The organism is Streptomyces sp. NPDC048584 (assembly GCF_043199595.1).
In the GTDB taxonomy this organism is placed as follows: Bacteria; Actinomycetota; Actinomycetes; order Streptomycetales; family Streptomycetaceae; genus Streptomyces; species Streptomyces edwardsiae.
On record NZ_JBICWF010000004.1, the window covers coordinates 286,601 to 344,271 of the forward strand.

Consider the following 57,671-nt stretch of genomic DNA (forward strand, 5'->3'; position numbering starts at 1 on the left):
GGACGCCGGGGGCCTCCCCGGATGGCTGACGGCCGTCGACGGGACCGCGCGGACCGACGATCCGGAGTATCTGCGGCATGCCGAAGCATGGCTGACCGCCGTCAACACCATCGCCGTCCGGCATCTGTTCACCGCGGGCGGCGGCACCGTACTGCTCTACCGGCTCGAGGACGGCATCCCCGCCGGCGACCCGGCCGGGCAGGCCTGTCTGGCCCGCCTGTACGCCACAGCGCGCGCCGACCGTATCGACGTACCGCTGTTCCACGGGGACGGGCGCTTCGGCCTCGCCGAGGACGGCACGCGGACGCCGGGCTTCCGCTCCGACGCCGGGTACGAGCGGCGCGACCATCTGACCGGCCTCGCCGGGGGGATCACCGCGCAGAACGTCCGTACGGTGTTCGGCGGCACGTCGTGGGGGTGGCTGCCGGGAACGGGCGCCCCCGCGTCGTACGGGCGCGGGGCACCCATCGACGAGGGCCGCCGGCCCACGGCGGAGATGGCCCCGCTCCAGCAGTTCGGGCATCTGGTGCGGACCGTGCCCGACCTCGCCCGGCTGGACCCGGCGGGCGGGACCCGGGCGGCGGACGGCCGGCTGACGGTCCGCCACCTCACCAACCCGGACACCGGCGCCCAGGTGTACGTGGTGCGCAACGACTCCTCCGAGCAGGTCCGCTCGATGCTGCCGGACAGCGGCATCGAGGTGCCGGTCACGGTGGCACCGCACGACGCCAAACTGCTCGTCTCCGGGCTGGAACTGGGCCGGCGCAAGCTGGCGTACACCACCGCGCAGCCGATGCTGAGGATGGCCACCGGGCGGCTGGACGTCGCCGTGTTCGTCGGCCGGAGCGGCGAGCAGGCACAGCTGGCGCTGGACTGCGACGTCCAGCCGGAGGTCCTGCGCGCGGACACCGAACCCGCGTGGTCCTACGACGGGGGCAGGCTGAACCTCGTCGCACCGCTCGGCGTGGGCGGGCTGAGCAGGGTCCTGGTCAAGGGCGGGGACTCCGACGTCCCCCTGGTGCTGCTGTTCGCCGACGACGCGACCGCGCTGCGCCTGTGGCCGTACGAGACCCCGTCCGGCTCCCTGCTGGTCTACGGTCCGGCGATGCTGCGCTCGGCCACCCTGCGCGGTTCCACCGTCCACCTCGTCGGCGATGTCGTGGCCGAGACCGGTGTGGAGGTGTGGGGGCCGCCCGGGATCACCTCCGTCACCTGGAACGGGGAGCCGGTGCGCACGTATCTCGGCCGGTCCGGCAGCCTGGTGATGGAGGGGATGATGCCGGACGCGCCCACCGTGACCCTGCCCGCGCTGGACGGCTGGCGGCGGCGGGGCGGCAGCCCGGAGTCCGAGCCGGACTTCGACGACTCGGCGTGGGCCGTGGCCGACCGCACCTCGTCGCACAGCACCACACCCGTGCCCGAGGGCTCTCCCGTGCTCTTCGCGGACGACTACGGCTTCCACTACGGCGACGTCTGGTACCGGGGGCGGCTCACGGACACCCGCGATGTCACGTCCGTGTCCCTGTCCTACGGCGCCGGTGCGCACGGGCTGCTGATGGCCTGGCTGGACGGGCGCCCGCTGGGCTCACACCGTATGCCGGCGCCGGAGAAGGGCGAGGGCACGCGGACGGCGACGGCCGTCTTCGAGGTGCCCGGGAAGCGGCGCGAGCGGGGCGGGCATGTGCTGTCCGTGCTCGTACGGCCGATGGGGCACGACGGGGACGCGCGGGCGAAGGACGGTCACAAGGCCGCGCGGGGCCTCGTGGCCGTCGGGTTCGGGGGCCGCTCCCGGAGCGTCGAGTGGCGGCTCCAGGGCGCCACCGCGCCGGACCGGGTGCGCGGACCGCTCAACAACGGCGGCCTGCACGGCGAACGGAACGGCTGGCATCTGCCCGGCTTCGACGACCGCGGCTGGCGGGCCGTCGAGTTCCCCCGGCGGGAGCGGCGGCAGGGGGTGGCCTGGTACCGGACGGAGTTCCGGCTGGACGTACCCGCCGACGTGGACGCGTCGATCGGGCTCACCCTCGACGACGACCCGGAGCGCGCCTACCGGGCCCAGATCTTCCTCAACGGCTGGAACCTGGGCCAGTACCTCAACGATGTGGGCCCGCAGCACACCTTCGTCCTGCCGAACGGGATTCTGCGCACACGGGGCGCCAACACACTGGCCCTGGCGGTACTGGCCGACGGCACCACCCTCTCGGGCCCGCGCGAGGTGCGCCTGACGCTGCTGGGCGCCGCGCGGGGCGGTGTTCCGGTGAAGGCGGTGGACTCACCGGGGAGGGGGTGAGCCCACCGCCGGTCGGCTACGCCAGCCGGATCACGTTCCAGGACAGCGGCTCCAGTACGGCGCCGAGCAGGCCGTTCTCCAGCGTGGTGCCGTCGACCGGGTGCGGGGTGACCCGCTCGGGCTCGGCGAGGGTGTTGCGGGCGTCGGGGTCGTCGTCCGCGAGGGCGCTGTGCCCGACGACCTCCGTCAGCCGCAGACCGCTCAGCGCGACCTCCAGCGGAAGGGCCTCCGTACGCGAGCGGTTGACGGCGAACACCGTGACCGTGCCGTCCTCGGCGCGTACGGCGGTGGCGTGCAGCAGGTCGGCCGCACCGTACTTCCTCGTCTCGTACGTCGGTGAGTCCACCCGTACGTCCAGCACCTCGCCCCGGCCGTATGCCGAGGCCTGGGAGAAGGGGAAGAACGTCGTCTGCCGCCAGGCCGGGCCGCCCGGTTCCGTCATGATCGGGGCGATCACGTTGACGAGCTGGGCGAGGCAGGCGACGGTGACCCGGTCCGCGTGCCGGAGCAGCGCGATGAGCAGCGAGCCGAAGACGACGGCGTCGGTGACGCTGTAGTTGTCCTCCAGCAGACGCGGGGCCTCGGGCCAGTCCAGGGCACTGACCTGGGCCTGGGTACGGGACAGATACCAGACGTTCCACTCGTCGAAGGAGAGGTCGATCCTCTTCTTCGACTTGAGGCGGGCACCGACGTGGTCGCAGGTGGCGACCACGTTCTCGATGAAGGACTCCATGTCGACGGCGGAGGCGAGGAAGGAGTCGACGTCACCGTCGAGCGGCTCGTAGTAGGCGTGCAGGGAGATGTGGTCGACCAGGTCGTACGTCTCCTCGAGGACCGTCGCCTCCCACTCGGCGAACGTCTCCATGGACTGACCGGAGGAGCCGCAGGCGACGAGTTCGACGTCCGGGTCGATCTGGCGCATGGCGCGGGCCGTCTCGGCGGCGATACGGCCGTACTCCTCGGCGGTCTTGTGACCGGTCTGCCAGGGGCCGTCCATCTCGTTGCCGAGACACCACAGGCGGATGCCGAACGGGTCCTTGTCGCCGTGCTCCACGCGCAGGTCCGAGAGGGCCGTGCCGGAGGGGTGGTTGGCGTACTCCTGGAGCTCCAGGGCCTCCGCGACGCCCCGGGTGCCGAGGTTCAGGGCCATCATGGGCTCGGCCCGGGGGCCGATCCTCCTCAGGAACGCGATGTATTCGGAGAGGCCGAAGCGGTTGGTCTCCGTGGAGCGCCAGGCGAGGTCGAGGCGGCGGGGGCGGGCGTCCACGGGGCCTACGGAGTCCTCCCACTTGTAGCCCGAGACGAAGTTGCCGCCGGGGTAGCGGATGGTGGTGACGCCCAGTTCCCTGACCAGGTCGAGGACGTCCTGGCGGAGGCCCGCCTCGTCCGCGGTGGGGTGGTCCGGTTCGAAGATGCCGGTGTATACGCAGCGGCCGAGGTGTTCCACGAACGATCCGAAGAGGCGGGGGTTCACCTCACCGATGGTGAACGCGGGGTCCAGGGTGAAACGGGCGGTTCGCATATACGCCTTCCGAAGGGGGGTTTCCGTGCGGTGTGCGGCGGTGGTCATCGGCCGCCGCCCTCACGGTTGCGCAGCAGCCACCTGTCCGCGCCGGAGGCGAGCGCGTCGGCCCCGGTTCCGAGCGCCGCAAAGCCGAAGCTTCCCGCGACGGTCAACCCGCCGAGTGCGGCGAGGAGTTGCCTGCGATCCAGGCCGGGTTGTCCCATGCCCTGTCCCATCCGTCGTTCGATATGTCGAATAACGCCCGTAACTTCGAACGGAAGGTAAGGGTGATGCGCGGACGCGTCAATGGTTCGCACAAGAACTCACAGCGGGACTTCCGCGTCCGGTGCCCGTCCGGGGGAGGGACCGCCGTCACCGAGTGAATGTGTCGCACAGGGAACTGGCCGGGACGGCACCGGACTTGGCATATTGCACTGATGACCGGGCAACACCCAGGGGAACAGGGAGACAGCGGTGCGGACCAGGAAGGAGATGCGTCGTCTCGCTGACGCCCTCATCGACCCCATCCGGGTGGCGGTGCCGGCCGAACCCGAGGTGCTGTTCGAGGCGCTCGTCGCCTCCGTCGGCGCATGGCGCGGACGGGACGTACGGGTCCACCGGGCGGCGTTCCCCCCGCACACCGCGAGCGGGCTGTGGCTGGAGCGCGAGAGTCATGACGACGTGGTGGTCGACGAACGGGCCGCCGTATGGCACCAGATCGTGATCCTCTGCCATGAGGTGTGGCATATGAACCGCCGCGCCGCGGACACCGGCGCCGGACGGCCGGGACCGGTCGCCGCCCGCACCGACTTCAGCCTGGTGGAGGAACAGGAGGCCGACCGCTTCGCCATGCTGATGGGCAGCCGGCTGCGCATCTGGCTGGAGGCCTCCACCGACTCCGTGTACGCCGCGGAGGGCGGCGACCCCGGCCATCCGCGGGACCTCGCCGGACGGATCGGGGCCGCGCTCAACTACCGCGGGACGAAAGGATGAGCGGTCTGCTCAACTACGTCAGCTGCGGGGCGCTGTGGCTCGGACTGCTGGTCAGGGCGCCCGATCTGCTGCGGCACCGGCGCGACCCGTATCTGCGGTCGCTCTGCGCGGTGCTGGGCCTTGCGGGGCTGTGCTTCTTCCTGGGGGCGCCGCCCACGGTCGGCGCCGTCAACGACGTCAGCGGGGTGCCGAACCTCGCGGCGCCCCTCACCTATGTGGCGATCACCGGATACTGCGCGGCGTCCCAGGTCCTCGTCGTGCACTGGCGCGGCGGACCCCGGGTGCGGCGCACCGCCCGCCGCTGGATGCTCGCCTACGCCGTCGTCGTCCTCGGTATCGCGGTGATGTTCGTCCTCGGCGAGGCGCCCGAGGAACGCCGTACCGACCTGGACACCTACTACGCGACGACCCCGTTCATCGCCCAGATGATCGTGCTGTACCTGCTGGCGCACCTCACCGCCGTGACCGTCACCTCCGTCATGGCGCTGCACTGGGCACGCCGGGTGCGGGGCGGGCTGCGGGCGGGGCTGATCCTGCTCGGCGCCGGGTCGCTGTGCGGGGGCGGGTACAGCGTGGCCAAGCTCGCCGCGGTGGGCGCGCGCTGGACCGGACGGGACTGGTCGGGGCTCGGCACCACCGTCTCCCCGGCCGCCGCCGGGCTCGGCGCCCTGCTGACGGTCGTCGGGGTGCTCGTACCGCTGGCGGCGCCCCGGATCGCCGAGTGGCGGCGGGCACGGCGGACGTACGCCCGTCTCGAACCGCTGGAGCGGACGCTGGACGACCTCCTCACCCGCCGGGCGCTGCGGCTGCCCCGGCCCAGGTTCGCCTCCCCCACGACCCGGCTGATGTGGCGGCAGACCAGCGTCCACAACGCGCTGAGCCACCTCGACCCGTACGTCGACCGGGATCTGTACGACCGCGCCCTCGCCGAAGCACGGGAAGCGACGGACGACTCGGAGCGGGCGGAGGCGGCCGCCTGGGCGGCGGTGATCCGCGCGGCGGTGCGCGACGAGGCGGACCCGGCCCGGACGCCGGCGGGCGACGACGGCGGCCGTCTCCCGGGCCGGGTGCCGGACCCGGCCGCCCTGGTCCGCATCGCCGACGCGCTGACCGCCCCGGCGCCGGCGGCCGCCTCGGTCACGACCACGGCGCGGACCGCGTGAACCGGGCCCCGGACGAGAGGACGCGGCCGCTGTGAGTCTCGTCGTCTACCTGGCCGCCTTCGTGTTCGGCATGACGTCCGTGCTGCTGTTCCGCCGCCCGCGCAGGGCCACCCTCGCGGACCCGCTGACGCTGTCCACCTGCGCGGCGATCATCCTGGGCGCCCTCGTGCTCGTATGCGCCGCCCCGGCCACCCTGGCCACCGTCAACTCCCTCACCGGTGTCCCCAACTTCGGGGCCCCGCTCACCTACGGGATGCTCTGCGCGTACAGCTGCGCGGTGCTGGTGCTGCTGATCAACTGGCGGGGCGGATCCCGGGAGCGGGTGCGGCGCATGGTGCTGCGCAGTGTCGCCGCCTACGGGCTGCTGGTGGCCGTCGTCGTCGTCCTGTTCCTGCTCGCCGACGCGGACACCGAACGGCTCACCGACCTCGACACCTACTACGCCAACACCCCGTTCATGCGGGAGATGATCCTGCTCTACCTGGTCGGGCACAGCGCGGCGATGCTCGTGATGTGCGCCGTCTGCGTCAAGTGGGGGCGCGAGGTCCGGGGGCTGCTGCGGGTCGGACTGCGGCTGATCCTCGTGGGGGCGCTCCTCGACGTGGTGGGGTTCCAGCTCACCAAGTACACGGCGGTCGTGGCCCGTTGGTACGGTCACGATCTGGACTTCCTGTCCACCACGGTGGCCCCGCCGATGGCGTCGCTGGCCGCGCTGCTCTGCTCGGCGGGGTTCGCGCTGCCGAGGCTGCTGCCTGCCGCCCGCGCGCAGTGGCGGGGGTTCGGCGACTACCGGCGGCTGGGCCCGCTGTGGTACCTGGTGCGGTCGGCGTCGACCGCGCCCCGGCCGGGGGCGTCCTGGTGGCAGCTGCCGCAGGCGCGGCTCCAGTGGCGTGAGGTGTCCATCCACGACGGACTGCTCGCGCTGGCACCGTACTTCGACCGCCGGGTCCGTGAGCGGGCCCGGGACACGGCCCTGCTCGCGGGCCGCTCCCCGCACGAGGCGCGTCTCGCCGCGGAGGCGGCCATGCTGGCCGACGCGGCACGCCGGGCCGCCGCCCGCGAGGAACCACCCGACCCCGACGGCGGCTACCGGCTGCACGCCACCGAGGTCTCCGGCACCGGCGGGCTGGTGGAGCTGGCGCGGGCCCTGCACGGCGCGCCGCCGTCCCTGACCCGAACCATGACCGAACCCGAGGAGCCCCATGTCGCGTAGAGCTGTCGTCATCGGTGCCGGTCTGGCCGGCCTGCTGGCCGCGGCCGTGCTGTCCCGCGCGGGAGTGGACGAGGTGATCGTCCTGGACCGCGACGAACTGCCGGACGGCCCCGAGCACCGCAAGGGGCTTCCGCAGGGGCGGCACGCGCATCTGCTGATGGCGGGCGGCATGGACGTCATGGAGGAACTGCTGCCGGGCGCCGGGCTGCGGGCCCGGCTGCTGGCCGCCGGGGCGCACGAGATCCCGCTCACCTCGGGCATGCTGGCGCTCACGTCCGAGGGCTGGCTGCGGCGGTGGCGGCGCGAGGGCCCGGCGATGTTCACCTGCAGCCGGGCGCTGCTGGACTGGGTGGTGCGTACGGCCGTACGGGAGCAGGTGCCGCTGGAGATCCGCAGGGCGACGGTGGTGGGCCTGACGGGCACGGCGGCGCGGGTGCGCGGGGTGCGCGTCGCGACGCCCGGCGGCGACACGGACCTCGACGCGGACCTGGTCGTGGACGCGAGCGGCCGCGGAACGCGTGTCACCGGCTGGCTGAACGGTCTCGGACTGACCGGCGTGGAGGAGCAGGCGGTCGACCCGGGCCTGGTCAACGCGTCCCGCCTGTACCGGATCCCGTCCGGTGCCGAACGGTTCCCCCTGACGATCGTGCAGGCCAACCCGTACCTGTCCCGCCCGGCCCGCAGCGCGATGGTCATGCCGATCGAGGGCGGCCGCTGGCTGGCCAGCTGCGGCGGCTCCCGCGGCGGCGAACCCCCGGCGGACCCGGACGGCTTCCTGCGCTACACCCTCGACCTCCCGGACCCGATCGTCGGCCGCCTGATCTCCGGCGCCGAACCCCTCTCCGACGTCCATCTGAGCCGCTCGACCAGCAACGTGCGCCGCCATCTGGAACGCCTGCCGCACTGGCCGGAGGGCTTCACCGTCCTCGGTGACGCGCTCGCCACGTTCAACCCGGCGTACGGCCACGGGATGTCGGTGGCGGCGTTCGGGGCGCGGGCCCTGAGCCGGGAGCTGGCGCGGGGCGGGCCGGGCGCGCCGGGTCTCGGCCGGCGGGTGGTCCGGTCGGCCGCGCGGGCGGCGGACCCGGCGTGGACCCTGGCGGTGAGCCAGGACGCCCGCTACCCGGGCACCCGGGGCGCCGCCCCGCCGCCCCTCGCCGACCGCGCGCTGACGGCCTACACCCGGCGGCTGACCCGCGTGGCGACGGGGTCGTACGCGGCGGCGTCGGCGATCTGGGACGTCTCGAGTCTGCGCACGTCGCCGGCCCGCATCCTCCACCCGTCAGCCCTGCTGGCAGCCCTGACGGGCTCGCCCCTCCCCCCGTCCGTCAACCCCCCGCTGACGGCGGACGAACGCGGGGTCCTGCGGGACCTGGACCGTACGGGGGTGTGAGCCGGGGGGTCTTCGTCGCCCCCGGAGCCCCTTCCCGTCCCGTCCCCGGGGGCGCTGCCCCCGGACCCCCGCTCCTCAAACGCCGGAGGGGCTGGGAGTTCAGCCCCTCCGGCGTTTGAGGAGCGGGGTCTGGGGCGGAGCCCCAGTGTCGGGACGGGAAGGGGCGCCGGGGGCGGGATCAGCCCTGGAACGAGGGCTGGGGCACCCCCTTGCCCGCGCCCCGGACCACCAGCAGGGACCCCGACAGGGGATGCGGGGCCTCGAGCCCCACCCGAGCCGTCGTGATGTAGAGGTCCGTCAGGTCGGGCCCCCCGAAGGCACAGGCCGTGACGAGAGGGACGGGGAGCGGGATCACCCGGTCCAGGTCGCCGGAGGGGGTGTACCGCCGCACCGCACCCCCGTCCCACAGGGCGACCCAGACGCAGCCCTCGGCGTCGACGCACAGCCCGTCCGGGAACCCCGCCCCCTCCTCGATCGCGGCGAACGAACGCCGGTTCGTGATACGGCCGTCCGCCGCCCCCACGTCGAAGACGTCGATACGACGGGTCGGCGAGTCGATGTAGTACATCAGCCGCCCGTCCGGACTCCAGCCCGTCCCGTTGCTGACGGCCACGTCGTCCAGCAGGACGTCCACCCTGCCCTCACCGGTGACGCGGGACAGCGTGCCGCCACAGGGCGCCTCGTCGTACCGCATCGTGCCCGCGAACAGGCTCCCGTCCGGCGCGACCGCCGCGTCGTTCGCGCGGCGGCCGGGAACGACCTCCCGGTGCAGCCAGCGGAAGGCGCCGTCGGGGTCGAGCAGCCCGATGCCGTCCCGCAGGTTGAGGACGAGTCCGCCGCCCGCGCGGGGCTTGACGGCGCCCACGTGCTGGTCGGTGCGGAGCACGGTGCGCCGGCCGGTGGCGGGGTCGTAGGTGTGGACGCGGGAGCCGAGGATGTCGATCCACAGCAGGCGGCCGGTGGCCGGGTCCCAGGTGGGGCCCTCGCCGAGGGCCGCCTCCGCGCGGACGGCGACGTCGAAGGTGTGTGTCATGCGACGCTCCTGTGGCCCAGCCGCTCGGACAGTTCGGCGGCGCCCTTGACGGCCAGCTGCTCCAGCTCGCCCAGCCGTTCGTCGCTCCAGCGGATCATCGGTACGGAGATGGACAGCGCGGCCACCACCTGCCCCGTACGGTCGCGCACCGGGGCGGCGACGCAGGACACGTCCGGATTGGACTCGCGGCTCTCCACGGCGACGCCCCGGGCGCGGATCTCCGCAAGGGTCTCGCGCAGGGCGGCCACGTCGGTGATGCTGTTGGGGGTCATCGCGTCCAGCTCGGCGTCGCCGGGGATGCGCGCGGTGAGTTCCTGCTCGGGAAGGGAGGCCAGGAGCATCTTGCCGACGGAGGTGCAGTGGGCGGGCAGTCTGCGGCCGGCCGCCGACACCATCCGCACCGCGTGGGTGGAGTCCACCTTGGCGATGTAGATGACGTCGGTGTCCTCCAGTATCGCGACATGCACCGTCTCGTCGCAGGTCTCGGCGACCGAGCGGGCGACCTGCTGGCCCTCGGCGGCGAGGTCGAGGTGTTCGGCGTAACGGGCGCCGAGCTGGTAGGGGCGTACGCCGAGCCGGTAGCGGCCGGGCTGGCCCGCCACCGGGACGATGTACTTCCGGGCGGCCAGCGTGGTCACCAGCTCGTGCACGGTGGTGCGCGGCAGCTGGAGCCGGCGCACGATGTCGGGGGCGGAGAGCGTGCCGTCCCCGTCGAGGAAGAGCTCGAGAATGTCGAGAGCCCGGGTCACGGCTGGTACGAGGCGTCCCACGACCGGCCCCCTCCCTAATGTGTCTCAGGCGCCTGCGTCGTTCGAGATTTCAACAGGCGATCGGAATGGCGAACACACAGGCTAGCCATCCGGGTCGCCGTGGGCAACGGCACGGATTCGGACGGCGTCGTCACCGCACACGCGGTCCCCCCTGCGGGCCCGGCCGGGTTCAGGCTCCCGTGTGGATGTGCGCCGCCCACAGGGAAGGGGCCCGCAGGGAGTCCCGCGCCGCCACGGCGGCGGCACGCAGGGCGCGTGCGGACTCGGGGAGCGCGAGGCCGGAGGCCGTCCGGGCCCGTAGCTCCCGGTAGAAGGTGTCCGCCATGTCGTACGCGGCGTCGTCCTGGACCTGCCAGAGCGTCCCGATCACGTGCGGGAAGCCCGCTATGAGGAAGGCCGAGGTCAGATGGATCGACTCGTCCTGGAGTCCGGCGATGTCGACGACGGCGGTCCGGCACGCGGACAGGTAGGCCAGGCGCGCGCGGGAGAGGTCGACGGCGGCGAGGTCCGCGACGGTGAACGCGCCGGACGTGCCCGGAGGGTCCTCCCGCAGGACGAGGTGACTGTGCGAGGGGTCGCGGGAATCGGTCAGGCCGTGGCAGGCGAAGTGCGCGACCGTGGCCTCGGGCAGGCCGCGCAGGACGTTGGCCACGGTGGGAAGAGCCGCCGGTCCTCCCGCCGGTGCGTCCCGGCCGGTCAGCAGCGTGGTCCCCGGCGCGTGCTCCGCCACCAGGGCGGCCTCGTCGTCCGCGGTGGACAGATACCGCGGTCCGGGCTGCCCCGGCACCGCGACGACGAGCGTGCGCGGCGCGGGAACGGGCGGCGCGTCGGCTCGCCCGAGCGCGTGGTGCAGTGCCCGTACGGTCGGTGTGTAGGAACTGACGGCCCAGTCCATCACCGTGCGCGGCGTCGTGCCGTCCGCCCGGTCCCGGTGGTGTCCCGCAGCGTGCAGCGGCAGCCGGCTCAGGGCTCCGCCGGGTACCCACCAGACGCGCGGCAGTTCACCGGCGGGCGGCGGGACGTCACCGGGTCCCCCGGTGATCCCGAGGTCGTCGAGCACGGGTCCGGCCACGGTGTCCCACAGCCACTCCAGGGTCCGGTGCAGCACCGCCTGCGCCGCGACCGGATCCGGGTGGTCCGGATCGTCGACATCGCTCAGGGCCTGATGGAAGGCCGTGGCCCGGTCGGTGACCGCCTCGGGCGTCAGCCCGGTCAGCGGCAGGCTCCTGACGTCGCCGCCGGTCAACAGCAGCGCGTGGCTGCCGAACCGGCTGACGTTCACGATCACCACCGGTCCGTGACGGGCCGCGTCCCTCAACCGCTGCTCCGTAGGGGGCAGTCCGAACCGCTCGAAATCCCCTCCGAGAGCACGGATCCGGTCCTGGACCGCCGCGAACTCCCGCGCCAGTTCCTGCCGGTCGGGGTCTTCCGGGCGCGGCTGGTCCTGGCGCACGGGGCCGGCGAACAGCGCGGCGGAGGCCTCGCGTCCCGCGGGCACGCGCCCGAGGGCGTCGCGCAGCGCCACGTACTTCTCGGCCAGTCCGCGATCCCGGGCGCGAAGCAGGGTCAGGGCGTCGTCCCGGGTGTCGAGGGCCTGGCCCAGGAGGACGCCCCGGCCGAGTTCCAGGAGTCCCAGTGCCCGGGCCGCACGTCGTTGCCCGTCGGTGCCCTCGCCCTCGTCGCTCCCGTCCGTTCCGGCCAGGAGCAGGGGGCTGCGACCGGAGAAGGTGATGAAGCTCGGTTCATCGTTCCCGAGGCCCAGGGAGGCCATGAGATCGCTGCCCGGTCCGCCCAGCACGAGCGCCGCGGCGTCGGCGGCCAGCCCGGCGAACTGCCCGAGTCCGTGCTGCTGGTCGTCGCGGTCCAGGCGTCGCGGTGCCACCTCGGGCAGCAACCGCACCGCGGCATCCAGGAGACGCGCGGCGTGGCGCCTGCTCCAGCGGGCCGTCATCGCGGCCGCCGTCCACGCGGCGCGTATCCGGACCGCCGCGGGGGCGGTCCGCGAGGACACCATGTCCACGAACAGGGTGACGGCCTCACCCAGATCCCGCGGATCGCGGGTGCGCGCGTGGCGTTCGAGCAGCGGGTGGGCGAGGTTGTGCAGACGGATCACCCGCTCGTAGTGGTTCTCGGGGGTCAGACCGAGCGCCTCCCGCTGCACGGAGACCGCGTCGTCCAGGTCCTGCGGGACGGCGGTCAGGGCGTACCGGGCACGCAGGGCGCCGCCCAGGTTGGAGAGCGTGCCCGCCCGCCCGGGGTCGTCCTCGGGTGCCCGGTCCAGTGAGCGCCGGTGGACCGTGACGGCCTCGTCCAGGTCGGCGACCGCGCCGGTGCGCCGGTGGAGCGCCAGCAGGGCGGTGCCGAGGTTGGAGAGCACTCCCGGTGCGCCGGGATGGCCTTCGGTCAGCGCCTCGACGGCCTGCCGTTGCAGGACCACGGCCGCCTCCAGCCCGGCGACCCGGTCCTGGCGCTCGGAGTGCTCCTGCAGGGCGACTCCCAGATGGCTCAGCCGGATGCCGCGGCTGGGGTGGCCTTCCGGCAGTGCCCGCACCGCCCGGTGTCCGGCGTCGATGGCGCTGTCCAGGTCCGCCGTCGCCCCTGTGTGGGCGTAGCGGGTGCTCAGGGCTGTGGAGAGGGCGGAGAACAGAAGGGGTCTGCGCCAGGGGGCGTCCTCGTCGGCCGCGAGGGCGTCCCGCAACCGCTCGACGCTCGCGTCGAGATCCCCCAGGTCACCGAACCGGCGGAACCTGACCTGGTGGGTGATGCCGAGTTCCCCCAGCGCACCGGCGCGGTCGGACGGACCGGCCGGTGTGGAGTCCCGTACACCTTCCCGGCCGAGGGCGAGCGCCCGGTCCAGGTCGGCGGTCCGCCCCGTCCGCTCGAAACGCGCCCGCAGTGAGGCGCCGAGGGAGACCAGGACGCCGGGGCGCCGCGTACTCCCGGCGGGCATGATGTCCAGCGCGCGTTCGTCCAGGGCGATCGCCCTGGTCAGGTCCGTGTCGGTGCCGTATCGCTCGAAGCGCTTACGCAGGGGTTCGGCGGAGGCGGACAGCCACTGGGCGAAGAGTTCGTCCCCGACGACCGGCCGGGTCCGCTCCCGGGTGACCTCCTCCCACTGGGTGACGGCCTCGTCGAGGTCCGCCCGGTCGCCCGTCCGGTCGTGGCGGGTCCACAAGGCCGCCGCCAGCGACGCCTGGGCCGTCCGGCGGAAAGCGTCGGTGGCGGTGGGCAGTCCGGCGAGGTGCCGGTAGGTCCCGACGGCCTCGTCGAGAAGGACCGGGTCCCCGGAGAGCCAGGCTCGGGCCGTCAGTGCCTGGGCCAGGGCGTGCGCCGTGGCCGGGCGTCCCGCGTGGTCCCCGGGAAGCCACCGGAGCGCCTCACGTCCGTGGGTGATCGCGCGGGTGAGGTCGTCGACCGCGCCGGTACGCAGATGACGCGCCAGGAGGAGCTCCGCCAACTGCCCGCGGGTTTCACCGGCCCGGGCGGCGTCCGTCCGGCCGGGTCCCGCGCCCTCCTCGTCCGCCCCCTGCTGCAGGAGGCCGATGATCTCGTCGTGGTCGGCCGTGCCGGACGACCGTGCGGAGCGCGCCCGCAGGGCGACCAGCAGGTTCCCCCGGAAGACAGGGCGCTCCGCGTGCGTGGCGGGCAGCGCGGCCAGGGCGGTCCGGCTCGCGTCCACCGCCTCCTCGAGGTCGCGGGCCCCGCCCCTTTTCTCGAAGCGGGTGAACAACGAGACGCCGAGATGGGAGAAACGGTGGGCCCGTCGCGGGCTCCCCCGCCCGGTGGACCGGGCGGCCCGGCGGTCGACCTCGATGGATTCGTCCAGCACGCCGGGCTCGCCGGTGCGCAGGAAGCGGATGCGCAGGCAGATCCCGAGGTCCGCCAGCCGATCGGCGTGGTCCGGGGTGCCGGGGGCGGTCAGTTCGGCCCGCCGCCGGGCCACGGCCGTCAGATCGGCCAGGTCCGCCGCGGTCCCGGTCGCGCCGTAACGCGTCCGCAGCGCTTCCCACTGATCCGCCAGCAGCGCCCGGACATGGCCGGAGGAGGCATCCAGGGCGCCGGCGAGGTCCAGGACCTGCCGTCCCGTCTCGATCACCTCGTCGAGGTCCGCGCGCGACCGGGCGGACTGCCGCCCCCCGGCGCTTCTCGCCGAGCGGTGGCGGTCCCACAGTGCCATGCGCAGGAGGGACAGCATCGCCGCTCGTCCTTCCCCCGGTTCCGGCAGCACGTCCAGCGCCTGCCGGGCGGCCTCCACAACGCCGTCCAGCACATCGCCCGACCGCGTGGTGCCGTAGAGCCCCCACAGGGCCAGGGCCAGGAGCACACGACGCTCCGGACACCGCGGGTGGCCGGCGCCGGTGGCCGCCACGACGCGCTGCCACACCTCGGCCACCCGCCCGTGGAGGGCCGGGTCGTCCGTGTTCCCGGCCTGTGCCAGCCACTCCCGCGCCACCGGCTCCGCCGCGTCGGCCAGCAGGGGGAGCAACGGCCCGGGGATGTTCCCGTCCCCCCTCAGGAAGTGCGGCAGGAGCGCGTCCGCACAGGCCTCGAGCGTTTCGGCGTCGAGTTCCCGGAGGCGGCCCTCCAGCCACTCGGCGTCCGCGAGAGCCTCCGGGTCCGGCGCCGCGGCCGGATCCCCGCTCATGAGGATTTGCCTCAGCCGAGCGGCCACCGCGGACGTGCCGTCCTCGCTCATGATGCTCCTCCCCGTCGCGGATCACCCCCCTCATCACTTCCCCTGCCCATCCCTCAACTCACATGAAAGCAGGATGCTTTGGGTATTCCGATCGGTATTGTCCGATCCATATCAGGAGGCGCCGTGAGCACTCCGCCCCTGCGCGGCGACGGCCGTTCCCCGGCCGCCCGCCGTACGCAGCCGTCCGGTGACCAGGTCCGGGACGGTCTGGCGCACGTCTGCGAACGGCTCGACGACCTGGGGGACAGGCTGCGGCGGTACGGAGACACCGAGTCCCTGGACCGGCTGACGGAGCGTCTGCGCGACGGCGAGGAGGCGGTCGCCGACGACGTCCTCACCATCCACCGCACGGTCCTGGCCCACGAGGGCCGCGGCATCTACGGCGCCGTCCGCGGGGTGGACAACGGCAGGCTCCCGGGCGGGGACGACCCCCGGCCCGCCTCCGTGGTCCACCTCTGCCCACACGGCCGTTGCTCCCGCCTCTGGGTCCCGCACGACGGTGACGGCCCGGTGCCCGACTGCGCCGTCTTCGGCGTGCGGCTGAAACAGGAAAGGCTGTACTGACTTGGGCAATGTGCTGAGCGAGTTCGCCAAGCGGGTCGCCGGGCGCTGGTTCGAGCTGCTGGTGGTCCCCGGCGCCCTGTATCTGGTGGCCCTGACCGTGGCGCACACCTGGGGCTGGAGCCACCCCTTCGGTTTCGACCGGCTGGACGACCGGCTCACGGCCTGGTCCGAGTCCCGTCGGCTGCGCTCGACGGGTGGGCTCGTCGTCCTCCTGGCGGTCGCCACCGCCGCCGCGGCCGTGATCGGCATGGCCGTCGGGGGCATCGCGGCGCTCGTGGAGTCGTTCTGGTTCGCCGACGGCCGGCGGACCCGGCTCCGCCCGCTCCGGAGGCTGGTGCGAGGACGCGTCGACCACCGGCGCCGTACGTGGGAGGAACGACGCCGGGACTTCCAGCGGGCGCACGACCGCGAGGTGGACGCTGTCCGGTACGGGCGGCCGCGCGACCCCGACGGCCTGGACGCGGCCCACCGGAAACTGCTCCGCGTCGCACCGGAACACCCGGCCACGCCGACCTGGATCGGTGACCGGGTCAACGCGGTGGCGGTCCGCGCCCGGCGCGAGCACGGCCTCGACCTGGACCTGGCATGGCCGTATCTGTGGGTCGTCCTCCCCGAGACGGCGCGCACGGAGATCGTCGCCGTCCGGAGCGAGCTGTCCGGCGCCGCCCGCCTGGCGGGCTGGAGCGTCCTCTACGCCCTCGCCGGGATCCTGTCCTGGCCGGCCTTCCTCCTCGCGGCGTCCCTCGCCGCGGCCGCCCGGCACCGCGGCCGGACGACAGCGGCGACCTACGCACGACTTCTCGACGCCGCGGTGCGCCTGCACGGTACGGACCTCGCCGACAGCCTCGGCATACCGCACCACGGCACCCTCGCCGCCTCCACGGGAAACGCGGTCACCAGCGCCCTGACGCCGTCGACGCCGCCCGCGGGGCCCTGACGCGACGGGAGCGGCGGCCTCGCCCTCGCGCCCGCCGGCGGTGATTCCCCGTACCCCGCCCCGCGGGGGTTTCGCCGCTCCCCGGCCGAAAGGCCCGATGATGGACGGCGTGCCCTCCAGAACCCCGTCCCCCTTCACCCCGCTCGACTTCCAGCTCGTGCTGCTGCGCCGCATGGCCGATCACCATCCCGGCCCGGTGGAGGAGGCACGGCACCGGCTGGGCGTCTCCCTCGCGGACATGCGCGAGGCCAACCGGCGCTGGCAGGCGATGGTCCGCTCGCCGCGCCCCCGCCCGGCCCTCTCGCGCTACCGTTCCGTCCTCGGCGAGCCGGAGTCCCGCACCCCGCGCCGGATCGGCGACCTGGACTGCGAGGCGTGGCAGTGGCCGGTCCCGCTCTGGCCCGACCTGCGCTTCGAGGTGCTGACCCCGGCGGCGGGCGGCGCGGTGTGGAACGAGTGGCTGGTCCGCGCGCCGAACGCCGAACTCCCCGCCCTCCGCACGCTGGAGGACCTCACCCCCTGGTCCTGCACGGTCGACGAGGCCGTCCGCGCCTTCGCCCCCGCCCGCCCCCTGGAGGGCACGGCCCCGACCCGGTGGGGACTGGCCTTCACCGCCCCGGACAGGACCGGCGCACACCACGAGGTGGTCGCGGAGTTCACCTGGGGACTGCTGCAGCGTACGACGGTGGCATGACGCGGCGCGGGGGCGGCGGTCTCCACCGCTGAGCGGGAGGGACCGAGTGGCAGCGCGCCCTACCCGGGGAGATGATGGAGGCAGCCCATCGTGCACGCGCGCACTCCGCGAACGCGTCCGGCGGACAGGACCCGTCGGCGTTCGCCATCTCCCGCACTACCACGAGGGGTTCCCATGCCTCGTACCGATGAACTCTCGCTGGCCACCGCACCGCCGCGATCGCCTCTGCTGAGGTCTCCCGTACTGCCCCCCGACGCCCACGCCACCCTCATGGCCAGGACCCGGGACCTCGCGGTAAGTCTCGACCGGGTCAAGCCACTTGGGCCCACCCCGCCCGCGCCGACTCCGGACGTCGTCTCGCTGGCGGAGTTCCAGTCCCCGTTCAAACAGCAGAACGACCGGGGAACCTGCTGGGCGTTCGCGGGCGCGGCCGCGCTGGAGGCGGCCTACCGGCGCAAGTTCGGCACGCCCATCGACGTGTCCGAGGAGTACGTCTTCCACATGGGCAAGGCGTTCGCGCTCAGCCGCGACGAGCAGGGCAACGTCGCCCAGCCGGTCGAGAACAACTCCTCGCTGACCGGCTTCCAGGGCAGCGGTGACATCGTCAAGAAGCTGACGGAGAACGCCGCTCCGCCCGAGGGGGCCGCGCCGTACCTGCCCAGTCAGCAGGCGCTGCTCGACATCCTCCCCGTACTCGGCCTGCCCGGCGAGCAGGCGCTGGTCAGCCAGGAGGACTTCGACGCGCTGGAGTTCTGCGAACAGCACATCCCGCTCCTCGCCCGCGTGAACGCCAGGTACCGGGCCGCCGGCTGGTTCAACACCGACCCGACCGTCGAGGCCATCGAGAACACGCTCGCGTCCGGGCGCGAGGTCGTCTGCGACGTCACCCACCTCCCGCCCCCGCAGGGCGGCCATGTCCTGCTGCTGATCGGCTACGACCGCACCCGCCGGGTGTTCCTCGCGAAGAACCACTGGGGCGAGAACCACTTCATCGAGATCCGGTACGAGAACGACCCGACCTGGCGGATCGCCTCCGCCTGGTACATCACGGACGTCGTCGACCCGGCGTTCGTGCAGAACGAGGCGTGCTGGCTGGGGAACTGGTGGATGGACGTCCTGGGCAACACGTTCCGCGTGCTGCTGCGCCGCAGCGAGGACTTCGTCCGGCCGGGGCAGCCGACCCGCCTCGGCTCGGCCTACCTCTCCGACGGACGGCACGACGTGAACGGCATGTTCCTGGACGGCGGCGGCCACCTGCGGCTGTTCGTGGCACCGGGGCCGGCCCCGACCCTGGCCGGCGCCACCGTCGGCACCCAGATCGACGTGCACCTCGACTTCACCGACATCTACAACGCCGCCGGGGCGCTCGCCGGCGGCACTCCCGTGACGATGTCACGCTTCCGGACCCGGTTCGCCGCCCTGTTCGAACACCACGACGGCGGCGGCGCCTGGCAGGCCCGGCACGGGATCGACGGCGAGACCTATCAGCGCACCTTCGACGAGCTGACGGCGCAGGGATTCCGCCTCACCTCGGTCAACGGGTACAGCGAGGGCCGCGACGCCCGCTACAACGCGGTGTGGGAGCAGAGCGACGGCCCGCCCTGGGAGGCCCGGCACGGCCTGACCGGCGCCGAGTACCAGGCCGTCTTCGACGACCTGACGGCACGCGGCTTCCGGCTGCGGACCGTGAGCGGCTACGCGATCGACGGCGAGGCACGGTTCGCGGCGATCTGGGAGCAGCGCGAGGGCCCCGAGTGGCAGGCCCGGCACGGCCTGTCCCGGGTGGAGTACCAGCGGACGTTCGACGAGCTCACCGCACGGGGTTACGTCCTGCGGCAGGTCAGTGGCTACCGGGTCAACGTGGACGTCCGGTTCGCCGCCCTCTGGGAGAAGCAGGGCGGTGTCGCCTTCGAGGCCCGGCACGGCCTCACCGGCGGCGGATACCAGAAGACGTTCGACGAGTTGGTGAACGCCGGACACCGGCTCGCCTGGGTCAGCGGCTACAGCGACACCGGCATCGCCCGCTACGCCGCCCTCTGGCAGCGGGCGGAGGGCGGCCACTGGCACGCCCGGCACGGCCTGGACGCGGCGGCGTACCAGCAGACCTTCGACGAACTGAACGCCCTGGGCTTCCGCCCGGTCTGTGTATCGGGGTACGGGGACGGCTTCCACGCCGCCTGACGTCAGCCGGCCGCGGTCTTGAGGAGTTCCTCCACCACGCGCGGCGCCGACTCCGGGTGCAGCCACAGGAACAGGTTCGGCTCGACCAGTTCCAGCTCCATCACGCGCGGCTGCCCGTCCTCGTCGTCCACGACGTCGACGCGCGCGTACAGCAGCTCGGGCCGGCCCGGCACGAAGGCCAGCGCCCTTCTCGCGAGGGCGGTGTCGGCCAGGGACGGGGTCCAGTCGGTCAGCCCGGGATGGGCCACCTTGCGCTGGTCGTACGGCGTACCGGGCGCGAGGACCGGACCCTTGCGGCTCGCGTGCAGCAGATTCCCCCCGAAGAACTGCAGCGCCCGCTCACCGGCCGTCTCGATGCCCCGCATGTACGGCTGCACCATCGCGGTGAACCCCTCCGCGTGCATGCGCCGCAACTGCCGTACGGCCGTGTCGTGCTCGTCGGGGGTGTAGCGGGCGGCGAACCGGGCGCCGGCGCCGGAGGTGGGCTTGACGACGTACTCGCGGTCGTGGGGGAGGTCGAGCGGGTCGCCCGCCGCGATGTACCGGGTGTCCACCACCGGCACCCCGGCCCTCGCGAGGTCCCCCAGATACCGTTTGTCGGTGTTCCAGCGCACCACGTCCGCCGGATTGGCCAGCCGGGTGAGCGCGCCGCACCGCTCGGCCCAGGCGGTGAACTCCGCCGACCTCCAGCTGTAGTCCCAGGTGGAGCGGATCACGACGAGGTCGAAGCGGGCCCAGTCGACGCCGTCGTCGTCCCACACCTCGGCGGACGCCTCCGCCCCCGCCTCCCGGAGCGCGCGCACCAACCCCGGCAGATCCCGGTCCTCGGAGATGTCGGGGCCGGGCCGGCAGGTCACCAGGGCGATACGGGGCACGATGTCTCACCTCTCGCACGAACAGCTGAGCGAGGAGCAGGCTAACAACCCGGTCGGGAACCGCGACAGGCCGCTTGACCTTCACCTTCGGTGAAGCCTCAGCATCGGTGGCGGAACGCGGAAGGGAGCGGGAGATGGACATGCTGACGATCGGCGCCTTCGCGAAGGCGTGCCGGCTGTCGCCGAAGGCACTGCGTCTGTACGACGAGCTGGACCTGCTGCGCCCCGCCCGGGTGGACCCGCACACGGGGTACCGCTACTACGCGGCGGAGCAGCTGGAGCCGGCCCGGCTGGTGGCGTGGCTGCGGCGGGTGGGCATGCCGCTGGCCGGCATCCGCCGGGTGTGCTCCCTCGACGCCGCCGCGGCCGCCGTGGAGATCCGGGCGTACTGGGCCCGGGTGGAGGCGGAGACGGCCGTACGGCGGGACCTCGCCGCGTTCCTTGTCGATCACCTCACGGAAGAATCGGGAAGGGACATCACCATGAACACGCTGGAGCTGCGTTACAGCGCCCACTCCGACCGGGGCCGCATCCGCCCCGCCAACCAGGACACGGCGTACGCGGGCGGGCGGCTGCTGGCCGTGGCCGACGGGTTCGGTCCGGCGGGCGCGCCGGCGAGCAGCGCGGCGGTGGAGGCGCTGCGGTTCCTGGACACCCGGGAGATACCGGCGGGCGGGGTGCTCAATGTGCTGGAGGAGGCGGTACAGGGGGCGACGCGGGCGGTACGGGACGCTGCGGGCGGTACGGAGGAGGCGGGCACCACGCTCACCGCCATGCTCTGGACGGGCTCGCGGCTGGCGCTGGTGCACATCGGGGACTCCCGCGCGTATCTGCTGCGCGACGGCGAACTGTTCCGCATCACGCACGACCACACGGTGGTCCAGTCGATGCTCGACGAGGGCCGGCTGACCCCCGAGGAGGCGGCCTCGCACCCCGAGCGCACCCTGCTGCTGAAGGCCCTGACCGGCACCGGGGCCACGACGTCCGCCCCCGACCTCCGCCTGCACGACGCCCACCCGGGCGACCGTTATCTGCTCTGCTCCGACGGCCTGCCGGCCGTCGTCGACGACGGCACGATCAAGGAGGTCCTCACCGTCTCACCGACCCCGGACGAGGCGGTCCTGGCCCTGATCACCGCGGCGAACGAGGCCGGCGGCCCGGACAACATCGCCTGTGTGACGGCGGACGTCGTGGAGGCGGCGGCCTGACGGGTCAGCGGTCCGTCTCCGGGTCCCAGTCCAGGAGGCGGACCTTGGCGACCGTACGGACATGGCGGCGCATCGCGGTGGCCGCCTGACGCGGGAGGCCCTCGGCGATGGCGTCGAGGATGGCCCGGTGCTGGGCCAGGGAGCGGTGCGGGCGGCCGGGCTGGCGCAGGGACTCGGTGCGGCTCTCGGCGATCTGCTCGGCGATGGAGCGCATGAACTCCGCGAGCAGACCGCTGTGGGCGGCCGCCGTCACCGCCGCGTGGAACAGCCGGTCGCCCTCCACTCCTCCGCCGCCCGCCTCGATCTCCTCGGCCATGTGGGCGAGCGCCGACCGCATCGCCGCGAGGTCGTCGTCGGTGCGGCGTTCGGCGGCCAGTTCGGCGAGCTTCGTCTCCAGCGCCTCCCGCGCCTCCAGTACGTCGGGCAGCCGCCGGCGGCGTTCCACCATCCGCTCGACCGGCTCCACGTCGAGGCTGTCCCGTACGAGATAGGTGCCGCCACCGTGGCGGGCCTCCACCAGGCCCTGGACCTCGAGGACCACGATCGCCTGCTTCACCGAGGCGCGGCTGACACCGAGCCGCTGGGCCAGGTCCCGCTCGGGCGGGAGACGGTCACCGGACCGCAGGCCACCCTCGGTGACGTACTGGCGCAAGCGGTCCAGCACCTGTTCGTACAGGCGCTGTTTCGTCATGGGGCGCAGGGCGTCGGTCACGAAGGTCCCCCTCTCGTCGGGAGACTAGCACCGGCGCCCGCACGGTGGCCGAGTGGCTGAGCCAATTCCTGCGCGACCCCTTGACGGCTCCCGTCCGGGGCCGCACGCTGTCCGACCAAACGGACCACGCCACTCCAGCGGACAAGTGGTTCAGCCACTCAGCCACTCGGGAGCCCCCGCATGTCCCCCGAACTCATCTCGATCCTCGTCCTGGCGGTGGTGTTCGTCATCGCCACCACCCGCTCCGTCAACATGGGCGCGCTGGCCTTCGCCGCCGCCTTCGGGGTCGGCACCCTCGTCGCCGACCTCGACGCGGACGGCGTCTTCGCCGGATTCCCCGGCGATCTCTTCGTCGTCCTGGTCGGCGTCACGTATCTGTTCGCCATCGCCCGCGCCAACGGCACCACCGACTGGCTGGTGCACGCGGCCGTACGGCTGGTGCGGGGGCGGGTCGCGCTGATCCCCTGGGTGATGTTCGCCCTCACCGGCGCGCTCACCGCGATCGGCGCGGTCAGCCCGGCGGCGGTCGCGATCGTCGCGCCGATCGCGCTGAGCTTCGCCGCCCGGTACCGCATCAGCCCGCTGCTGATGGGGGCGATGGTGGTGCACGGCGCCCAGGCCGGCGGCTTCTCCCCGATCAGCATCTACGGCTCGATCGTCAACGGCATCGTCGAGCGGGAGAAGCTTCCGGGCAGCGAGATCACGCTGTTCCTCGGCTCGCTGCTGGTGAACCTCGTGATCGCGGGGGTGGTGTTCGTCGTCTGCGGCGGGCTGAAGCTGTGGCGTCAGGGGGCGGTGCCGGAGGACACCGGCGGGAGCGGCGGCTCCGGCGCCACGACCGGCGAGGGCGGCGAGGGAGGCGAGGGCGGTGGCACCACCCGTACCGCCCCCGCCCGCACCGTCGTCACCACCCGCCCCGACGCCGTACGGCTCACCCCTCCCGTCATCGCCACCCTCGTCTCCCTGACCGCCCTCGTCGTCGCCGTCCTCGGCTTCGACCTGGACGCCGGTCTCACCGCGATCACCCTCGCGGTCGTCCTGAGCGCCGCCTGGCCGGACGACAGCCGCAAGGCGGTCTCCGAGATCGCCTGGCCCACGGTCCTGCTGATCTGCGGTGTGCTGACCTACGTCGGTGTCCTGGACGAGATGGGCACCATCACCTGGGCCGGTGAGGGCGTCGGCGGCATCGGGGTCCCGCTGCTCGCGGCGGTGCTGCTCTGCTACATCGGCGGGATCGTGTCCGCGTTCGCCTCCTCCGTCGGCATCATGGGCGCGCTGATCCCGCTGGCGGTGCCGTTCCTGGCGCAGGGCGAGATCGGGGCGGTGGGCATGGTGACCGCGCTGGCGGTGTCCGCGACGGTGGTGGACGTGAGTCCGTTCTCCACGAACGGCGCACTGGTGCTGGCCGCCGCGCCGGACGTCGACCGCGAGCGCTTCTTCCGGCAGCTGATGGCGTACGGCGGGATCGTGGTCGCGACGGTTCCGGCGGTGGTGTGGCTGGTGATGGTCGTGCCCGGGTGGGGTTAGGTCCCGGGCGGGACGAGTACCTGGCAGCCTGGCAAGCACGACGGATGGTTAAGGAGTACGACGCGTGACCTCTCTCTTCCCGGCCCTGACCGACGGCGCTGCCGCCGACCGGCCCGCCCTGCGCTTCGGCGAGCGCTCACTGACGTACGGGGAGCTCGCCCCGGCGGCCGGAGCGGTGGCCGGGGAACTGAAGGGGGCGCGCCGGGTCGCGGTGTGGGCCACACCGGCGCTGGAGACGGCGGTCGCGGTCACGGCGGCGCTGGTCGCCGGGGTGACCGTCGTACCGCTCAACCCGAAGTCGGGCGGGCGGGAACTCGGTCACATCCTGACCGACAGCGCCCCGGACCTGGTGCTCACCGCGCCCGGCTCGCAACTCCCCGGCCCACTCGACGGGTTGCCCCGCCTCGATGTGGACCCGGCGGCCCGGGGCGCGCTCCCGGACGACGGCGCGCGCGGCCCGGAGGACCCCGCGCTGATCGTCTACACCTCCGGTACGACCGGACCGCCCAAGGGCGCCGTCATCCCGCGCCGTGCGATCGCCTCCACCCTGGACGCCCTCGCCGGCGCCTGGGGGTGGACCGGCGACGACGTGCTGGTGCACGGGCTGCCGCTGTTCCATGTGCACGGTCTCGTGCTCGGCACGCTCGGCCCGCTGCGGCGCGGCGGCTCCGTCCGGCACCTGGGCAGGTTCAGCACGGAGGGTGTGGCGCGCGAGCTGAGGGGCGGCGCGACCATGCTGTTCGGGGTGCCGACGATGTACCACCGTCTCGCGGAGGCCCTGCCCGCCGAACCCGGACTGGTGAAGGCGCTGGCCGGGGCGCGCCTGCTGGTGTCCGGCTCCGCCGCCCTCCCGGTGCACGACCACGAGCGGATCGCGGCGGCGACCGGACGCCGGGTCATCGAGCGGTACGGCATGACGGAGACCCTGATGCTGTGCTCGTCCCGGTGGACACCCCCGGACCCCCGGCCCGCCGTACGGGTGGACGGCGAGGCCCGTCCGGGCACGGTGGGGGTGCCGCTGCCGGGGGTGGAGCTGCGGCTGGTGGAGGAGGACGGGTCGCCGGTGACGTCGTACGACGGTGAGACGGTCGGTGAGATCCAGGTGCGCGGGCCGAACCTGTTCACGGAGTACCTCAACCGGCCGGACGCCACGGCCTCCGCGTTCACCGCCGACGGCTGGTTCCGCACCGGGGACATGGCGGTGCGGGACGCCGACGGCTGTGTCCGGATCGTCGGCCGCAAGGCCACCGACCTGATCAAGAGCGGCGGGTACAAGATCGGGGCGGGGGAGATCGAGAACGCGCTGCTGGAGCATCCGGGGGTGCGGGAGGCCGCGGTCACCGGGGAGCCGGACGCCGATCTGGGCGAGCGGATCGTGGCGTGGGTGGTGCCGGCGGATCCGCAGTCACCGCCCGGTCTGGAGGAGCTGGCCGGGCACGTCGCCGGGCGGCTCGCCCCGCACAAGCGGCCGCGCGTGCTGCACCATCTGGACGCGCTGCCCCGCAACGACATGGGCAAGATCATGAAGCGGGCGCTGGGACATGGCTGACCGGCTGTCCGCGCGGGAGGTCGTCGCCCTCCTCGCGGACCCCGGCACCTTCACCGAACTCCCGTACCCGTCACGGGAGTCCGCCCCCGACGGCCCGCTCGGCTGGCCGGGTTACGGCGCCGCCCACGCCCGCGCCGCCGAGCGCACCGGGGAGCGGGAGTCGGTGATCTGCGGCACCGCGTGCGTCGGGGGGACACGGGCCGTGCTCGTCGTGTTCGAGTTCGGGTTCCTCGGCGGCTCGCTCGGCGAACGCACCGGCGACCGGCTGGAGGCGGCGTACGCGCATGCGCGGGTGCACCGGCTGCCGGTGGTGCCGCTGGTCGCCACGGGCGGGAGCAGGATGCAGGAGGGCATGCTCGCGCTCACCCAACTCCAGCGGGTGGCCCGCGAGTCGGCGCTCACCCGCCGGGCCGGACTGGCGCAGGTCGCGGTGGTGCGCGACCCGACGACCGGGGGCGGCTGGGCCACCCTGGGCGCGGGCGCCGACATCGTCCTCGCCCTGCCCGGCGCGCAGGTAGGTTTCGCCGGCTCCCGGGTCCGTCCGGCGGACGCGGACCCGGCGGCGTACACGGCCGAGGCGCAGGTGGCGGCGGGCGCGGCGGACGCGCTGGTGCGGCCGGAGGAGCTGCGGGAGACACTGGGCCGCTGGCTGCGGCTGCTGACCCGCCCGTCCACGGCCCCGGTCCCGCCACCGCCCGCGCTGGGCAGGGCGGACCTCCCGGCCACCGGCCGGGACGCGGTCCGCCGCGCCCGCGCACCCGAACGGCCGCGCGCCGGGGCCTACTTGGACGCGTTTCTCACCTCCCGCCTCAGCATCTCCGGCGACCGCCGCGGCGGCACGGATCCCGACGGCATGCTGTGCGGCTTCGGCGAGCACGAGGGCCGTACGGTCGCCTACGCGGCGCAGACCGGGGCGGCCACCCGTCCCGCCGGGTACCGCACCGCTGCCCGGCTGATCCGGCTCGCGGACCGGCTGGGCATCCCGGTGCTGACGCTGGTGGACACCCCGGGCGCGGCGAACGACGCGGAGGCGGAACGCCAGGGCGCGGGCGCCGCCATCGCCGACCTGTTCACCGCGGTGGCCGAGGCCCGCACACCGCTCACCACACTGGTCATCGGCGAGGGCGGCTCCGGCGGCGCCCTCGCCCTGGCGGCCCCCGGCAACACCTGGGCCACCCCCGACAGCTACTTCTCGGTGATCGCCCCGGAACTCGCCGCGGCCATCCTGAAACGACCCGCGGAGGAGGTGGAAAGCACGGCGGACCGGCTCCGCGTCCGCCCACAGGACCTGGTGGAGCTGGGGGTGGTCCGGGGAGTGGCGGGAGCGGCGGTCCGCACGGAGGAGCAACCGGCCGACTGACCTCGTGACACGGCAACCACCGCGCGTAGCATAGGAGTTCACCACAGTCGCACACCACGGGGGGCGTCGCGCCATGGACGGATTGATGCAGTTCACGACCGAAAGCGGCGCGATGGTCGTGGTGGAGGGGGTGCAGGACGCGTCCGGGGCCCGGCTCGTCTCGCGCGGCAACGGCCCGGCGCAGGCGGCGCGCACCTTCGAGGGCTCCCTGGAGGGCGTACGGGCGGCGGCCGAGTCCGCGCTGCGGGTGTTCCGCGACGGCTCCCTCAGACCGGACGCGGTGGAACTGGAGTTCGGAGTGAAACTGACCGCGGAAGCCGGTGCCGTCATCGCCAAGGGCTCGGCGGAGGGGCATCTGGTCGTCAAGCTGAGCTGGGTGCCCGAGCCGGACCACGAGGTCGCCGGCCGTCGATGAGCAGCGCTGCCTGGCACACCCGGATCGAGTGCGGGAACGCGGTCGGCGCGGGCTTCCTCGTCTCGGCGCGTCAGGTACTCACCTGCGCCCACGTCGTAGCGGGGAGCGGCACGTCGGCGGTGTCCGTGAGCTTTCCCAACCGCGCCGAACTGGGCGTGGTCGCCGCGACGGTGGCGGTCCACGGCGGCTGGCGCGGCGGCGGCACCGACCCCGGCGACGTGGCCGTACTGGAGCTGGAGCGGGAGGTGCCGCTCGCCCCGGCCGTCTTCGCGTCGCCCGGCGCGGAGCGCGACATCCCCTCGCCCGAGCTGGTCGCGTACGGCTTCCCCCGGGGCTACGACGAGGGCGCCCTCGCGCTGTACCGAGCGGTGCCCGGCCCCCTGATCGCCGGCGAATGGGTGCAGTTGGAGGCGGCCTCCGGGCACGGACAGCCGCTGGCCGACGGATTCAGCGGGGCGGCGGTGACGCTGGCCGACGGTGCCGTGGTCGGCATGGTCACGGCCGTCGCGGGTGGCCGGGACGTACGCGCGGGCCGCATGCTGCCCACCGAGGTCATGGCCCGTTACTGGAGCGGTCTGGGCGAGCTGGTGCCGACCCCGGGCCACACCCCGGACGAGCTGAGGGAGCTGTACGGCCTCGTGCGGCGGGCCGAGCAAAACGGGCGGACGCTCGACCACGACCGGCTGTACGTCGACGCCGTGGGTGCCTTCGGCCCCGCCCTGCCGAAGGGCGGGTTCGGCTCCCTGGCGTCGGCGGCGGCGTACGTGCAGTGGGAGGTGTCCGCGCCGGAGGCGCTCTCCCGGTTCACCGCGCGAGTGCGGGAGCTGCTGGACGGCCCCGGCGAGCGGGGCGGCCCGGGTGACGCGGCCCCGGACGGATCGCCCGGACGGCCCGTCGCCTGGTCGCCCATCGTCGTGGACATCGAGCACAGCGGGGCCGGCCCCGACCAGGTCACCGTCGAGGTGTCCGCGTACCGCGACGGACGGCGCCGCCCCGTGGGCGCCCGCCGGCTGCCGTGGTCCGGGGTGCGGGCCTATGTGCAGGAGCACATCGACGAGGCCGTCACGCAGCTCGCCCCCGGAGCCGACGAGCTGCTCACCTTCGTCCTGCCGCGCGGCCGACTGAACGAACCGGTGGCGCGCTGGGAATGCGGCGCGGACGACCCTACTCCGCTCGGCTGCGCCTACCCGCTGGTGGTGACGGACCACATCCGCCACCGCGGTGGCCGGCTGCGCCACCAGCTCCACAAGAAGTGGCGGAAGCTGGACGGGGGTGCGGCGGCGGCCGTGCACCGCATCGGGTGCGGCACGCCGGAACGGCCGCAGAGTCTGCGCAAGCGGCTGTGGGACGACGGCGCGGACCTGATCGGCTTCGCCGCGTCCCCCGCGGCCGCACGACAGCACTTCGAGGTCGGCCTGACCGTCCCCGTTCCCGTACTGCTGTGGTCCCGCACGGGCTGCCCGGAGGCCGGCCACGAGGGCCCCTGCTCGGGCGAGGCGTTCCTCGACGAGCTCACCGAGTCCGTCGCCGGTGTCCCGCCCGCCGATCTTCCGCACCACGTCCTGTCGTTACGCCTGACCGCGGACGCCGCCGACGAGGCGGACCGGCACTGGGCGAGGGACGTACAGCTGCTGTGGGACGACCCGCGCTGCTTCCCCGAGACCGCCGCGCCCCTGCACTCCCCCGTCGCCTGATCCGCCCGCCGAGCCCCACGGAGAAGAGCCCATGCCCCTGTGGCCCGTCTACACCGGCACCGAGGAGCCGCACGACGGCATCACCCGGTTGCCGCCGCCCCCGCCCTGGCGGGCCTTCGACGGCCGTCCCGCGCTCGACCCGCCCGACGAGGACGCCGACGCCGCCGCCGTCTCCCCCGACCGCAGTCACCGCGCGGCGACCTACCGGGCGACGCCGCGGACGGTCCAGCTGGTCAACGCGGCCCTGTATCTGCGCCGCCCGCTGCTGGTCACCGGCCCGCCCGGCACCGGCAAATCCTCGCTCGCCTACGCGGTCGCCCGCGAGCTGCGCCTCGGCCCGGTGCTGCGCTGGAACATCACCAGCCGCAGCACGCTGCACGACGGCCTCTACCAATACGACCCGCTCTCCCGTCTGTACGCGGCACGGCGGACGGCCCAACTCCCCGCCGAGGGGCCCGAGGGGGCACGCGGCGATTCCTCCGGTGAGGGAGCCGGCGACGAGTCGGGGGTGGAGAACCATCTGCGCCTCGGTCCCCTGGGCACCGCGCTCCTCCCCTACGCCCGCCCGCGCGCCCTGCTCATCGACGAGATCGACAAGAGCGACCTCGACCTGCCCAACGACCTGCTGAACGTGCTGGAGGAGGGCCAGTACGAGATTCCCGAGCTGGTGCGCACCGCCCGGCACCGCCGCCACGGGAGGGCTGAGGTGATGGTCGACGGCACCGGGGAACGGGTGCCGGTCGAGCACGGCCGCGTCCGCTGCCGGTCCTTCCCCTTCGTCGTCCTCACCAGCAACGGCGAACGCGAGTTCCCGCCCGCCTTTCTGCGCCGCTGTGTCACGCTCCGCCTGCGGCAGCCGGACGACCGGCAACTCGCCGACATCGTCCGCGCGCACCTCGGGGAGCCCGACGCGTACGCGCAGGGCCTGATCGAGCGCTTCCTGGCACGGGCGGGCACCGGGGACCTGGCCACGGACCAGCTCCTCAACGCGATCTACCTGGCCGGCGCCTCCGGACTCGGCGCGGAGTCCCTCGACGACCTGGCGGAGCAGTTGATGCCGTACCTGGGGCAGACCCCGTCGGCCGATGCCTTCTGACCGGTCTCCGGAGGGCTCCGGGTCTCCGGACGCCCTGGCCCGCCTGGCCGACGTACTGGCCGAGGCGGCCGGGGGCCCACGCCCGGCCCCGCGGGAACTGGCCGAACTGCTGTGGCTGGCGCGGACCATGGACCGGGAGCCCGGCACCGGCCCGCACGCGCCGGAGCCCGCCGCCCCCGCACGGCCCGCCGGGCCCTCGCCGTCGTCCGTGCCTCCCCCGCCGCCTCCGCCCGCGTCCACGCCGCCCGCTTCTCCCTCCGGGTCTTCGCGCACCCCCCTCCGTCTGCCGTCCCCGGCCCCCTCGCGCGACATGCCGGGCGAGCCCCACGCCGCCCTGTTGGCCCCGGCGCCTCCGATGCTGCGCCGCCCCCTGGCACTGCAGCGGTCCCTGCGTCCGCTCAAACGCCGGGTGGACGCACCCGTGGGCAGGGAACTGGACGAGAGGGCGACCGCCGACCGCATCGCCCGTCTCGGCGCCGCTCCCGACTGGTGGCTGCCCGTCATGCGGCCCGCCCGGGAACGCTGGCTGCGGCTGAACCTGGTGCACGACACCGGCCCGACGATGCCGGTGTGGCGCCCGCTGATCCGCGAACTGCACACCGCACTCGCCCAGTCGGGCATCTTCCGCACGGTGGGCACGCTCTCCGTCGGCCCCGACGGCACGGTGCGCGGCCCCGGCGCGCACGCCCCGTCCGACGGCCGCTGCGTCACCCTGGTGATCAGCGACTGCATGGGCCCGCAGTGGCGCCCGGGCCCCGGCGGCGAGCGGTGGTACGGCGTCCTCCGCCGCTGGGCCCACCGCATGCCCCTGGCCATCGTCCAGCCGCTCCCGGAACACCTGTGGCGGGACACCGCCCTGCCCACCGTCCCGGGCCGGCTTTCGGCCCCGCGCCCCGCCGCGCCCTCCGCCACGCTCACGTTCGCGCCCTACGACACCCCCGGCACGACGGTGCGGCCCGCACCGGACGAGACGCTGCCGCTGCCCGTGCTGGAACCGGCTCCGGGCTGGCTGGCGAACTGGGCACGGCTGATCGCCGCCCCGGGCGGCACGGAGGTCCCGGCGGCAGTGGCCGACCTGTGCCCGCCCTTCCCGGAGGACGTCGACGGCCGCACGGACCTGGGCCGCCTTCCCCCGGAGGAGCTGGTCCTCCGCTTCCGCGGCAGCGCCTCCCCCGAGGCCTTCCGCCTGGCCGGTCATCTGGCCCTGAGCCGTCCCGATCTGCCGGTCATGCGTCTGGTACAGGCCGCCACCGACCCGGACCCGCGCCCCCAGCACCTCGCCGAGGTGATCCTCAGCGGCATGCTCACCACCGTCCCCGGGCCACCCGGTTCCTACACCTTCCGTCCCGGCGTACGGGAGCTCCTGCTGCGCGGCCTGCCCCGCTCGGCCCGGCACGACACCAGCGCCCTGCTGCACCGCGTCGGCGCCCTGATCGACGACCGGGCGGGCCGGGCACCGGGAGACTTCCGGGCGTCGGTACCGGCCCGGTCCGGCACCGGGACCGCCGTGGGCGGCGAGGAGATCGCGTCGGTCAGCGCGGACAGCGCACGGCGGCTGACGGGCGGGGACGTGGCGGCGTCGCCGCCCGGCTCCGAAGGGCCCCCGCGGGTGGTGGGCGGCCGGTACCGGCTGGTGCGACGGATCACACCGACCGGGACGGTGTGGCAGGCCGAGGACACGGAGGAGGGCAGGACGGTGGTCCTGCGGCTGCACGGCAGGACCACCGACCCCATGTGGCGTGGGGCGTTCCGGCGTGACGCCCGCCTGCTGGCCGGGCTCGGCCACCCGAACGTGGTGCGGGTCCACGCGGCCGGCTTCGACGGCGACATTCCGTACGTCGTCATGGAGCACCTGGACGGCGTGGCCCTCAACTCCCTCGCCGCACCCAACGGTTACCGCCTGCCCGCTCCCCTGCTGGTGTCGGTCGGCGCCCAGCTCGCGCACGCCCTCACAGCGATGCACGCGGCGGGCCTGACGCACGGCGGGCTCGGTCTGTCCCGGGTGGTGCTGCTGCCCGACGGAACGGTGCGGCTCAGCCTCTTCGAACCCGGCCGGACCTCGGGCCCGGCGGGACGGTCGGAGGACCTGAGGGCCCTGTGCGAGATGCTGCTGATGCTGGCGTGGGGGACCGCGCGGCTGACGGTTCCCCTCGATCCGCGCAACCTCGGCCATCTCCCGCAGGACCTGCGGGAGAAGTACGCGCGCGCACTCGAACTGCTGATGTCCCCCTCCGCCGAGGCACAGACCCGGGGCCGGGACCTGCTCCTCGACCCGGAACTGCCGCGCCTCGCCGAAGCGACGTACGAGGAACGGCGCCGCTACCACGCCCTCGGCCCGTTCCGCGTCGAACTGGCCGGCCGCTTCCCCGCACTGGGACCGCACGAGCGCGCCATGCTGGCCGTGCTGCTGCTCAAGCACGGCCGTACCGTGACGCACGACGACCTCAGACGGGGCATGTGGAGCGCCCCCGACGAACCGGACAACGCCATGGCGGTCCTGGGCGTGACGGCGTCCCGGCTGCGCGACGCCCTGGGACCCGGCGTGCTGGCGACGCTCTCCCACGGCTTCGCCCTGCACACCAGCGCCGACCACGTGGACGTGGTGCACTGCGAGGACCTGGTCCGCCGGGCCGACGAGGCACGCCGACGGGACGACCTCACCGAGGCGCACACGCTGATCACCGAGGCGCTGGAACTCTGGCAAGGCGGCGAACCCCTCGCGGACGTCCCCGGCCCCGCCGCCCGGACCGCCCGCACCCGCCTGGCCCAGCTCCGTCTGAACCTCCACCGCCAACGCGCGGAACTCGCCCTGGACCTCGGGGACCCGGCGCGCGCGGCGGCGGACCTGGAGGCCCTGGTACGCGCCCACCCCTCCCGCGAGGACTTCCGCCGCCTCCACCTCATCGCCCTGCGGCGCCAGGGCCGGGCCGAGGAAGCGCTGGCGGTGTACGAGGAGTACGAGCTGGCCGGCGGCCGGCACCCGGAGCTGCTGGCCCTGGGACACGAACTGCGCGAGGAGCTCGACGGCCCGGCACGGGACGACCCCGCCTCCGGGACACCGCCCGACGAGCCGGAGTACGACCCGCTCGCCGCACCGGACGAGCTGCCCGAGGGCACGTACCCCGCCTGGGACCCGACGACGTCCTCGCCCTCGGACCCGCTCGGTGACCGGCCCGCGTACGTCTCCAGGCCCCCCGGCATCCCTCCCGAGGCACGCCCGTCAGCCTCGGAGGACGACGGGTCCGCGACACCCGCCGGACAGGATCTCGTGGACCCGTCCGATGCCCTCACCGGCTTCTTCTTCGACGTGGCGGACGGCCCCGAGCACCCCGACACCGTGGCGGCCCTGGGACGGGCGGTCACCCGGGTCCTGACGGCCGCCGGGATGCCCGCGGAGGCGTACCGGTTCCTCGAGCGGGACGAGGGCTGCACGGTCCTCGTGCAGCCGGGCGGCCCGACGGCGCCCCTGCTGCGTGCCGCGCTGCGGGGGTTCCCGGACATGCTCCGGGTGGTGGGCGGGCCCCGGCTGATCGTGACCGTCCTGCGCATGTGGGACGAAGGGCGGGCCGAACTCCCCGCCGAGGCAGCGGTCCGTGCGGCACTGGACTCGTCCGGGGCGCACGGCGTGTTCGCCCTCGCACCGTCCCTCCGGCAGGAACTGGCGACGGAGCGGGAGCGCACCGAGTCGGTCCGGCCCCTCGACGGCGAGCGGACGGTGGGCTGGTACACCGCCTTCCCCCGCGACACCGCCCCGCTGCCCCCGGTGCTGGGCCCCTTCCCCCTGCCCGCCGGTCACCTCCCGCCGTCGCAGGGCTCGACGAGGACGGTCGTCTACGCGCTGCCCGGCGGAGGGCTGGGTACCAGCCGCGTCCCCGGCGCCGACCGCTACTACGAGGTCGACCTGACCGAGCACCGCACCGCGCTGGAGCTGAGGGGGCCGGAGTTGAGGCACGGCTCGGTCGCCGTGGTCCGGGGCGAGGCCGTGTGGCGGGTCTCCGATCCGGTCGCCCTGGCCGGCGGCGGCCCGCACGACGTGCGGGGCTTCCTCCGCCGTCACGTCGCGACCCGCTTGCGCGAGACGGCCGACCGTCTTCCCTCCGCCGGCCGGGCACAACTGCGGCACGCGCTCCTGGAGCGGCTCGGAACGCACGGCGTGCCCCACTGCACCGTCCGCTGGGACCTCCTGGTCAGCGCCCTCCCCGCCGCACGCGCGTCGCACATCGCACGGCACCCGGAGATCGGGCCCGCCGACGTGCTCATGGCCGCCGACACCGTGATCGTCGGTTTCGACACCACGCTCACCAGGCTGTTCCACTACAGCCGGGCGGCCGAGGTGGTGCGGGACCTCGCCCGTCTCGCCGTCGAGGGGCGGGACCCCGAGGACGCGCTGTCCGGCAGACGGCCACTGGCGCCGGAGGGCCGTCCGGTGACGCCCGCGGGGGACGACATCACCCCCGTCGAACTGCTGCGCGCGCTGACGGGCCACCCCATGGTGGAGGAAGTGCGCGCGGCCCTGGACCGCCACGAGACGAGAGCCGCCCGCACGGCCCGCCCCGAGCCCCTGGCCATCGACCTGGTACGCGCGCTGTCCGCCCGCCGCCTGCGCCTGGCCGTGGTCACCGATCACGCGGCCGGCGCGGCCGAGGCCTTCCTGAACCGGGTGGGCCTCACCCCGTACCTGGCGGGCGGCGTGCACGGCCGTTCCGCCGACCTCTCCCGGCTGATGCCGCACCCGGACGTCCTGCACCGCGCCCTCGACGGGCTCGGTACCGCGCCGGCCCGCTGCGTGATGATCGGGTCGACCGCCGTCGAGAGCGCCGCCGCCGGGGCCGCGGGGGTGCCCTTCATCGGCTGCCGGCACGCCGACGGCGTCCTCCGCCGGTCCGGTCCGGCGAGTCTCACCGTCGAGGGTCTGCGCCCGCTGCTCGACGCGGTCCGCGCCCTGCCGCAGCGCGGTGACTCCTGACGCCTCCCCGTTCGGCGGTCCGCCACCCGGCCCTCCACAAGGCGCGCCCACGCCACCCCACCCGCACGATGCCAAAGAGGTCCGCCCCCCGGCGGACCGAACGGCCGCGAGCTCGGGAGGATCTGACGTGACCGCCAGTCTGGAGCAGCTGCGCCGCTGCCACTTCGCCGTCGACCTGGGCGCCGCCCGCACCCGGGTCTACGTCAAGGGCGCCGGACTCGTCGTCGACCAGCCGTCCACCGCCGCCGTGAACACCCGCACCGGAGCACTGATCGCGGTCGGCGAGTTCGCGGAGAAGATGACGGGCCGTACGCCGGCCTACATCCGCGTCGTACGCCCCGTCACCGGCGGCACGGTCGTCGACATCGAGATGGCGCAGCGCATGCTGCGGCAGCTGCTCGGCGACAAGTTGCGCCGCACCCTGCGCCGCAGGCCCCGGCTGCGGGCCGCCGCCTGCGTCCCGCACGACGCCGATCCGCTCGCCCGGCGCGCCGCGATCGAGACCCTGGTCGGCCTCGGGGCCCGCCGGGTGGAACTCGTCGACACGCTCATCGCCGCCGCCGTCGGCTGCGGTCTGCCGGTGGAGCGGCCCGAGGCCACCATGATCATGGTGTGCGGCGCGGCGGCGACCCAGGTGGCCGTGCTGTCCCTCGGGGCGATCGTGACGGCGGAGCGCATCCCCGTCGGCGGTGAGGCCGTGGACCACGCGATCGTGCAGCACCTGCGCCACCAGCACGAACTGATGCTGCCGAGCCAGTCCGTACGGCCCCTGCAGCTCGCCCTGCACGGCAACGGGCTCACCCCGCAGGGCCCGGCGTCCACGGAGATCCACGGCCGGGACGTCGCCACCGGTCTGGCCCGCTCCGTACACGTCGACACGGCCGCCGTACGGCGGGCCATCCAGACGCCGCTCACCGCCGTCCTCGACGGCATCGGCAGGGTGCTGCGGGAATGCCCGCCGGACCTGGTCGCCGACCTCGTCGACCGCGGCATCATGATGGTCGGCGGCAGCGCGCTGCTGCCGGGCCTCGACCAGATGCTCCGCCAGGCGACGGGCATGCCGGTGCACATCGCGGAACGCCCGGAGCTCTGCGCCGTACAGGGGCTGGGCGAGATGCTGGAGGGCAAGATCGCCCCGATGGTCCTGGACCCGCTGCGGGCGTGAGCCGGAGGGTCAGCGGGAGAACCAGCATCTGATCGTCGTACCGTCGTCCCCCGTGTGCACGCGCACCAGGTCGGCGATCAGATGGACCATCAGCAGTCCGCGACCGCCCCGCTGGTCCCGGCTCGCGGGGCGGCGTCCGGCGAGGGGGTCGGTCATCCGGCCCCCGTCGCGCACCTCGCACAGCACATGGCCGCCCTCGGCCCACACCCGCAGCACCCCCGAACCGCCGCCGTGCAGCACGCTGTTCGTGGTCAGCTCGGCGGTGGCGAGGGCGAGGTCCTCGAGGGTGACGCCGGTGAGGCCGAGCCGCCGGCCCTCGTCGGAGGCGGCGTGCCGTGCCGTGGGCAGCGACTCGGCGGCGAAGGGGAAGGTCATCGCGTCGGCGACGAGCGGCAGCGGCTCGTTGTACCGGGCGACGGCCGCGTCGGGGTCGTACGACCGCGGCCGGGGCCCGGCGGGGATGACGGTGGGGTGGGTGGCGTACGCGTCGGCCAGTACGTACGCGGGCAGCCGTGCGGCGTCGTACGGGCACAGGATCGTCACCGCGCGGTCCCGGAAGGCGGCGTTGATCAGCGCCTCGTGCTGGACGCAGGCGGGGTACTCGGCGGCGGAGCGGCCGGCCCAGACGGGTTCGCCGATGATCCGCACCCGCCGCCCCGACGCCACGGTGTCGGCGAAGGCGCGCAGCACCCCGGGGATGATCCGGCCGGGGTTGCGTCCGGCCTCGCGCATGTCGAGGAGGCGGACGGTGTCCGCGTCGGCGCCGAGGGCGTCCCGGACCAGCCGCAGCCGCTCACCGGGCACGGCGACCGCCACGGCCTCGCCGGCCGCGAGCCCCTCGCGCACGAAGGGCACGGTGGCGTCCAGGTACTCCCGCTCGTCCCGGTAGAAGAGGGCGGGGTGGACGAAGGGACCGGGGAGCACATCCATGTGTTCGGCCGCGGCACTCATGACATCGACACCTCGATCGTCGACAGGCCGGGCCAGAACGTCTCCAGCACCCGGCACAGCGCGGACGGCGGCCGGCGCACGACGAACCGGCGGCCCTCCCCGAGCCGCCCGGCGGCCGCCGCGAGCGCTCCGGCGCCCGCGACGTCGACGAACGTCACCTCGGACAGTTCCAGCTGGTACACGGCCTCACCCTCGCGCACGGCCTGCTCCAGCACGCGCTCCCAGATCGTATGCGTGGCCAGACCGATCTCCCCGGCCGCGCGGACACCCCGGCCGCTCTCCAGCGGGCGCACCGTCAGCGACGGCGTCCGGCGATCGTCCACGTCTCCCCACACTCCCGGGCCTGTACGTACCCCGTCGGTTCCCGGCCATTCCCCGGCCGGGTGTGTAGTACGCCGCGGGGTGGGCAGGCGCACCCCCAGCGCAGCCGGGACCGTGCGCAGCCTACCGCTCCGGTGCCGGCGACGGACAAACCCCTCCGAACGCCCCCTCCCGGAAAGGCTGAGCACCTTGGTCATCGGCGGTCGTACGGACGCGGGCCGGGCGCTGCTCACGCCGCGCGGCGAGCTGGTGCGCGGGTGTGCGCAGGTCCTGGCCGCGAAGCTGGCGGAGCTGCCCACGGACACGGCCCGGGTCGATGTGGACATGAGCGGCGTGTACTTCATGGACACGGGGGGCCTGGAGTTCCTGGAGGTGCTGCGCGACCACGGCCGGCGCCGTTCGGTGCCGGTCACGGCCACCCGCTGGAACGGCCAGCCGCGCCGCGTCCTGGAACTGGCCGGCCTCGACACCACCGATCCCCTGCGCCCGGCCCAGGAGCCGGAGGCACGCCTGCTCCTGCTCCAGGAGGAGGTGGAGCAGCTGCGGCGGGCGATCGCGTCCCGCCCGGTGATCGACCAGGCCCGCGGCATCCTCATGGCGACGTACGGCTGCACCTCCGACGAGGCGTGGCACATCCTGCGGGAGGCGTCCCAGCTGTCCAACACCAAACTGCGCTCGGTGGCGGAGTCACTCACCGCCTCGGCGGCGGCAGAGGCCACTCCCCCACCGGAGGACGTCCGCGCGGCCCTGTCCCGGGCCCTGGCCCGCCGCTCCCTCCGATGACACCGTCGCGCACGGGGTACCCGGCCACGAACGCACCATCCGCCCCGCGACCGGAGCCACCACCATGAGCGAACTGAGCGAACACACCCCGTCCCAGGCCGAGGGCGACCGCGACGACGACGAATGGAACATCCCGGAGATCCCCCACTCGACCCCGTCCCAGGCAGAGGGCGAACGGGAACCGTCGACGACGGACGAGACCTCCGAGTAGCGGCTTCGCCGTGCTGTCGCAGGCGCCAAGAAGAGTGCGTGGTGGGGCGGGTGGGACTCGAACCCACGGCCGACGGATTATGAGTCCGCTGCTCTAACCGGCTGAGCTACCGCCCCATAGCGGCGTGTCGCGTACATGTGTGCGCGCCGTCTGCCGCAGCATAGCCGCTCATACGATCTCCTGCTTCGGATGGTCGGCGCTGCGTACGGCCTTGGCGACCATGGAGACTTCGCCGATCGGCGCACGGTTCCCCCGGACATGAAAAAGGACCCCAACGGGGTCCTCGTTCAGCATGCTCCCCCGACTGGACTCGAACCAGTAACCTGCCGGTTAACAGCCGGCTGCTCTGCCAATTGAGCTACAGGGGACCGAGCTCCCCCGACTGGACTCGAACCAGTAACCTGCCGGTTAACAGCCGGCTGCTCTGCCAATTGAGCTACGGAGGAATGACTCGTTGCATCGAACGTACCCGCCTGGGTATCCGCCAGGGGGCGCTCGCTCGCTGCGACACATACATTAGCGCAAGCAGGGGGGTGCTCCGCCAATCGGTACTCCCCGGCCCTGTCGCCGGAACAACGGGAAGGGTGACCGCCATGCGTTACCGGCTCACGTTCGTCGCCGGAGTCGTCCTGGGTTACGTGCTGGGCACGAAAGCCGGACGCGAGCGCTACGAGCAGATGAAGAGGTCCGCGCAGCAGTTCGCGCAGAACCCCGCGGTCCGCAACACCGCGGAGACTGCGGCCCAGCAGGGCCGCGACTTCGCCGACAAGGCGTACCACGCGGTCAGCGACAAGGTCGGCGACCGCATGCCCGACTCGGTGGCCCAGCGCGTCCACGCCCTGCGCGAACGCACGGCCCACGCCCCGGCGGAAGACGACTGGGGCACGAGCAACACGTGAGGGGGACCTCCCCGCACCCGCCCCGACGGCTCCCCCGCTCCACCCACCCCTCCCCATGCGGCAAAATCGCCGTATGGGGATAGTCGCCGGACTGGACAGCGCGCCGGATTTCACTCGCATCGTCGTCTGTGACGCGGACACGGGAGCCGTGCTCAGGCAGGGGTATGCCCAGCATCCGATACAGGGCGCCGACGGCGGCGGCCGTCCCTCCGACGTCGACCCGCAGGCCTGGCTGCTGTCCCTGGGCGAGGCGGCGGGCGGCGGGCTGCTGGAGGGCGTGCAGGCCATCGGCGTGTCGGCGCAGCAGAACGCGCTGGTGCCGCTGGACTCGCAGGGCAACACCGTACGGCCGGCGATGACCGGTGGTGACAAGCGTGCGCAGGTCGCCGCGGCCGATCTGCTCGACGCGCTGGGCGGGCGGGAAGCGTGGGCGCAGGCCGTGGGCAGTGTGCCCGGAGCCGCGCAACCGGTGACCAAGCTGCGCTGGATGGCCCGCAGCGAACCGGAGAACGCCGCGCGGACCGCCGTACTGCTGCAGGCGCACGACTGGCTGGTGTGGCAGCTGCTCGGCCGGCCGGTGCGGCGCACCACCGACCGGGGCGGGGCGTCCGGCACCGGGTACTGGGCGGCGGCCACCGGCGGTTACCGGCCGGATCTGGTCGAGCTGGCCCTCGGCCACCAGACGATGCTGCCCGAGGTGATCGGCCCCGCGGACGCGGCCGGTACGACTCCGGAGGGGCTGCTGATCTCCGCCGGTACGGGCGAGACGATGGCGGCGGCGTTCGGGCTCGGGATCGGGCTGGGCGACGCGGTGGTGTCGCTGGGCGCGTCCGGGTCCGTGATGGCCGTGCACCCCGAGGCGCTCGTCGACCCGTCCGGCATGATCACCTCTTTGGCGGACGCGACCGGCATGCATCTGCCCGTCGTCACCACCCTGAACGCCGTACGGGCCCTGCGCGGGACCGCCGAACTGCTGGGCCTGCCCGACCTGGAGAGCCTGTCCGATCTGGCGATGAAGTCGACGCCGGGGTCGCACGGGCTGGTGCTGCTGCCGTATCTGGAGGGCGAACGCACCCCGAATCTGCCGCACACGGCAGGCACGCTGGCGGGGCTGCGGCGCGAGTCGATGAAGGCGGAGCATCTGGCGCGGGCCGCGTTCGAGGGCATGCTGTGCGCGCTCGCGGACGCGCTGGACGTGCTGCGCGGCCGGGGCGTGGACGTGCGGCGGGTCTTCCTGCTGGGGCCGGCCGCGGAGCTGCCGGCCGTGCAGTCGGCGGCGCCCGCGCTGTTCGGGGCGCAGGTCGTGGTGCCGCAGCCCGCGGACTACGCGGCGATCGGCGCGGCCCGGCAGGCGGCCTGGGCGCTCGGGGTGTCGCAGGGCGCTCTCGATCCGCGTACGCCGCCGATCTGGCAGGGCCCGGTGGCGCAGGTGCTGGATCCGGGGGACGAGCTCGCGGTGGGTCAGGCGGTGCGCCAGCAGTACGTGTCGGTGCGCGAGCAGACCCACCCGGGGGCGTTCCGCGGGTAACGGGTAAGAGGAGCGCGTGGATTAATTCGCTTGAGGTAACGCGGGTGGAGTGTCCGACGATAGGGGCCAGGGGCAACCATCGCCCTCGCCGACCACTCCGAGAGATTCAGCGTGCTCATACGACTCCTGCGGACCCATCTCCAGCCCTACAAGAGACCCATCGCCCTGCTCGTCCTGCTGCAGTTCCTGCAGACCTGCGCCTCGCTCTACCTGCCCACGCTCAACGCGGACATCATCGACAGCGGCGTCGTCCAAGGCGACAGCGGTTACATCCTGAGCTACGGCGCCGTGATGATCGGCGTCTCCCTGGTCCAGGTCGTGTGCAACATCGGTGCCGTGTACTACGGCGCCCGGACGGCGTCGGCGCTGGGGCGGGACGTGCGCGCGGCCGTCTTCGACCGGGTGCAGTCGTTCTCGGCGCGTGAGGTGGGCCACTTCGGGGCGCCCTCGCTGATCACCCGGACGACGAACGACGTCCAGCAGGTGCAGATGCTGGCCCTGATGACCTTCACCCTGATGGTGTCCGCGCCGATCATGTGTGTGGGCGGCATCGTGATGGCGCTCGGCCTGGACGTCCCGCTGTCCGGGGTGCTCGTCGCGGTGGTGCCGGTGCTCGGCATCTGCGTGACGCTGATCGTACGGAAGCTGCGTCCGTTGTTCCGGACCATGCAGACGCGGCTCGACACGGTGAACCGGGTGCTGCGCGAGCAGATCACCGGCAACCGGGTGATCCGCGCCTTCGTGCGGGACGAGTACGAGCAGGGGCGGTTCCGTACGTCGAACACCGAGCTGACCGATGTGGCGCTGGGCACGGGCAATCTGCTCGCGCTGATGTTCCCGGTGGTCATGACGGTGGTGAACCTGTCGTCGATCGCGGTGGTGTGGTTCGGCGCGCACCGCATCGACAGCGGCGGGATGCAGATCGGCGACCTGACCGCGTTCCTCGCCTATCTGATGCAGATCGTCATGTCCGTGATGATGGCCACCTTCATGTTCATGATGGTGCCGCGCGCCGAGGTGTGCGCCGAGCGCATCCACGAGGTGCTGGACACCTCCTCCAGCGTGGTGCCGCCCGTCGCGCCGGTCACCGAGCTGCGCCGGCACGGCCGGCTGGAGATCCGGGGCGCGGGCTTCCGCTACCCGGGGGCCGAGGAGCCGGTGCTGAGGTCCGTCGACCTGGTGGCGCGGCCGGGCGAGGTCACCGCCGTGATCGGTTCGACCGGCAGCGGCAAGTCCACGCTGCTCGGCCTGGTCCCCCGGCTGTTCGACGCGACCGGCGGGGAGGTGCTGGTGGACGACGTACCCGTGGCGGACGTCGACCCGGCGCTGCTGGCGAGGACGGTCGGGCTCGTCCCGCAGAAGCCGTACCTCTTCGCGGGCACCGTGGCGTCGAACCTGCGCTACGGCAATCCGGACGCCACCGACGAGGAGTTGTGGCACGCGCTGGAGGTGGCGCAGGGCAGGGACTTCGTGGAGCGGCTCGAGGGCGGCCTCGACGCGCCGATCTCGCAGGGCGGGACGAACGTGTCCGGCGGTCAGCGCCAGCGTCTGGCGATCGCCCGGACGCTGGTGCAGCGCCCGGAGATCTACCTCTTCGACGACTCGTTCTCCGCGCTCGACTACGCCACCGACGCGGCGTTGCGGGCGGCGCTCGGCCGGGAGACGTCCGAGGCGACCGTGGTGATCGTCGCCCAGCGGGTGGCGACCATCCGTGACGCCGACCGGATCGTGGTCCTGGACGAGGGCCGCGTCGTCGGCACGGGCCGGCACCACGAGCTGATGGCGGACAACGAGACCTACCGGGAGATCGTGCTCTCCCAGCTGACGGAAGCGGAGGCCGCCTGATGGCCGGGCCCGGAGGACGGATGATGGCCGGGGGCGGCCCCGACCAGCGCACACTCGACTTCAAGGGGTCGAGCAAACGGCTGATCTCGCGGTTCAGGCCGGAACGCGGGACGATCTACGGCCTGCTGGCCTGCGTGGTCCTGAGTGTCGGCCTCAGCGTGATCGGCCCGAAGATCCTCGGCAGGGCGACCGACCTCGTCTTCGCCGGCATCGTCGGCCGTGACATGCCGGAGGGCGCCACCAAGGAACAGGTGCTCGACGCGATGCGGGCGCGGGGCGAGGGCGATGTCGCCGACATGCTCCGCAGCACCGACTTCACCCCCGGCGAGGGCATCGACTTCACGGCTGTGGGCAACGTCCTGCTGTTCGCGCTGGCGGTGTTCGGCGTCGCCGGTCTGCTGATGGCGTTCGCCACCCGGCTGGTGAACCGGGCGGTCAACCACACCATGTTCCGGATGCGTGAGGACGTACAGACGAAGCTGTCGCGGCTGCCGCTGTCGTACTTCGACAAGCGGCAGCGCGGCGAGGTGCTCAGCCGCGCCACCAACGACATCGACAACATCGGGCAGACGCTCCAGCAGTCGATGGGCCAGCTGATCAACTCGCTGCTCACCATCATCGGTGTGCTCGCGATGATGTTCTACGTCTCCTGGATCCTCGCGCTGGTCGCGCTGGTGACGGTGCCGCTGTCGTTCGTCGTCGCCACCCGTGTCGGCAAGCGGTCGCAGCCGCACTTCGTGCAGCAGTGGAAGGTGACCGGCACCCTCAACGCGCACATCGAGGAGATGTACACCGGGCACACCCTGGTGAAGGTGTTCGGGCGGCAGGAGGAGTCGGCGAAGCGGTTCGCCGAGGAGAACGACGCGCTGTACGAGGCCGGGTTCAAGGCGCAGTTCAACAGCGGCGTCATGCAGCCGCTGATGTTCTTCGTCTCGAACATCAACTATGTGCTGGTGGCGGTCGTCGGCGGCCTGCGGGTCGCGTCCGGCACGCTGTCCATCGGTGATGTGCAGGCCTTCATCCAGTACTCGCGCCAGTTCTCGATGCCGCTGACGCAGGTCGCCTCCATGGCGAACCTGGTGCAGTCGGGTGTCGCCTCGGCGGAGCGGGTCTTCGAACTCCTCGACGCCGAGGAGCAGGAGGCCGACCCCTCCCCGGCCGAGAAGCCGGCCGAGCTGCGCGGGCGGGTCGCGCTGGAGAACGTGTCGTTCCGCTACGACCCCGAGAAGCCGCTGATCGAGGACCTCTCCCTGAAGGCCGAACCGGGCCACACCGTGGCCATCGTCGGCCCGACGGGCGCCGGCAAGACGACCCTCGTCAACCTGCTGATGCGGTTCTACGAGGTCTCCGGCGGGCGGATCACGCTGGACGGCGTGGACATCGCGCACATGTCCCGCGACGAACTGCGGTCCGGCATCGGCATGGTGCTCCAGGACACCTGGCTGTTCGGCGGCACCATCGCGGAGAACATCGCGTACGGCTCCTCCCGTGAGGTCACCCGCGCGGAGATCGAGGAGGCGGCCCGCGCGGCCCACGCCGACCGCTTCGTCCGCACCCTGCCCGACGGCTACGACACGGTGATCGACGACGAGGGCAGCGGGGTCAGCGCGGGCGAGAAGCAGCTCATCACCATCGCGCGGGCGTTCCTCTCCGACCCGGTGATCCTGGTCCTGGACGAGGCGACGAGCTCCGTGGACACCCGCACGGAGGTCCTCATCCAGAAGGCGATGGCACAACTGGCCCACGGCCGCACGTCCTTCGTCATCGCCCACCGCCTCTCCACGATCCGTGACGCGGACACGATCCTGGTCATGGAGAACGGGGCGATCGTCGAACAGGGCGCCCACGAGAAGCTCCTGGCAGCGGAGGGCGCGTACGCCCGTCTGTACAAGGCCCAGTTCGCCGAGGCGGTGGCGGAGGTCGACTGACGCCCCTCTCACACGCCGGAGGGGCTCCATTCAGCCTCTCCGGCGTTTGAGGAGCGGGGGTCCGGGGGCAGCGCCCCCGGGGGACGGGAATGGGAAGGGGCGGCGGGGGCGAAAACTCAGTCCAGATACCCCCGCAACTGATCCGCGAAGGCGTGATCGCGCAGCTTGTTCAGCGTCTTCGACTCGATCTGCCGTATCCGCTCCCGCGTCACACCGAAGATCCGCCCGATCTCCTCCAACGTACGGGCACGCCCGTCCACCAGCCCGTAGCGCAGCTGCACCACCTTCCGCTCCCGCTCCCCCAGTGTCGACAGCACCGCCTCCAGGTGCTCCCGCAGCAGCAGGAACGCCGCCGACTCGACGGGGCTCGCCGCGTCGCCGTCCTCGATGAGGTCGCCGAGGGCGACGTCGTCCTCCTCGCCGACCGGCGCGTGCAGCGACACCGGTTCCTGGGCGAGCCGCAGCACCTCGCCGACCCGCTCGGGCGGCAGGTCCAGATGCGCGGCGACCTCTTCCGGTGTCGGCTCGTAGCCGCGCTCCTGCAGCATCCGCCGCTGCACCCGCACCACCCGGTTGATCAGCTCGACCACGTGCACGGGCACGCGGATCGTCCGGGCCTGGTCGGCCAGCGCGCGCGACATGGCCTGGCGGATCCACCACGTGGCGTACGTCGAGAACTTGTACCCGCGCGCGTAGTCGAACTTCTCCACCGCGCGGATCAGGCCGAGGTTTCCCTCCTGGACCAGGTCCAGCATGGTCAGTCCGCGCCCCACGTACCGTTTGGCGACGGACACGACGAGCCGCAGGTTCGCCTCGATCAGGCGTCGTTTGGCCATCCGGCCCATGACCACGATCCGGTCCAGGTCGACGGCGAGCCGGCTGTCCAGATCGGGGGCCAGCCGCAGCTTCTCCTCGGCGAAGAGTCCCGCCTCGACCCGGCGGGCGAGTTCGACCTCCTCGGCGGCGGTCAGCAGCGGGATGCGCCCTATCTCGCGCAGATACTGCCGGAACAGGTCCGAGGAGGGCGCTCCGGTGTCGGTGCGCACGCGCGCCACCGGCTCCACGGGGTCGGCGGCCTCGGGGTGGTGCGCGACACGGCTCTGCGCGGGCATGGCGACGAGAACGCCGGCGTCGGGCTGGGTGAGGGTCTGGGTCTGGGTCTGCACGGGGGCGACCTCCAGGATGATCGCTGCCGGGGGGTGGGACAGCGGTACTTCGGGGACGGAGTGGGCGGCCTCGCCGCTGTCCGTCCCGTACGCGATGAGCACAACCGCGGATGTCCGGGACCCGTCGGTGACGGATCGGCCGCGCTCCGAGGACTCAGGCACCGCCCCCAGTGTGGGGTACGACACATCGTCCCCACGAGGGGCGTGCGATGACTTTTTGCGTCCGGTCCGGAACCGGCGGTGACCGGCGGGTCACCGGTCCGTCGCCTTCGAGGGATGTCCGGATGCCCGGCACACCGCTGTTCTGCGACGATCCGCGGGTGTCCGCCTCCCGGTACGAAACCCCCGGGACGGTCCGCTGCTGCGGCCCGGACGAGCTGGAGAGGCCGCGCCGTCGGGCCGAGGCGGCCGGGCTCGGGCCGACGCACGGACGGTTCCGTCCGCCTGGACGGACGTCGGCTACAGTGCCGCCGCTCCGTGCTCCCGCAGGGCCTGGTCGTACTGCTGGAGGACCCACAACTCGTTCTGTACGGCGGCCAGCTCGCCCGGGTCGCCGTGGCCGCTGAGGCGGGTGAGGCGGCTGGCGACGTCGCGGATGCGGCGCTCGACCGCGCGGCGGCGGACGGTGACGAGCTGGGCGCCGGCATAGACCTCGTCGACGCCCTTCACACCGCGGTGCAACATGATGGCCTCGACGGCGAGTTCGGTGACCATGGCGCGGACGGCGTCGTCGGGGGCGGCCTCGCGGACCCGGATCAGATACTCCTGCGGGTCCTGGACGCCGTACTCCGCGCCGCCCGCGTCCAGGACCGCCTGGCGTACGGCCGCGTAGGGCGGGGCCGTGAACTCGTCGACGCCGTACGCGTCGAAGGCCGGGGAGACCAGTTCGGGGCGCTGGAGGGCGAGCTTGAGCAGTTCGCGTTCGGTGGCGAAGACCGGGTTGCGGAGGTTCAGGGCGGGGCCGCGGGGGGCCGGCCGGTCCCGTGCGGAGTCGTACTGCTGGGAGCCGCCGCCGCGCTGCTGCCGGTCGGGGGCGGGACCCCTGCCGCCGCGCTCGCGCGCCCAGCGGGCGAGCTGGGCGACCCGCTTGACGACGAACTGGGTGTCGAGGATGCCGAGCATTCCGGCGAGCTGCACCGCGACCTCGTGCTGGGCGCCGCTGTTCTTGATCCGGGCGACGATCGGCGCGGCCTCGTCGAGGGCGGCGGCGCGGCCGGCCGGGGTGTCCAGGTCGTAGCGGACCACGATCTGGCGGAGGGCGAACTCGAAGAGCGGGGTGCGGGGTTCGGCCAGGTCGGCGACGGCGTCGTCGCCCTTGGCGAGCCGCAGGTCGCAGGGGTCCATACCGTCGGGGGCGATGGCGATATAGGTCTCGGCGGCGAACTTCTGGTCGTCCTCGAAGGCGCGCAGGGCCGCCTTCTGGCCGGCCGCGTCACCGTCGAAGGTGAAGATCACGCGCGCGCTGCCGTTGTCCATGAGCAGCCGGCGCAGGATCTTGATGTGGTCGCCGCCGAAGGCGGTGCCGCAGGTGGCGATCGCGGTCGTCACCCCGGCGAGGTGGCAGGCCATGACGTCGGTGTAGCCCTCGACGACGACCGCCCGGGACGCCTTCGCGATGTCCTTCTTGGCGAGGTCGATGCCGTAGAGGACCTGGGACTTCCTGTAGATCGCCGTATCGGGCGTGTTGAGATACTTCGGCCCGTTGTCCGTCTCGTAGAGCTTGCGGGCGCCGAAGCCGACGACCTCTCCGCCGATGTCGCGGATGGGCCACATCAGCCGGCCGCGGAAGCGGTCGATGGGGCCGCGGCGGCCCTCCTGGGAGAGCCCGGAGAGCAGCAGCTCCTTGTCACTGAAGCCCTTGCCGCGCAGGAAGCGGGTGAGGTGGTCCCAGCCCTGGGGGCTGTAGCCGACGCCGAAGTGCACGGCGGCGGCCTGGTCGAAACCGCGGTCGGCGAGGAAGCTCCGGCCGGTGTCCGCCTCGGCGGAGGTCGCCAGCTGTTCCGCGTACCACTCGGCGGCGATCTTGTGCGCCTCCACCAGGCGGATGCGCTCGCCACGCTGGTGGGAGGGGTTGTACCCGCCCTCCTCGTAACGCAGCGTGATGCCGGCCTGGCCGGCGAGGCGCTCTACGGCCTCGGAGAAGGAGAGGTGGTCGACCTTCATCACGAACGTGATGGTGTCGCCGCCCTCCTGGCAGCCGAAGCAGTGGAAGAGTCCCTTGCTCGGGCTGACCTGGAAGGACGGCGACTTCTCGTCGTGGAACGGGCAGAGTCCCTTGAGGTTCCCGCCGCCCGCGTTCCGCAACTGGAGGTACTCGGACACGACGGCGTCGATCGGAACCGCGTCCCGAACCGCCTTCACGTCCTCATCATTGATCCGCCCAGCCACGCCTGAATCCTACGTGGCCGGACGGACATCCCCGGGTGCCGGAGCACCCCGTCAGGGGCGCGGGGCTGTGATGTGCGCGGCTCCGCCGCGAGGGCGCGACCGGCCACGGCGATGCCACACCCGCGCCCCGACGGAACCCGGCATACGCCTAGGCGACCAGCGACTCCAGCGGCACACGCGGATCCGCCAGCGCCTCCGTGTCCACCCGCGCGCCGGAGCGGATCAACCCCTGGATCGGATCCGTGACATCCCACACATTCACATTCATCCCCGCGAGCACGTGCCCCTCACGAACCCAGAACGCGATGAACTCGCGCTTCCCCGCATCGCCGCGGATCACCACCTCGTCGTACGACCCCGGCGGCGCCCACCCGGAGTACTCCATCCCCAGGTCGTACTGGTCGGAGAAGAAGTAGGGAACGCGGTCGTAGGCGTCCTCGCGGCCCAGCATGGAGCGGGCGGCCGCCGGGCCGCCGTTCAGCGCGTTGGCCCAGTGCTCCACGCGCAGCCGTGTGTCGAAGAGGGCGTGCGGGAAGGAGGCGACGTCGCCGGTCGCGTAGATGTCGGGGTCGGACGTGCGCAGCCGCGCGTCGACGCGGACGCCCCCGCCGTCCGCGCGGTCGGCGAGTTCCAGCCCCGCCGCCTCCGCGAGGGAGATCCGCGGGGCCGCGCCGATCGCGGCGAGGACGGCGTGCGCGGGGTGCTCCTCCCCGTCGTCGGTGCGGGCGGCGAGGACCATGCCGTCCTGGCCGGTGATCTCGGTGAGCGTGGCACCGAAGTGGAAGCGCACCCCGTGCTCCATGTGGAGCTCGGCGAAGAGCTGGCCGAGCTCGGGGCCGAGGACGGAGTGCAGCGGGGTCCGGCCGCGGTGGACGACGGTGACCTCCGCGCCGTACTGCCGGGCCGCCGCCGCGATCTCCAGGCCGATCCAGCCGGCGCCGGCGATGACCAGATGGCCGTTGTCCCGGCCGAGGGAGGTCAGGACGCCCTTGAGGCGTTCGGCGTGGGCGAGGCGGCGCAGATGGTGGACGCCCACGAGGTCGGTGCCCGGGATGTCCAGGCGGCGGGGCTCGGCGCCGGTGGCGATGAGCAGTTTGTCGTAGTGGACGACGGTGCCGTCCTCGCCGAAACGGACCGTCCTCGCGGTGCGGTCGATGGCGTCGACGGTCTGGCCGAGGTGCAGCTCGATGTCGTGGCGCGCGTACCAGGCGGGCTCGTGGACGAAGACGCTGTCCCGTTCGGCCTTGCCGAGGAGGTAGCCCTTGGACAGGGGCGGACGCTCGTAGGGGTGGTCCCGTTCGTCGCAGATCAGTATCACGCGGCCGGTGAAGCCCTCCGTTCTCAGCGTCTCGGCCGCCTTCGCGCCGGCCAGTCCGCCTCCGACGATGACGAATGTCTGATCCGCGTCGACCACGTGATGCCTCCTCGTAAGGGTGTCGCCATCTGCGAGCGTCCCGCACCCAGGGTGTTGCCGGAAGGGGTAGTGACCCGATCAGGCCATACAGCTCATGCCTGCCCGGTGAACCGGGCGTGAAGCGAGCGGGCCGAGGCATCGGTGAGCGACGCGATCTGGTCGACGATCACGCGCTTGCGGGTACGGTCGTCGGGGGCCTGCTCGAACAGCGTGCGGAACTGGGGGTCCAGGCCCTCGGGGGCACGGGCGGTGAGCGCCTCGGCCAGTTCGAGTACGACGATCCGCTGATCGGCGCGGAGCCGGGCCTGCTCGTCGCGCTGCATGACGTAACGGACGGCGACCGCCTTGAGGACCGCGCACTCCATACGGGTGCTTCTGGGTACGACCAGCTCGGCCTCGTATCCGGTCAGGCGCCCCGTGCCCGAACGGCCCGGGAGGTGCCCCCATGCCTGCCGGGTGGCCGCCTCGGCGGCGAGACAGAAGCGGCCGATGAGCTGGCTGGTGGCGTCCTTGAGGCGGGCCTGGGCGACGGCGGTCCCGTCGTAGCCGTGCGGCCACCACTCCTGGCCGAGGAGGCGGTCCAGGGCCTCGGCGAGCTCCTCCGGGCCGGCGCCGGCGGGGGCGTACCGGCCGACGGCGATCTCGAAGACGGCCCGGCGTTCCGGCTCGGCGTGCAGGCAGGCGGGGTCGATGTGGCCGGCGTGCAGTCCGTCCTCCACGTCGTGCACCGAGTAGGCCACGTCGTCGGCCCAGTCCATGACCTGGGCCTCGAAGCAGACGCGGGTGCCGGGGGCGTCCTCGCGGACCCAGTCGAAGACGGGGCGGTCGTCGTCGTACACCCCGAACTTCGGGGAGGCCGGGTCGGTGGGGTGGGCGCCGCGCGGCCACGGGTACTTCGTGGCGGCGTCGAGGGTGGCGCGGGTGAGGTTGAGGCCGACGGAGCCGTCGGGGGTGAACCGTTTGGGTTCGATGCGGGTGAGGAGGCGGAGCGACTGGGCGTTGCCCTCGAAGCCGCCGCAGTCCTCGGCGAACTCGTTCAGCGCCTGTTCGCCGTTGTGGCCGAAGGGCGGGTGGCCGAGGTCGTGGGAGAGGCAGGCGGCCTCGACGAGGTCGGGGTCGCAGCCGAGGGCCGCGCCGAGCTCACGGCCCACCTGGGCGCATTCGAGGGAGTGGGTGAGGCGGGTGCGGGGGCTGGCGTCCCAGACCTGGCTCTGGTCGCCGGGGGTGACGACCTGGGTCTTGCCCGCGAGGCGCCGGAGGGCGGCGGAGTGGAGTACGCGGGCGCGGTCGCGTTGGAAGGCGGTGCGGCCGGGGCGTTTGTCGGGCTCGGGGGCCCAGCGGGCGACTGACCTGGGGTCGTATGCGGGGGGTGGTGCGGTGCCTTCCATGTCATGACAGTAAGGGGAGGGTGTGACAGTCGGGGGCGTGTGATCGCGTGGTGGGTGTGCGAGGCGTTTTCCCGCCCCGCCGCCCCCTCCCTTCCCGTCCCCGGGAGCCGCGCCCCCGGACCCCGATCGCGCCCACGCGCGGCGCGGCCGCGTGCCGACGCGGTCCCGCGCTCCTACCGGGCTGACGCCAGCTCCGGAGGTGCGGTGGCGGGGGCCCTCCGGGCCCGGTCGTAGCGGTGGAGGAGGAGGTGGGCCATCGCCGGGTGGGTGCCGAGCGGGGCGGAGGTGATACCGGGGGCCGCTGCCGCGCATTCCGTCGCGAAGCGGCCCGGGGCGGTGAAGCAGGAGGCGACGGCCACGCGGTGGCGGCCCCGGGCGGCCAGAGCGCGGACGGCGTCGGGGACGGTGGGGGCGGCGGCGGAGGCGTACGCGGGGACGACGGGGACGCCCAGGCGTTCGGCGAGCAGCCGCGCGGTGCGGCCCGTGTCGGCTCTCGATTCGGGGTCGCGGGAGCCGGCGGCGGCGAGCACGATGCCGCTCGCGCGGCGGGCCGCCGCGTCCGCCGGGGTGCGCCAGCCGGCCTCGGTGAGGCGGGCGTGCAGGGCGTCGACGAGGAGGGGGTGCGGGCCGAGCGGGGCGGACACACGCGTGTGCAGGTGTGCCCCGGCGGCCATCTCGGGGATGTCCCGCTTGACGTGGTAGCCCCGGCTGAGCAGCAGCGGCACGAGGACGGCGGCCCGGGTGCCACGCGCGTCCAGCCCGGCGAGCGTGTCGGGGAGCAGCGGCGCGTTCAGCTCGATGTGGCCCAGGTGCACGGGCAGGCCCGGCCGCAGTGCGCGGACACGGTCCAGGAGCTGCCGTACGGTGCTCAGCGCGCGCGGGTCGCGGCTGCCGTGGGCCACGACGACGAGGGCGGGAGGGCTCGTGGTGTACGTCGTCATGCACCGATCGTGACGGCGGGACGTTGCCTTCCTGTTGCGCACGCGTGACGGGCGCTTTCCAGCGGTTCACGATGTGGACGATGACGCGTGTGAGGTGAACCGGAACGCCCGGCGGGGCGTCTCTCCAGGTCGGGGAGCTACCGGGGAGGGCCCGTCTGATGCGCCGTTTCGGAATCCGCCGTCCGCTTCTGCCGCGCGGCCGTACGGGGCGGCGGCGGCTGGTGCAGGCGGTGATGGCGGTGTGCGTACTGGCGCTGCTGCCCGCGACCTGGCTGCGGGTGACGACGGACGACCGGCTGCGCACCACCGCCGACGTGCCGCGCACGGACGTGGCCGTGGTGTTCGGCGCGGGGCTGTGGGACGGGGAGCCGTCGCCGTATCTCGCGCACCGGCTGGACGCGGCGGCGGAGCTGTACCGGGCGGGGCGGATCGAGGTGGTGCTGGTCACCGGTGACAACAGCCGTGAGGAGTACGACGAGCCGGACGCGATGCGTACATACCTCACCCGGCACGGCGTCCCCGACACGCGGATCGTCAGCGACTACGCGGGCTTCGACACCTGGGACTCCTGCGTCCGCGCGAAGAAGATCTTCGGCGTGGACCGGGCGGTCCTGATCAGCCAGGGCTTCCACATCCGCCGCGCGGTGGCCCTGTGCCGGACGGCCGGCGTCACCTCGTACGGCATCGGCGTCGACGACCGCCACGACATCACCTGGTACTACGGCACCACCCGCGAACTGCTCGCGGCGGGCAAGGCGGCCCTGGACGCCGCCTTCCGCCCGGACCCGCACTTCCTCGGACCGAGGGAGCCGGGGGTGCAGCGGGCGCTCGAGGAGGCGTCCGCGCGGGCGGGCGACTGAGCCCCTCACCGCACCTCACCGCCCCTCACCGCCGCTCCCCGCCCGCCGGGAGGTCGCCGTACCGCCGGTGTAACAGCGGTCGGGGTGGTGCGTAACAAGCGGGGCGCAGCCTGGGGGTATGCGAGAGACCGTGACGCCCACGCACTGCCCCTACTGCGCCCTGCAGTGCGGGATGAATCTGACGCCGGCCCCGGACGGGCGAGGTGTCGTGGTGAGTGAGCGGACGGAGTTTCCCGTGAACCGGGGGGCGCTGTGCGGGAAGGGGCGGACCGCGCCCGCCGTGCTGGCGGCGGGGGTGCGGCTGACGTCGCCGCTCGTGCGGGACGAGGGGGGTGCGCTGGTGCCGGCCTCGTGGGAGGAGGCGCTGGGGCGGGTCGGACGGGGGCTCGGGGGGATCCGGGACGCGTACGGGGCCGACGCGGTCGGCGTGTTCGGCGGGGGCGGGCTGACGAACGAGAAGGCGTACTCGCTCGGGAAGTTCGCCCGGGTGGTGCTGGGAACCTCGCAGATCGACTACAACGGGCGGTTCTGCATGTCGTCGGCCGCCGCGGCGGGCAACCTGGCGTTCGGGCTGGATCGCGGGCTGCCGTTTCCGCTGGAGGACATTCCGAGGACGGGGTGCGTCATTCTCGTCGGGTCGAACCCTGCCGAGACCATGCCGCCCTCGCTGCGGTACTTCACCGAACTGCGGGAGAACGGCGGCACGTTGATCGTCGTCGACCCGCGCCGCACGAAGACCGCCGAGCACGCCGATCTGCATCTGGCGCCGCGCCCCGGTACCGATCTCGCCCTGGCGCTCGGCCTGTTGCACCTGGTCGTCGCCGAGGGGCGTACCGACGAGGCGTACATCCGGGAGCGCACCGGCGGCTGGGAGGAGACCCGGGCCGCCGCGATGGCGCACTGGCCGGAGTACGTGGAGCGCATCACCGGTGTGCCCGTCCCCCAACTGCGGGAGGCCGTGCGGCTGTTCTGCGAGCCGGAGGCCGCGATGGTGCTCACCGCGCGCGGGCCCGAGCAGCAGTCCAAGGGGACGGACACCGTGGGTGCGTGGATCAACCTCTGTCTGGCGACGGGGCGGGCCGGGCGGCCACTGTCCGGGTACGGGTGCCTGACCGGGCAGGGCAACGGGCAGGGCGGTCGTGAGCACGGGCAGAAGGCGGACCAGTTGCCCGGCTACCGCAAGCTGACCGACCCGGCGGCGCGGGCGCATGTCGCCGAGGTCTGGGGGGTGGACCCCGACGCGCTTCCGGGGCCGGGGCGCAGTGCGTACGAGCTGCTCGACGCGCTCGGTACGGACATCCGCGCGCTGCTGCTGATGGGCTCCAACCCGGTGGTGTCGGCGCCGCGTGCCGCGCACATCGAGGGGCGGATCCGCTCGCTGGACTTCCTCGCGGTGTGCGACGTCGTGCTGTCGGAGACGGCCGCGCTCGCCGATGTCGTCCTGCCCGTGACGCAGTGGGCGGAGGAGTCGGGGACGACGACCAGCCTGGAGGGCAGGGTGCTGCTGCGGCGGCGGGCGATCACACCGCCGGACGGGGTCCGCAGCGATCTGGAGGTCATGCACGAGCTGGCGGCGCGGCTGGGCCGGGACGGGGAGAACCTGGAGAAGAAGTTCCCCACCGATCCCGAGGAGGTCTTCGAGGAGCTGCGCCGGGCGAGTGCGGGCGGACCCGCGGACTACTCCGGGATCACCTATCGCAGGCTGGCGGAGGAGAGCGGCGTGTTCTGGCCGTGCCCGGTGGACGCGTCGGGGCCCCACCCCGGCACCCCCCGGCTCTTCCTCGACCGGTTCGCCACCGAGGACGGGCGGGCCCGGTTCGTACCGGTGTCGCACCGGGCGGTCGCCGAGGAGCCCGACGAGGCGTACCCGGTGCTGCTGACCACCGGGCGGGTCGTGGCGCAGTACCAGTCCGGTGCGCAGACCCGGCGCGTGGACGAGCTGAACGCCGCGGCTCCGGGACCCTTCGTGGAGCTGCACCCCCGGCTCGCGGAGCGGCTCGGTGTGGCCGAGGGGGAGCCGGTGGCGGTGGTGTCCCGGCGCGGGCGGGCGGTGGCGCCGGCGCGGATCACGACCGCGATCCGCCCGGACACCGTGTTCATGCCGTTCCACTGGGCCGGTGAGGGCCGCGCCAACACCCTCACCAACCCCGCCCTCGATCCGACGTCCCGCATGCCGGAGTTCAAGGCGTGCGCGGTACGCCTGGAGGCCGTGGAAGCCGGTCAGCCGACGCCGACCGCGCTCCAGGCCGCCGCGACCGCCGCGTACTCGGTGCCGCCCTCTCCGTAGAGGTCCGCGGCCGCGTTCAGGGTCGCCGTGCGGGCGGCCGCGTAGTCGGTCGAGGAGGTCATGTGGACCGTGAGGGCGCGGTACCAGATCGCGCCGAGCCCCGCGCGGCCGATACCGGTGACCGTGGAGCCGTCGCAGGTCGGGGAGTTGTGGGCGACTCCGTTGACGGTCCTGGCGCCGCTGCCCTCGGCGAGCAGGTAGGCGAAGTGGTTGGCGACGCCGGACGAGTAGTGGACGTCGAGGTCCTTGACGGAGGTGTCCCAGCAGTCCGCGGACCGGCCGTCCTTCGACGGTTCGTCCATGTACCGCAGGGCCTCCCGGCCGAAGCCGTCCCGGACGACCTCCTCGCCGATCAGCCAGTCCCCGGTGTCCTCGGCGTTGGCCGCGTGGAACTCCACCAGCGTGCCGAAGATGTCGGAGGTGGCCTCGTTCAGGCCGCCGGACTCGCCCGAGTAGGTCAGGCCGGCCGTCTTCGACGTCACCCCGTGGGTCATCTCGTGCCCGGCCACGTCCAGTGACACCAGCGGGCCCATCCGGGTGCCGTCACCGTCGCCGTACGTCATGCAGAAGCAACGGTCGTCCCAGAAGGCGTTGTTGTACGCGTTGCCGTAGTGCACGCGGTTGTACGAGCCCTTGCCGTCGCCCGCTATGCCCCGGCGGCCGTGGACGTCCTCGTAGTAGTCCCAGGTGACGTCGGTGCCGTACTGCGCGTCCACGGCGACGGTGGCGCGGTCCGAAGTGGCGCCGGTGCCCCAGTGGTTGTCGGCGTCGGTGAGGACGGGGGTGTCCGCGCGGCCGAGGCAGACGACCAGGACGCACAGATCGGTCCGGTTGCCCGCGTCGCCGGTGTAAGTGCCGCCTCGGGTGGGGTCCTTGAGCTCGTAGCCGGACGCCGTGGGCGTCGTCTCCAGCGGCACCGTGCCGCCGTACAGGGAGGTGCCGTCGCCGGAGGCGTTCTCGAGGCTGTCCCAGGCGTCGATACGGGTGCCGGTGTGGGCGTCGGTCAGGACGGTGCGGGCGACCGGGTTGCCGAGGGAGTCCTGGGCGACCGCGTCGGTGTGCCAGGCCAGCCTGGGGGCGCCGTGCAGGGCGTCGACCACCAACTCGGGTTTCGCGGTGAGTTTCGTCAGGGTCTCGCCGAGGTTGACGGCGCGCAGGGCGTGCGCCGCGAGGTCGGCGGCCCTGGGGGCGGCCAGCTCCGGGGTGACGGTGGGGAGGCCGACGGCGGCACGGGTGGCACGGGTGGCACCCCGGTAGCTGCCGTCGGGGGCCAGGTGGAGCACGAAGTCGCCGCCGAGCACCGGAAGTCGGCGGTAGGTGCGGTCGTAGCGGATGTGCTGGGAGCCGTCCTTGTCGACGATGACGTCCCGGACCTCCGTCCTCTGGCCCGGGGTGAGACCGAGGGCGGCGGCCCGCTCGGTGAGGACGGACGCGGCGTTCGCGATCGCGGTGGAGCGGTCGGGGTGTCCGGCCGCACCGGCGGGGGTGGGGGAGAGTGCGGCGGCCAGCAGGGCGGCGCTGGTGACGGTGACGCCGGCGGTGGTGAGACGGGCTCCTCGGGCATGCCGTATCGGGCTCAAGCGGTCTCCTGGAACGGGCGCCCCGACGCAGGTGGGGGGGGTGGGGCGGCGCTGATGTTGACCGTGATTCAAGTGGCGCCCGGTCTGTCATGTCCATAGAGAGAATGTGGGGGTGTGTGAGGGGTGAGAATCGTTCCTGCAAGGCTCCGGTGGCACTCCGGTGCAGAGGGGCTCCGCCGACCGTCCGCGCAGGTGAACGAGTGATCCTCCCCTTCTTCGTCTACGGCACCCTCCGCCCCGGCGGAACCAACCACGGCCTCTTCCTGCACGGCCGCACCCGGCACGAGGAACCCGCCCGGCTGCGGGGCGCGGTGCTGTACGAGGGGCCGGGGTATCCGTACGCCGTCGAGGAGCCGGGCGGGGTCGTGACGGGGGAACTGGTCACCGCGCTGCCGGAGGAGTACGAGGGGCTGCTCGCCGAACTGGACCGGCTCGAGCAGTACGTTCCGGGAGATTCCCGGAACCTCTACGAGCGGGTGGCGCGGGAGGTCGTCCGGGGCGCGGACGGTACGGCGGCCGGCGCGTGGGTGTACGTCGCCGCCCCCGCCGTCGCGAAGGGGCTGCGGAAGGTGGGAAAGCTGATCAAGGGCGGGGAGTGGCGGGGGACGAGGGGCTGACACGACCCGCCCGCCGGGAGCGGGGTGGCCGGACACGGCCGTTCCCCGCCGTCCGGGCCGACTCCGGTCCAGGAGCACACCACGTCCTCGGTCGTCCCGTGATGCAGCGGTCCCCCGCCGGGCCCACCCAGGTTCAGGCCCCACGGCGGCGCCCACAGCACGACCCGCGCCCCGGTGCGTACGGGGCCCCCGCGCCCGCCTCCCCGCCGGGGGTCCTCACAGACGCCCGGTCACCCGTTCACCCCCGTTCCGCGCACCCTTCGCCACCGGATCGGCACGGCGCCGGTGACCTGCTGGAACGCGGCGTGCGGGGGCGGCCGTACGGGTGGGGCCGACACCCGTTCGGCCCGCGCCCCGACGCGCCCCCGGGGAGCGGTGCGGCGCCGGTGGCACTTACCTCGGAGGGGCAGGGACGCGTCCGACGGCGGCACATGGGGGTGCCGCGGGCCGTGGCCCGCTCGAGGGAGCATCGATGCGACGTACCGCCCGGCTGCTGTCCGGCACCGCGCTCGCCGTGGCCACCGCGGGACTGCTCGCCGCGCCCGCGTACGCCGGGGAGTCCCACG

General features: G+C 73.5%; 43 protein-coding genes and 3 tRNA genes (2 of these 46 running past the window's edge). 28 read left to right on the top strand and 18 right to left on the bottom strand.

Going from position 1 to position 57,671, the window contains the following annotated elements; genetic code table 11:
- Positions 1–2,290 carry the 3' portion of a beta-galactosidase gene (locus ACGFR9_RS11665; RefSeq protein WP_393205857.1) on the top strand. 455 nt of this gene lie to the left of the window's left edge, so only the last 2,290 of its 2,745 coding nucleotides appear in the window; its start codon lies beyond the left edge, outside the window; the stop codon is at positions 2,288–2,290.
- A gap of 16 nt (positions 2,291–2,306) precedes the next feature.
- On the opposite strand, the gene ACGFR9_RS11670 is transcribed toward ACGFR9_RS11665, so the two are convergent.
- A complete protein-coding gene (locus ACGFR9_RS11670) occupies positions 2,307–3,812 on the bottom strand; it encodes an alpha-N-arabinofuranosidase (RefSeq protein WP_393205860.1) in 1,506 nt (501 codons plus the stop codon).
- A 44-nt stretch (positions 3,813–3,856) separates the two neighbouring features.
- On the bottom strand, positions 3,857–4,018 hold the full coding sequence (locus ACGFR9_RS11675) for a hypothetical protein (protein ID WP_393206335.1): 162 nt from the start codon (positions 4,016–4,018) through the stop codon (positions 3,857–3,859).
- A gap of 250 nt (positions 4,019–4,268) precedes the next feature.
- Here ACGFR9_RS11675 and ACGFR9_RS11680 point away from each other — a divergent pair, with 250 nt between their 5' ends.
- From ACGFR9_RS11680 to ACGFR9_RS11695, 4 genes are read left to right on the top strand one after another with little or no spacing between them, the layout of a single operon-like run.
- Complete coding sequence (locus ACGFR9_RS11680; RefSeq protein ID WP_393205863.1) at positions 4,269–4,787, top strand: toxin; 519 nt, start codon at positions 4,269–4,271, stop codon at positions 4,785–4,787.
- On the top strand, positions 4,784–5,950 hold the full coding sequence (locus ACGFR9_RS11685; RefSeq protein WP_393205866.1) for an MAB_1171c family putative transporter: 1,167 nt from the start codon (positions 4,784–4,786) through the stop codon (positions 5,948–5,950). Before ACGFR9_RS11680 ends, ACGFR9_RS11685 begins: the two co-directional genes overlap by 4 nt.
- Before the next feature lie 31 nt (positions 5,951–5,981).
- Positions 5,982–7,163, top strand: coding sequence for an MAB_1171c family putative transporter (locus tag ACGFR9_RS11690; protein WP_393205868.1), 1,182 nt, complete (start codon positions 5,982–5,984; stop codon positions 7,161–7,163).
- Complete coding sequence (locus ACGFR9_RS11695; RefSeq protein ID WP_393205871.1) at positions 7,153–8,556, top strand: FAD-dependent oxidoreductase; 1,404 nt, start codon at positions 7,153–7,155, stop codon at positions 8,554–8,556. Before ACGFR9_RS11690 ends, ACGFR9_RS11695 begins: the two co-directional genes overlap by 11 nt.
- A 178-nt stretch (positions 8,557–8,734) precedes the next feature.
- Here ACGFR9_RS11695 and ACGFR9_RS11700 read toward each other — a convergent pair whose 3' ends face one another.
- From ACGFR9_RS11700 to ACGFR9_RS11710, 3 genes are all read right to left on the bottom strand, one after another.
- The gene (locus ACGFR9_RS11700; protein WP_393205874.1) at positions 8,735–9,589 is read right to left on the bottom strand and encodes an SMP-30/gluconolactonase/LRE family protein; all 855 of its coding nucleotides are present in this window, start codon (positions 9,587–9,589) and stop codon (positions 8,735–8,737) included.
- Positions 9,586–10,359: an IclR family transcriptional regulator gene (locus ACGFR9_RS11705; protein ID WP_393205877.1), complete on the bottom strand. Its 774-nt coding sequence runs from the start codon at positions 10,357–10,359 to the stop codon at positions 9,586–9,588. The genes ACGFR9_RS11700 and ACGFR9_RS11705 overlap by 4 nt, the downstream gene beginning before the upstream one ends.
- Positions 10,360–10,528: 169 nt before the next feature.
- Complete coding sequence (locus ACGFR9_RS11710) at positions 10,529–15,055, bottom strand: CHAT domain-containing protein (protein WP_393205880.1); 4,527 nt, start codon at positions 15,053–15,055, stop codon at positions 10,529–10,531.
- Between the two features lie 123 nt (positions 15,056–15,178).
- On the opposite strand from ACGFR9_RS11710, the gene ACGFR9_RS11715 reads away from it, so the two are divergent.
- From ACGFR9_RS11715 to ACGFR9_RS11730, 4 genes are all read left to right on the top strand, one after another.
- Complete coding sequence (locus ACGFR9_RS11715; protein ID WP_393205883.1) at positions 15,179–15,619, top strand: hypothetical protein; 441 nt, start codon at positions 15,179–15,181, stop codon at positions 15,617–15,619.
- A 1-nt stretch (position 15,620) separates the two neighbouring features.
- Positions 15,621–16,556: a hypothetical protein gene (locus ACGFR9_RS11720; protein ID WP_393205886.1), complete on the top strand. Its 936-nt coding sequence runs from the start codon at positions 15,621–15,623 to the stop codon at positions 16,554–16,556.
- A gap of 100 nt (positions 16,557–16,656) precedes the next feature.
- On the top strand, positions 16,657–17,250 hold the full coding sequence (locus tag ACGFR9_RS11725; RefSeq protein ID WP_393205888.1) for a hypothetical protein: 594 nt from the start codon (positions 16,657–16,659) through the stop codon (positions 17,248–17,250).
- Between the two features lie 174 nt (positions 17,251–17,424).
- Positions 17,425–19,431, top strand: coding sequence for a hypothetical protein (locus ACGFR9_RS11730; RefSeq protein WP_393205891.1), 2,007 nt, complete (start codon positions 17,425–17,427; stop codon positions 19,429–19,431).
- A gap of 2 nt (positions 19,432–19,433) precedes the next feature.
- Here ACGFR9_RS11730 and ACGFR9_RS11735 read toward each other — a convergent pair whose 3' ends face one another.
- Positions 19,434–20,306: a RimK family alpha-L-glutamate ligase gene (locus ACGFR9_RS11735; RefSeq protein ID WP_393205894.1), complete on the bottom strand. Its 873-nt coding sequence runs from the start codon at positions 20,304–20,306 to the stop codon at positions 19,434–19,436.
- Between the two features lie 134 nt (positions 20,307–20,440).
- Here ACGFR9_RS11735 and ACGFR9_RS11740 point away from each other — a divergent pair, with 134 nt between their 5' ends.
- Positions 20,441–21,514 (top strand): MerR family transcriptional regulator, encoded by a 1,074-nt coding sequence (locus tag ACGFR9_RS11740; RefSeq protein ID WP_393205897.1) that lies wholly within the window; start codon positions 20,441–20,443, stop codon positions 21,512–21,514.
- A 4-nt stretch (positions 21,515–21,518) separates the two neighbouring features.
- Here ACGFR9_RS11740 and ACGFR9_RS11745 read toward each other — a convergent pair whose 3' ends face one another.
- Entirely contained in the window at positions 21,519–22,226 is a 708-nt protein-coding gene (locus tag ACGFR9_RS11745; RefSeq protein WP_393205900.1) for a FadR/GntR family transcriptional regulator, read from the bottom strand.
- 180 nt (positions 22,227–22,406) lie between these two features.
- Between ACGFR9_RS11745 and ACGFR9_RS11750 the strand changes: the two genes are divergently transcribed.
- From ACGFR9_RS11750 to ACGFR9_RS11785, 8 genes are all read left to right on the top strand, one after another.
- Positions 22,407–23,753, top strand: coding sequence for an SLC13 family permease (locus tag ACGFR9_RS11750; protein WP_393205903.1), 1,347 nt, complete (start codon positions 22,407–22,409; stop codon positions 23,751–23,753).
- Positions 23,754–23,817: 64 nt separating this feature from the next.
- Entirely contained in the window at positions 23,818–25,302 is a 1,485-nt protein-coding gene (locus tag ACGFR9_RS11755) for an acyl-CoA synthetase (protein WP_393205906.1), read from the top strand.
- On the top strand, positions 25,295–26,662 hold the full coding sequence (locus ACGFR9_RS11760) for a carboxyl transferase domain-containing protein (RefSeq protein WP_037893060.1): 1,368 nt from the start codon (positions 25,295–25,297) through the stop codon (positions 26,660–26,662). The genes ACGFR9_RS11755 and ACGFR9_RS11760 overlap by 8 nt, the downstream gene beginning before the upstream one ends.
- Positions 26,663–26,735: 73 nt before the next feature.
- Positions 26,736–27,077 (top strand): CU044_2847 family protein, encoded by a 342-nt coding sequence (locus tag ACGFR9_RS11765; RefSeq protein ID WP_037893058.1) that lies wholly within the window; start codon positions 26,736–26,738, stop codon positions 27,075–27,077.
- Positions 27,074–28,771, top strand: coding sequence for a trypsin-like peptidase domain-containing protein (locus ACGFR9_RS11770; protein ID WP_030218128.1), 1,698 nt, complete (start codon positions 27,074–27,076; stop codon positions 28,769–28,771). The genes ACGFR9_RS11765 and ACGFR9_RS11770 overlap by 4 nt, the downstream gene beginning before the upstream one ends.
- A gap of 31 nt (positions 28,772–28,802) precedes the next feature.
- The gene (locus tag ACGFR9_RS11775) at positions 28,803–29,867 is read left to right on the top strand and encodes a MoxR family ATPase (protein WP_030218126.1); all 1,065 of its coding nucleotides are present in this window, start codon (positions 28,803–28,805) and stop codon (positions 29,865–29,867) included.
- The gene (locus ACGFR9_RS11780; protein WP_393205912.1) at positions 29,857–34,833 is read left to right on the top strand and encodes an SAV_2336 N-terminal domain-related protein; all 4,977 of its coding nucleotides are present in this window, start codon (positions 29,857–29,859) and stop codon (positions 34,831–34,833) included. Before ACGFR9_RS11775 ends, ACGFR9_RS11780 begins: the two co-directional genes overlap by 11 nt.
- Positions 34,834–34,960: 127 nt before the next feature.
- Positions 34,961–35,998 carry a rod shape-determining protein gene (locus tag ACGFR9_RS11785; RefSeq protein WP_030218121.1) on the top strand — a complete coding sequence of 346 codons (1,038 nt, stop codon included), beginning with the start codon at positions 34,961–34,963 and terminating at the stop codon, positions 35,996–35,998.
- 9 nt (positions 35,999–36,007) lie between these two features.
- Here ACGFR9_RS11785 and ACGFR9_RS11790 read toward each other — a convergent pair whose 3' ends face one another.
- The gene (locus ACGFR9_RS11790; protein WP_030218118.1) at positions 36,008–36,949 is read right to left on the bottom strand and encodes a sensor histidine kinase; all 942 of its coding nucleotides are present in this window, start codon (positions 36,947–36,949) and stop codon (positions 36,008–36,010) included.
- Positions 36,946–37,272, bottom strand: a complete 327-nt coding sequence (locus tag ACGFR9_RS11795) for an STAS domain-containing protein (RefSeq protein WP_393205916.1) — start codon at positions 37,270–37,272, stop codon at positions 36,946–36,948. The genes ACGFR9_RS11790 and ACGFR9_RS11795 overlap by 4 nt, the downstream gene beginning before the upstream one ends.
- Positions 37,273–37,459: 187 nt before the next feature.
- Here ACGFR9_RS11795 and ACGFR9_RS11800 point away from each other — a divergent pair, with 187 nt between their 5' ends.
- Both ACGFR9_RS11800 and ACGFR9_RS11805 read left to right on the top strand, forming a co-directional pair.
- Entirely contained in the window at positions 37,460–38,053 is a 594-nt protein-coding gene (locus tag ACGFR9_RS11800; protein ID WP_393205919.1) for an ANTAR domain-containing response regulator, read from the top strand.
- A gap of 64 nt (positions 38,054–38,117) precedes the next feature.
- Positions 38,118–38,264, top strand: coding sequence for a hypothetical protein (locus ACGFR9_RS11805; RefSeq protein ID WP_393205922.1), 147 nt, complete (start codon positions 38,118–38,120; stop codon positions 38,262–38,264).
- A gap of 39 nt (positions 38,265–38,303) precedes the next feature.
- On the opposite strand, the gene ACGFR9_RS11810 is transcribed toward ACGFR9_RS11805, so the two are convergent.
- The 3 genes from ACGFR9_RS11810 to ACGFR9_RS11820 form a co-directional block, all read right to left on the bottom strand.
- Positions 38,304–38,380 (bottom strand) — tRNA-Ile (locus ACGFR9_RS11810).
- Positions 38,381–38,559: 179 nt separating this feature from the next.
- Positions 38,560–38,632: transfer RNA gene (locus ACGFR9_RS11815), tRNA-Asn, on the bottom strand.
- 5 nt (positions 38,633–38,637) lie between these two features.
- Positions 38,638–38,710, bottom strand: a tRNA-Asn gene (locus ACGFR9_RS11820).
- Between the two features lie 147 nt (positions 38,711–38,857).
- On the opposite strand from ACGFR9_RS11820, the gene ACGFR9_RS11825 reads away from it, so the two are divergent.
- From ACGFR9_RS11825 to ACGFR9_RS11840, 4 genes are all read left to right on the top strand, one after another.
- Positions 38,858–39,163 (top strand): YtxH domain-containing protein, encoded by a 306-nt coding sequence (locus tag ACGFR9_RS11825; protein ID WP_393205925.1) that lies wholly within the window; start codon positions 38,858–38,860, stop codon positions 39,161–39,163.
- Positions 39,164–39,236: 73 nt separating this feature from the next.
- Positions 39,237–40,691: an FGGY family carbohydrate kinase gene (locus tag ACGFR9_RS11830; protein WP_393205928.1), complete on the top strand. Its 1,455-nt coding sequence runs from the start codon at positions 39,237–39,239 to the stop codon at positions 40,689–40,691.
- A gap of 111 nt (positions 40,692–40,802) precedes the next feature.
- The gene (locus ACGFR9_RS11835; RefSeq protein WP_393205931.1) at positions 40,803–42,536 is read left to right on the top strand and encodes an ABC transporter ATP-binding protein; all 1,734 of its coding nucleotides are present in this window, start codon (positions 40,803–40,805) and stop codon (positions 42,534–42,536) included.
- A complete protein-coding gene (locus tag ACGFR9_RS11840; protein WP_393205934.1) occupies positions 42,536–44,464 on the top strand; it encodes an ABC transporter ATP-binding protein in 1,929 nt (642 codons plus the stop codon). Before ACGFR9_RS11835 ends, ACGFR9_RS11840 begins: the two co-directional genes overlap by 1 nt.
- Positions 44,465–44,580: 116 nt before the next feature.
- Here the strand turns inward: ACGFR9_RS11840 and ACGFR9_RS11845 are convergent, their stop codons facing one another.
- The 5 genes from ACGFR9_RS11845 to ACGFR9_RS11865 form a co-directional block, all read right to left on the bottom strand.
- Positions 44,581–45,792, bottom strand: a complete 1,212-nt coding sequence (locus tag ACGFR9_RS11845) for an RNA polymerase sigma factor (protein WP_393205937.1) — start codon at positions 45,790–45,792, stop codon at positions 44,581–44,583.
- A gap of 297 nt (positions 45,793–46,089) precedes the next feature.
- A complete protein-coding gene (gene dnaG / locus ACGFR9_RS11850; protein WP_393205940.1) occupies positions 46,090–48,018 on the bottom strand; it encodes a DNA primase in 1,929 nt (642 codons plus the stop codon).
- Between the two features lie 148 nt (positions 48,019–48,166).
- Positions 48,167–49,432 carry an NAD(P)/FAD-dependent oxidoreductase gene (locus ACGFR9_RS11855; RefSeq protein WP_393205943.1) on the bottom strand — a complete coding sequence of 422 codons (1,266 nt, stop codon included), beginning with the start codon at positions 49,430–49,432 and terminating at the stop codon, positions 48,167–48,169.
- A gap of 92 nt (positions 49,433–49,524) precedes the next feature.
- Complete coding sequence (locus tag ACGFR9_RS11860; RefSeq protein ID WP_393205946.1) at positions 49,525–50,820, bottom strand: deoxyguanosinetriphosphate triphosphohydrolase; 1,296 nt, start codon at positions 50,818–50,820, stop codon at positions 49,525–49,527.
- A gap of 173 nt (positions 50,821–50,993) precedes the next feature.
- Entirely contained in the window at positions 50,994–51,761 is a 768-nt protein-coding gene (locus tag ACGFR9_RS11865; protein ID WP_393205949.1) for a sirohydrochlorin chelatase, read from the bottom strand.
- Positions 51,762–51,919: 158 nt separating this feature from the next.
- Here ACGFR9_RS11865 and ACGFR9_RS11870 point away from each other — a divergent pair, with 158 nt between their 5' ends.
- Together ACGFR9_RS11870 and ACGFR9_RS11875 are read left to right on the top strand one after the other, a co-directional pair.
- Positions 51,920–52,621 (top strand): vancomycin high temperature exclusion protein, encoded by a 702-nt coding sequence (locus ACGFR9_RS11870; protein WP_393205951.1) that lies wholly within the window; start codon positions 51,920–51,922, stop codon positions 52,619–52,621.
- A 118-nt stretch (positions 52,622–52,739) separates the two neighbouring features.
- Entirely contained in the window at positions 52,740–54,908 is a 2,169-nt protein-coding gene (locus ACGFR9_RS11875) for a molybdopterin oxidoreductase family protein (protein ID WP_393205953.1), read from the top strand.
- Here the strand turns inward: ACGFR9_RS11875 and ACGFR9_RS11880 are convergent.
- Positions 54,842–56,488, bottom strand: coding sequence for a M4 family metallopeptidase (locus tag ACGFR9_RS11880; protein WP_393205955.1), 1,647 nt, complete (start codon positions 56,486–56,488; stop codon positions 54,842–54,844). The genes ACGFR9_RS11875 and ACGFR9_RS11880 overlap by 67 nt on opposite strands.
- A 200-nt stretch (positions 56,489–56,688) precedes the next feature.
- On the opposite strand from ACGFR9_RS11880, the gene ACGFR9_RS11885 reads away from it, so the two are divergent.
- Together ACGFR9_RS11885 and ACGFR9_RS11890 are read left to right on the top strand one after the other, a co-directional pair.
- Positions 56,689–57,105 carry a gamma-glutamylcyclotransferase family protein gene (locus tag ACGFR9_RS11885; protein ID WP_393205958.1) on the top strand — a complete coding sequence of 139 codons (417 nt, stop codon included), beginning with the start codon at positions 56,689–56,691 and terminating at the stop codon, positions 57,103–57,105.
- Positions 57,106–57,577: 472 nt separating this feature from the next.
- Positions 57,578–57,671: the 5' portion of a hypothetical protein gene (locus ACGFR9_RS11890; RefSeq protein ID WP_393205961.1), read on the top strand. Its footprint extends 443 nt past the window's final position; only the first 94 of its 537 coding nucleotides appear in the window; the start codon lies at positions 57,578–57,580; its stop codon lies beyond the right edge, outside the window.

Excerpts from the sequence above, each read along its gene's own strand:
- ACGFR9_RS11670 (WP_393205860.1), bottom strand. The coding sequence starts at position 3,812 with ATGCGAACCGCCCGTTTCACCCTGGACCCCGCGTTCACCATCGGTGAG.
- ACGFR9_RS11675 (WP_393206335.1), bottom strand. The coding sequence starts at position 4,018 with ATGGGACAACCCGGCCTGGATCGCAGGCAACTCCTCGCCGCACTCGGC.
- ACGFR9_RS11685 (WP_393205866.1), top strand. The coding sequence starts at position 4,784 with ATGAGCGGTCTGCTCAACTACGTCAGCTGCGGGGCGCTGTGGCTCGGA.
- ACGFR9_RS11695 (WP_393205871.1), top strand. The coding sequence starts at position 7,153 with ATGTCGCGTAGAGCTGTCGTCATCGGTGCCGGTCTGGCCGGCCTGCTG.
- ACGFR9_RS11700 (WP_393205874.1), bottom strand. The coding sequence starts at position 9,589 with ATGACACACACCTTCGACGTCGCCGTCCGCGCGGAGGCGGCCCTCGGC.
- ACGFR9_RS11710 (WP_393205880.1), bottom strand. The coding sequence starts at position 15,055 with ATGAGCGAGGACGGCACGTCCGCGGTGGCCGCTCGGCTGAGGCAAATC.
- ACGFR9_RS11725 (WP_393205888.1), top strand. The coding sequence starts at position 16,657 with ATGGACGGCGTGCCCTCCAGAACCCCGTCCCCCTTCACCCCGCTCGAC.
- ACGFR9_RS11730 (WP_393205891.1), top strand. The coding sequence starts at position 17,425 with ATGCCTCGTACCGATGAACTCTCGCTGGCCACCGCACCGCCGCGATCG.
- ACGFR9_RS11740 (WP_393205897.1), top strand. The coding sequence starts at position 20,441 with ATGGACATGCTGACGATCGGCGCCTTCGCGAAGGCGTGCCGGCTGTCG.
- ACGFR9_RS11750 (WP_393205903.1), top strand. The coding sequence starts at position 22,407 with ATGTCCCCCGAACTCATCTCGATCCTCGTCCTGGCGGTGGTGTTCGTC.
- ACGFR9_RS11760 (WP_037893060.1), top strand. The coding sequence starts at position 25,295 with ATGGCTGACCGGCTGTCCGCGCGGGAGGTCGTCGCCCTCCTCGCGGAC.
- ACGFR9_RS11765 (WP_037893058.1), top strand. The coding sequence starts at position 26,736 with ATGGACGGATTGATGCAGTTCACGACCGAAAGCGGCGCGATGGTCGTG.
- ACGFR9_RS11770 (WP_030218128.1), top strand. The coding sequence starts at position 27,074 with ATGAGCAGCGCTGCCTGGCACACCCGGATCGAGTGCGGGAACGCGGTC.
- ACGFR9_RS11775 (WP_030218126.1), top strand. The coding sequence starts at position 28,803 with ATGCCCCTGTGGCCCGTCTACACCGGCACCGAGGAGCCGCACGACGGC.
- ACGFR9_RS11780 (WP_393205912.1), top strand. The coding sequence starts at position 29,857 with ATGCCTTCTGACCGGTCTCCGGAGGGCTCCGGGTCTCCGGACGCCCTG.
- ACGFR9_RS11790 (WP_030218118.1), bottom strand. The coding sequence starts at position 36,949 with ATGAGTGCCGCGGCCGAACACATGGATGTGCTCCCCGGTCCCTTCGTC.
- ACGFR9_RS11805 (WP_393205922.1), top strand. The coding sequence starts at position 38,118 with ATGAGCGAACTGAGCGAACACACCCCGTCCCAGGCCGAGGGCGACCGC.
- ACGFR9_RS11825 (WP_393205925.1), top strand. The coding sequence starts at position 38,858 with ATGCGTTACCGGCTCACGTTCGTCGCCGGAGTCGTCCTGGGTTACGTG.
- ACGFR9_RS11830 (WP_393205928.1), top strand. The coding sequence starts at position 39,237 with ATGGGGATAGTCGCCGGACTGGACAGCGCGCCGGATTTCACTCGCATC.
- ACGFR9_RS11840 (WP_393205934.1), top strand. The coding sequence starts at position 42,536 with ATGGCCGGGCCCGGAGGACGGATGATGGCCGGGGGCGGCCCCGACCAG.
- ACGFR9_RS11860 (WP_393205946.1), bottom strand. The coding sequence starts at position 50,820 with ATGGAAGGCACCGCACCACCCCCCGCATACGACCCCAGGTCAGTCGCC.
- ACGFR9_RS11865 (WP_393205949.1), bottom strand. The coding sequence starts at position 51,761 with ATGACGACGTACACCACGAGCCCTCCCGCCCTCGTCGTCGTGGCCCAC.
- ACGFR9_RS11870 (WP_393205951.1), top strand. The coding sequence starts at position 51,920 with ATGCGCCGTTTCGGAATCCGCCGTCCGCTTCTGCCGCGCGGCCGTACG.
- ACGFR9_RS11875 (WP_393205953.1), top strand. The coding sequence starts at position 52,740 with ATGCGAGAGACCGTGACGCCCACGCACTGCCCCTACTGCGCCCTGCAG.